General features: G+C 53.6%; 54 protein-coding genes, 1 tRNA gene and 2 pseudogenes. 49 read left to right on the top strand and 8 right to left on the bottom strand.

Going from position 1 to position 57367, the window contains the following annotated elements; translation table 11 throughout:
• Nucleotides 1-378: 378 nt before the first annotated feature.
• Nucleotides 379-1323 carry an endonuclease gene (locus tag ETC05_RS14375; protein ID WP_171661315.1) on the bottom strand — a complete coding sequence of 315 codons (945 nt, stop codon included), beginning with the start codon at nt 1321-1323 and terminating at the stop codon, nt 379-381.
• 214 nt (nt 1324-1537) lie between these two features.
• Here ETC05_RS14375 and flaG point away from each other — a divergent pair, with 214 nt between their 5' ends.
• The 5 genes from flaG (at nt 1538) to ETC05_RS14350 (ending at nt 4761) form a co-directional block, all read left to right on the top strand.
• Nucleotides 1538-1900, top strand: a complete 363-nt coding sequence (gene flaG / locus ETC05_RS14370) for a flagellar protein FlaG (RefSeq protein WP_031407039.1) — start codon at nt 1538-1540, stop codon at nt 1898-1900.
• A gap of 15 nt (nt 1901-1915) precedes the next feature.
• Nucleotides 1916-3421: a flagellar hook-associated protein 2 gene (locus ETC05_RS14365; protein ID WP_031407041.1), complete on the top strand. Its 1506-nt coding sequence runs from the start codon at nt 1916-1918 to the stop codon at nt 3419-3421.
• Between the two features lie 190 nt (nt 3422-3611).
• The gene (gene fliS / locus ETC05_RS14360) at nt 3612-4013 is read left to right on the top strand and encodes a flagellar export chaperone FliS (RefSeq protein ID WP_031407043.1); all 402 of its coding nucleotides are present in this window, start codon (nt 3612-3614) and stop codon (nt 4011-4013) included.
• The gene (gene fliT / locus ETC05_RS14355; RefSeq protein WP_031407046.1) at nt 4013-4363 is read left to right on the top strand and encodes a flagellar protein FliT; all 351 of its coding nucleotides are present in this window, start codon (nt 4013-4015) and stop codon (nt 4361-4363) included. The genes fliS and fliT overlap by 1 nt, the downstream gene beginning before the upstream one ends.
• A gap of 11 nt (nt 4364-4374) precedes the next feature.
• A complete protein-coding gene (locus ETC05_RS14350) occupies nt 4375-4761 on the top strand; it encodes a DUF8042 domain-containing protein (protein ID WP_171661314.1) in 387 nt (128 codons plus the stop codon).
• 141 nt (nt 4762-4902) lie between these two features.
• On the opposite strand, the gene ETC05_RS14345 is transcribed toward ETC05_RS14350, so the two are convergent.
• Nucleotides 4903-5982 carry an HD-GYP domain-containing protein gene (locus ETC05_RS14345; RefSeq protein WP_171661313.1) on the bottom strand — a complete coding sequence of 360 codons (1080 nt, stop codon included), beginning with the start codon at nt 5980-5982 and terminating at the stop codon, nt 4903-4905.
• Between the two features lie 174 nt (nt 5983-6156).
• Here ETC05_RS14345 and hpf point away from each other — a divergent pair, with 174 nt between their 5' ends.
• From hpf to ETC05_RS14275, 14 genes and pseudogenes are all read left to right on the top strand, one after another.
• The gene (gene hpf, locus ETC05_RS14340) at nt 6157-6705 is read left to right on the top strand and encodes a ribosome hibernation-promoting factor, HPF/YfiA family (RefSeq protein WP_171661312.1); all 549 of its coding nucleotides are present in this window, start codon (nt 6157-6159) and stop codon (nt 6703-6705) included.
• A gap of 80 nt (nt 6706-6785) precedes the next feature.
• A pseudogene (locus ETC05_RS18320) lies at nt 6786-7300 on the top strand (hypothetical protein).
• A 109-nt stretch (nt 7301-7409) separates the two neighbouring features.
• Nucleotides 7410-9923: a preprotein translocase subunit SecA gene (gene secA / locus ETC05_RS14330; protein WP_033026266.1), complete on the top strand. Its 2514-nt coding sequence runs from the start codon at nt 7410-7412 to the stop codon at nt 9921-9923.
• 93 nt (nt 9924-10016) lie between these two features.
• Nucleotides 10017-11121, top strand: a protein-coding gene (prfB, locus tag ETC05_RS14325) for a peptide chain release factor 2 (RefSeq protein ID WP_171661311.1) whose coding sequence is annotated in 2 segments (ribosomal slippage) — nt 10017-10091 and nt 10093-11121 — 1104 coding nt in all. Because the reading frame shifts where the segments join, the coding sequence is not laid out codon by codon here.
• A 118-nt stretch (nt 11122-11239) separates the two neighbouring features.
• Entirely contained in the window at nt 11240-12103 is an 864-nt protein-coding gene (locus ETC05_RS14320; protein ID WP_171661310.1) for a YitT family protein, read from the top strand.
• Between the two features lie 63 nt (nt 12104-12166).
• Nucleotides 12167-12499 carry a cytochrome c551 gene (gene cccB / locus ETC05_RS14315; RefSeq protein ID WP_031407066.1) on the top strand — a complete coding sequence of 111 codons (333 nt, stop codon included), beginning with the start codon at nt 12167-12169 and terminating at the stop codon, nt 12497-12499.
• Nucleotides 12500-12969: 470 nt separating this feature from the next.
• Nucleotides 12970-13665, top strand: coding sequence for a cell division ATP-binding protein FtsE (ftsE, locus tag ETC05_RS14310; protein WP_031407068.1), 696 nt, complete (start codon nt 12970-12972; stop codon nt 13663-13665).
• On the top strand, nt 13646-14539 hold the full coding sequence (gene ftsX, locus ETC05_RS14305) for a permease-like cell division protein FtsX (RefSeq protein ID WP_031407070.1): 894 nt from the start codon (nt 13646-13648) through the stop codon (nt 14537-14539). Before ftsE ends, ftsX begins: the two co-directional genes overlap by 20 nt.
• 32 nt (nt 14540-14571) lie before the next feature.
• Nucleotides 14572-15870 carry a murein hydrolase activator EnvC family protein gene (locus ETC05_RS14300; protein ID WP_031407072.1) on the top strand — a complete coding sequence of 433 codons (1299 nt, stop codon included), beginning with the start codon at nt 14572-14574 and terminating at the stop codon, nt 15868-15870.
• A gap of 375 nt (nt 15871-16245) precedes the next feature.
• Nucleotides 16246-16938: an alpha/beta fold hydrolase gene (locus tag ETC05_RS14295; RefSeq protein WP_031407073.1), complete on the top strand. Its 693-nt coding sequence runs from the start codon at nt 16246-16248 to the stop codon at nt 16936-16938.
• A complete protein-coding gene (bioC, locus tag ETC05_RS14290; RefSeq protein ID WP_171661309.1) occupies nt 16931-17722 on the top strand; it encodes a malonyl-ACP O-methyltransferase BioC in 792 nt (263 codons plus the stop codon). Before ETC05_RS14295 ends, bioC begins: the two co-directional genes overlap by 8 nt.
• Nucleotides 17723-17751: 29 nt before the next feature.
• Nucleotides 17752-19392 carry a mercury(II) reductase gene (merA, locus tag ETC05_RS14285; RefSeq protein ID WP_171661308.1) on the top strand — a complete coding sequence of 547 codons (1641 nt, stop codon included), beginning with the start codon at nt 17752-17754 and terminating at the stop codon, nt 19390-19392.
• Nucleotides 19393-19592: 200 nt separating this feature from the next.
• Nucleotides 19593-20306 carry a pirin family protein gene (locus ETC05_RS14280; RefSeq protein WP_171661307.1) on the top strand — a complete coding sequence of 238 codons (714 nt, stop codon included), beginning with the start codon at nt 19593-19595 and terminating at the stop codon, nt 20304-20306.
• Between the two features lie 524 nt (nt 20307-20830).
• Nucleotides 20831-22279, top strand: coding sequence for a S41 family peptidase (locus tag ETC05_RS14275; RefSeq protein WP_031407081.1), 1449 nt, complete (start codon nt 20831-20833; stop codon nt 22277-22279).
• A 100-nt stretch (nt 22280-22379) separates the two neighbouring features.
• Here ETC05_RS14275 and ETC05_RS14270 read toward each other — a convergent pair whose 3' ends face one another.
• The 3 genes from ETC05_RS14270 to ETC05_RS14260 form a co-directional block, all read right to left on the bottom strand.
• Nucleotides 22380-23372, bottom strand: coding sequence for a glycosyltransferase family 2 protein (locus ETC05_RS14270; RefSeq protein ID WP_031407083.1), 993 nt, complete (start codon nt 23370-23372; stop codon nt 22380-22382).
• 17 nt (nt 23373-23389) lie between these two features.
• Complete coding sequence (locus tag ETC05_RS14265; protein ID WP_171661306.1) at nt 23390-25060, bottom strand: DUF6044 family protein; 1671 nt, start codon at nt 25058-25060, stop codon at nt 23390-23392.
• 413 nt (nt 25061-25473) lie between these two features.
• Nucleotides 25474-25992, bottom strand: a complete 519-nt coding sequence (locus ETC05_RS14260) for a MerR family transcriptional regulator (protein ID WP_171661305.1) — start codon at nt 25990-25992, stop codon at nt 25474-25476.
• Between the two features lie 218 nt (nt 25993-26210).
• On the opposite strand from ETC05_RS14260, the gene ETC05_RS14255 reads away from it, so the two are divergent.
• The 29 genes from ETC05_RS14255 (at nt 26211) to ETC05_RS14115 (ending at nt 54610) form a co-directional block, all read left to right on the top strand.
• The gene (locus tag ETC05_RS14255; protein ID WP_171661304.1) at nt 26211-27383 is read left to right on the top strand and encodes a PDZ domain-containing protein; all 1173 of its coding nucleotides are present in this window, start codon (nt 26211-26213) and stop codon (nt 27381-27383) included.
• A gap of 13 nt (nt 27384-27396) precedes the next feature.
• Nucleotides 27397-27624: a CsbA family protein gene (locus ETC05_RS14250; RefSeq protein WP_031407091.1), complete on the top strand. Its 228-nt coding sequence runs from the start codon at nt 27397-27399 to the stop codon at nt 27622-27624.
• 286 nt (nt 27625-27910) lie between these two features.
• Nucleotides 27911-29887: an excinuclease ABC subunit UvrB gene (gene uvrB, locus ETC05_RS14245; RefSeq protein WP_171661303.1), complete on the top strand. Its 1977-nt coding sequence runs from the start codon at nt 27911-27913 to the stop codon at nt 29885-29887.
• 16 nt (nt 29888-29903) lie between these two features.
• The gene (gene uvrA / locus ETC05_RS14240; RefSeq protein ID WP_171661324.1) at nt 29904-32762 is read left to right on the top strand and encodes an excinuclease ABC subunit UvrA; all 2859 of its coding nucleotides are present in this window, start codon (nt 29904-29906) and stop codon (nt 32760-32762) included.
• Between the two features lie 119 nt (nt 32763-32881).
• Nucleotides 32882-33208, top strand: coding sequence for a magnetosome magnetite crystal formation protein family (locus tag ETC05_RS14235; RefSeq protein WP_031407096.1), 327 nt, complete (start codon nt 32882-32884; stop codon nt 33206-33208).
• Between the two features lie 111 nt (nt 33209-33319).
• Nucleotides 33320-33682 carry a phage holin family protein gene (locus ETC05_RS14230; protein ID WP_031407098.1) on the top strand — a complete coding sequence of 121 codons (363 nt, stop codon included), beginning with the start codon at nt 33320-33322 and terminating at the stop codon, nt 33680-33682.
• Between the two features lie 242 nt (nt 33683-33924).
• Nucleotides 33925-34860, top strand: a complete 936-nt coding sequence (gene hprK / locus ETC05_RS14225) for an HPr(Ser) kinase/phosphatase (RefSeq protein WP_031407102.1) — start codon at nt 33925-33927, stop codon at nt 34858-34860.
• A gap of 136 nt (nt 34861-34996) precedes the next feature.
• On the top strand, nt 34997-35809 hold the full coding sequence (gene lgt / locus ETC05_RS14220) for a prolipoprotein diacylglyceryl transferase (RefSeq protein ID WP_171661302.1): 813 nt from the start codon (nt 34997-34999) through the stop codon (nt 35807-35809).
• Nucleotides 35810-35907: 98 nt separating this feature from the next.
• Entirely contained in the window at nt 35908-36846 is a 939-nt protein-coding gene (locus ETC05_RS14215; RefSeq protein WP_171661301.1) for a nucleoside recognition domain-containing protein, read from the top strand.
• On the top strand, nt 36843-37511 hold the full coding sequence (gene ppaX / locus ETC05_RS14210) for a pyrophosphatase PpaX (protein ID WP_171661300.1): 669 nt from the start codon (nt 36843-36845) through the stop codon (nt 37509-37511). The genes ETC05_RS14215 and ppaX overlap by 4 nt, the downstream gene beginning before the upstream one ends.
• Entirely contained in the window at nt 37508-38005 is a 498-nt protein-coding gene (locus ETC05_RS14205) for an acyltransferase (protein ID WP_171661299.1), read from the top strand. Before ppaX ends, ETC05_RS14205 begins: the two co-directional genes overlap by 4 nt.
• A 240-nt stretch (nt 38006-38245) precedes the next feature.
• Nucleotides 38246-38656, top strand: coding sequence for a hypothetical protein (locus ETC05_RS14200; protein ID WP_171661298.1), 411 nt, complete (start codon nt 38246-38248; stop codon nt 38654-38656).
• Nucleotides 38657-38987: 331 nt separating this feature from the next.
• Nucleotides 38988-39596, top strand: a complete 609-nt coding sequence (locus ETC05_RS14195) for a VanZ family protein (RefSeq protein ID WP_227456669.1) — start codon at nt 38988-38990, stop codon at nt 39594-39596.
• A 932-nt stretch (nt 39597-40528) separates the two neighbouring features.
• Nucleotides 40529-40777, top strand: a complete 249-nt coding sequence (locus ETC05_RS14190) for a hypothetical protein (RefSeq protein ID WP_031407114.1) — start codon at nt 40529-40531, stop codon at nt 40775-40777.
• A gap of 67 nt (nt 40778-40844) precedes the next feature.
• A complete protein-coding gene (locus tag ETC05_RS14185) occupies nt 40845-42029 on the top strand; it encodes an ATP phosphoribosyltransferase regulatory subunit (RefSeq protein ID WP_171661297.1) in 1185 nt (394 codons plus the stop codon).
• Nucleotides 42030-42189: 160 nt separating this feature from the next.
• Nucleotides 42190-42813: an ATP phosphoribosyltransferase gene (hisG, locus tag ETC05_RS14180; protein WP_031407118.1), complete on the top strand. Its 624-nt coding sequence runs from the start codon at nt 42190-42192 to the stop codon at nt 42811-42813.
• Nucleotides 42814-42896: 83 nt separating this feature from the next.
• Nucleotides 42897-44180 carry a histidinol dehydrogenase gene (gene hisD, locus ETC05_RS14175; RefSeq protein WP_031407120.1) on the top strand — a complete coding sequence of 428 codons (1284 nt, stop codon included), beginning with the start codon at nt 42897-42899 and terminating at the stop codon, nt 44178-44180.
• On the top strand, nt 44180-44767 hold the full coding sequence (gene hisB / locus ETC05_RS14170) for an imidazoleglycerol-phosphate dehydratase HisB (RefSeq protein ID WP_031407121.1): 588 nt from the start codon (nt 44180-44182) through the stop codon (nt 44765-44767). The genes hisD and hisB overlap by 1 nt, the downstream gene beginning before the upstream one ends.
• Before the next feature lie 391 nt (nt 44768-45158).
• A complete protein-coding gene (gene hisH, locus ETC05_RS14165; protein ID WP_171661296.1) occupies nt 45159-45800 on the top strand; it encodes an imidazole glycerol phosphate synthase subunit HisH in 642 nt (213 codons plus the stop codon).
• Nucleotides 45800-46537 carry a 1-(5-phosphoribosyl)-5-[(5-phosphoribosylamino)methylideneamino]imidazole-4-carboxamide isomerase gene (gene hisA / locus ETC05_RS14160; RefSeq protein WP_171661295.1) on the top strand — a complete coding sequence of 246 codons (738 nt, stop codon included), beginning with the start codon at nt 45800-45802 and terminating at the stop codon, nt 46535-46537. The genes hisH and hisA overlap by 1 nt, the downstream gene beginning before the upstream one ends.
• On the top strand, nt 46534-47292 hold the full coding sequence (gene hisF, locus ETC05_RS14155) for an imidazole glycerol phosphate synthase subunit HisF (RefSeq protein ID WP_031407127.1): 759 nt from the start codon (nt 46534-46536) through the stop codon (nt 47290-47292). Before hisA ends, hisF begins: the two co-directional genes overlap by 4 nt.
• The gene (hisIE, locus tag ETC05_RS14150; RefSeq protein WP_031407129.1) at nt 47289-47936 is read left to right on the top strand and encodes a bifunctional phosphoribosyl-AMP cyclohydrolase/phosphoribosyl-ATP diphosphatase HisIE; all 648 of its coding nucleotides are present in this window, start codon (nt 47289-47291) and stop codon (nt 47934-47936) included. Before hisF ends, hisIE begins: the two co-directional genes overlap by 4 nt.
• Before the next feature lie 138 nt (nt 47937-48074).
• On the top strand, nt 48075-49547 hold the full coding sequence (locus ETC05_RS14145) for a tetratricopeptide repeat protein (protein ID WP_171661294.1): 1473 nt from the start codon (nt 48075-48077) through the stop codon (nt 49545-49547).
• A 75-nt stretch (nt 49548-49622) separates the two neighbouring features.
• Nucleotides 49623-50579 (top strand): thioredoxin-disulfide reductase, encoded by a 957-nt coding sequence (gene trxB, locus ETC05_RS14140; protein ID WP_031407133.1) that lies wholly within the window; start codon nt 49623-49625, stop codon nt 50577-50579.
• A 334-nt stretch (nt 50580-50913) separates the two neighbouring features.
• Nucleotides 50914-51390: an NUDIX hydrolase gene (locus ETC05_RS14135; RefSeq protein WP_031407135.1), complete on the top strand. Its 477-nt coding sequence runs from the start codon at nt 50914-50916 to the stop codon at nt 51388-51390.
• 18 nt (nt 51391-51408) lie between these two features.
• Nucleotides 51409-52305, top strand: coding sequence for an RNase adapter RapZ (rapZ, locus tag ETC05_RS14130; protein ID WP_031407137.1), 897 nt, complete (start codon nt 51409-51411; stop codon nt 52303-52305).
• Nucleotides 52302-53255 (top strand): gluconeogenesis factor YvcK family protein, encoded by a 954-nt coding sequence (locus ETC05_RS14125; RefSeq protein ID WP_031407139.1) that lies wholly within the window; start codon nt 52302-52304, stop codon nt 53253-53255. The genes rapZ and ETC05_RS14125 overlap by 4 nt, the downstream gene beginning before the upstream one ends.
• Before the next feature lie 120 nt (nt 53256-53375).
• Nucleotides 53376-54338 carry a DNA-binding protein WhiA gene (whiA, locus tag ETC05_RS14120; RefSeq protein WP_031407142.1) on the top strand — a complete coding sequence of 321 codons (963 nt, stop codon included), beginning with the start codon at nt 53376-53378 and terminating at the stop codon, nt 54336-54338.
• Between the two features lie 14 nt (nt 54339-54352).
• Complete coding sequence (locus ETC05_RS14115; protein WP_031407144.1) at nt 54353-54610, top strand: HPr family phosphocarrier protein; 258 nt, start codon at nt 54353-54355, stop codon at nt 54608-54610.
• Nucleotides 54611-54745: 135 nt separating this feature from the next.
• Here the strand turns inward: ETC05_RS14115 and clpP are convergent, their stop codons facing one another.
• Nucleotides 54746-55336: an ATP-dependent Clp endopeptidase proteolytic subunit ClpP gene (gene clpP, locus ETC05_RS14110; protein WP_031407146.1), complete on the bottom strand. Its 591-nt coding sequence runs from the start codon at nt 55334-55336 to the stop codon at nt 54746-54748.
• A gap of 315 nt (nt 55337-55651) precedes the next feature.
• Here clpP and ETC05_RS14105 point away from each other — a divergent pair.
• Nucleotides 55652-55723, top strand: a tRNA-Arg gene (locus ETC05_RS14105).
• A gap of 117 nt (nt 55724-55840) precedes the next feature.
• On the opposite strand, the pseudogene ETC05_RS14100 reads toward ETC05_RS14105, so the two are convergent.
• Nucleotides 55841-56197 (bottom strand): annotated as a pseudogene (locus tag ETC05_RS14100) (tyrosine-type recombinase/integrase); the annotation flags it as partial.
• A gap of 272 nt (nt 56198-56469) precedes the next feature.
• Nucleotides 56470-57027 carry a DUF4367 domain-containing protein gene (locus tag ETC05_RS14095; RefSeq protein ID WP_031407149.1) on the bottom strand — a complete coding sequence of 186 codons (558 nt, stop codon included), beginning with the start codon at nt 57025-57027 and terminating at the stop codon, nt 56470-56472.
• Nucleotides 57028-57367 lie beyond the last annotated feature (340 nt).

Here is a 57367-nt window from a genome sequence, read left to right as displayed (position 1 = left end):
GGAAACGGCTAAGAGGATGACTGGGTGAATTGCTGGGAAGCCCTGAGAGCCTTTGGCGCCACAACGGAGCTGGAAACGGCAGACGTGAGGGCGGAAAAAGCCGAAGGATTGGGCAATCAGCAGCCAAGCTCCTGTCCCGAAAGGGTGGAGAAGGTTCAACGACTAGGGCATACCACCTACGGCGAGTGCTATGGTGATGAAGCCCGTAGGGGAGGCTGATGCCGACCCGAAGCGCCCAGCCCCTAACAGGTGAAGCTGAGGGTGAAGAGGTAGTCTACACAACGGTCGAAAGACGTTGAGGCATGGCAAGCCAACCAACAACCGCAAGGGGTATTGCAATTGCTTCGTTAATCATAGGACAAGAGACCTTAGGGTGGCCTAAGGTCTCTCTTGTTTATTGAGGTGTTCCACGGCGCATAAATACACGACTTCGCTTACTGTTAAGCCCGCACGCTGCCTGCAGTCATGGATAGATCGAAGGTGTTCCTCGGTCAATGTGATTTGATACGGTGTGGCTGTGGCTTTGTTTATTTTCAATGCGGAAAGATTTTCTATAAACCATGTTCTATAAAGGGCCGTGTCTTGCAGCTTGTTGTATATGATTGGAAGTTGCTTTAACATGTGGTGAATCTCTTGAGTTGGTCGGGAAATGTGGATACTGCTTGGCAAGTAAATCGTTGTTCGTTTCTTCTTCGGGCCTTGCCTTGGGAGGGAAGGAATCGTAATTTTCCGGCTCATGCTTTCATGTACGAACGGTTCGATTAAACGGATGAAGTAAATGATTTGCGGTTTGTCGTAAAGGACGAGCCTGTTATACTTGTCCAATTTGAATGTCAATCCGTATCGTTTTTTGATCAATTTTATCAATGTCTCGTTCTCGGTTGTTGTAAAGCCATCAGTGGATAAAATGATTTTTTTGATCTGGTTGTTTTCCATTTTCAAATGGCCATCGTCTTGGTACCACCATGCGAGACAAAGGGGAGTAAATGACAAAGACAAAAATTCAAAAGGGATCATTTTTCGGTTGTGTGGATACCATAACGTCTTCAGCTGCTGGACGATTTCGCATTTGCGCGACTGGGTGTAATAATGCTCTGTAAATCCATTTTTTGTGCGTGGGTCTAACACTTTACGATATTTTGGTTTTGAGAGAGGAAGATAGTTGCTCAGTTGTTTATAGCAATGAAAAAACCAAGATTGGTCGTGAATGGAATGGGAAAAGCGAAACCGCGGGCTGCGAGTCTTTTCGATACTAATGTTGCCGTCTCCAAGCAATTTTCCGTTGATCATACTTAATGCTTGTACGGGGAGTTGGCGAAGCATTTTATTTCTCCTTCCAAACGGAACATTTGTTCTATATTTTATTATAAATGGAGTTGTTGGTCAAGCTCAATGCGCTTAGCGAAGCGATTTTAGTTGCTTCAAGATTATACACCAATCCCTAACCAAAATGAAATTCCCCTTCCCCCCTTTACATCTCCTGCTTCCCATCCGATATAAACGATAGAAAGCGTCCAAAACTAAAGGAGCGGATCGTATGACGATTGAACGGTTGTCTTCTTCGTTTCCTTCGTATGAACCGATGCGAAATGACCAAGCGAAGGCGAGCGCTGGGGTGGCGGCGGTGCGGCCGCCGGAACGGGAAGAGTCTGCTTCTTCTCCTGCGCGGCTGTTTTCGCACGATGAGTTGGAGAATGTGGTCAATGGACTGAATGAGTTGTTGCAGCCGAGTCATACATCAATTCGGTTTGAGCTGCATAAGGAGCTGAATGAGTACTACGTGCAAGTGGTCGATGAAAAGACGCATGAGGTGATCCGCGAAATTCCGCCGAAAAAGCTGCTGGATATGTATGCAGCGATGATGGAGTTTGTCGGATTGTTGGTGGATCGAAAAATTTAACGGTGGTGAAGACAGATGGCAGGGAATTTGCGCATTAGCGGTTTGGCGAGCGGGATGGATATTGATCAAATCGTCAAAGATTTGATGAAAGCAGAGCGGATGCCGCTGGATAAGCTCCAGCAAAAAAAGCAGCTGCTCGAGTGGCAGCGCGATGATTACCGGGCGATGAACACGCTGTTGCAAGGGCTGGATGATTACTTGTTTTCGAACATCACTCTCCAAAGCAGCATGCTCAAAAAAACGGTCTCAAGCTCGAATGAGGCGGCCGTAACGGCGACCGCGAGCTCCAGCGCGGCGAATGTGGCGACGACGATTCAGGTCGATCGGGTGGCCACCTCGGCCGTCTGGCTGTCCGATGAAGCGGTAAGGGTGGACAAGGCGAGTTTTTCCGTTGCCGCTGATACGACGTTGACGATCAATGTGACGAACGGGGATGGGAGCACGAAGCAGGCGACGATCACGGTGAAACAAGGAACGACGCTGGACGGGTTGATCGCCCAGCTCAACAACAATGCCGATCTTGGCGTCAGCGCGTTTTACGATGAAAAAACCGGGCGGATTTCGATCATGAAAAAAGAGACGGGGGCGCAGGCGAGCTTGGTGCTCGCTGATCAGACGACGGCTGACTTTTTCGCGCAAAAGCTTGGGTTTACGGGAGCCGCGGCAGGGCAGGATTTGACAGGAAAAACAGCGGGGCAAGACGCGCAAGTGACGTTGAACGGCTTGACGACGACCCGTTCGTCGAACACGTTTACGATTAATGGCGTGACGTATACCGTGAAGGGAACGGGGACGGCGACGGTGTCGGTTTCGACCGATGTCGACGCGATGGTGAACGTGATAAAAGGGTTTGTCGATAAATACAATGAAGTGATCGCCAAAATCAACGCCGAGTTGAAAGAAGAGCGCTACCGCGATTATCCGCCGCTCACCGATGAGCAAAAAGAAGCGATGACGGAAAAACAAGTGGAGCTGTGGGAAGAAAAAGCACGGAGCGGCATGCTTCGCGGCGATTCGATTTTGTCGAGCGCCCTCAGCCAAATGCGGATGGATTTGTATACGAAAGTCGAAGGAACGAACATCCCGAGCGGGTTTTCGCAGTTGGCGCAGCTTGGCATCACGACGTCGTCGAACTACCTCGATGGCGGGAAATTGATCATTGACGAGACGAAGCTGCGGGAGAAGATTAAAGAAAACCCGGAAGCGGTGTACCAGCTGTTTAATCAGGATAGCACGAATCAAGCGGAAAAAGGCCTTGCCCGCCGTTTGCGCGATACGATCAAGGCGACGATCGGAAAGATTGAGCAGAAGGCGGGGAAGACGATTTGGACGAACCAGCAGTTTGCGATCGGACGCGACTTGATTCAAATTAATGACCAGATTGACCGTTTTCAAGACCGCTTGAAACAAATTGAAGACCGCTACTATCGCCAATTCACCGCGATGGAAGAGGCGATTCAGCGCGCCAATCAGCAAAGCATGTATTTGATGAACGCCTTTGGCGGCGGCATGCAAAGGTAACGGATCGGCGGATGAAGGCTAAGGCCGCCATCGCGGCGACAGTGAGTCAAGAGGCGAACCCGCTCACGAGCGGCAACGAATAAAGGACGTTCGGCGCTGTAAGCGGTGAACGGGGTCGACGCGGCCCGTTGCGCTGAATAAGCTGCTGGCTTTGCGATGGGGTGAACATCATAGAAGAGGAGTGATCGGGATGGCAACGAACAATCCGTATCAACACTACCAAACGAACGCCGTGCAGACGGCGTCGCCTGGCGAGCTGACGCTCATGCTGTATAACGGCTGCTTGAAGTTTATCAAGCTCGCGCGCCAGGCGATAGAAGCGGGCGATGTGGCGGCGCGCAACGAGAACTTGATTAAAGCGCAAAAGATTATTTTGGAATTGATGGCGACGCTGAAAATGGAATATGACGTCGCCAAATCGATGATGACGATGTATGACTACATCTACCGCCGCCTGGTCGAGGCGAATGTGAAGCACGATGCGGCGATTTTGGATGAAGTGGAAGGGTATGTCACGGAGTTTCGCGATACGTGGAAGCAAGTGATTCAGCTCAATCGGCAGCGCCAATACGCGGAAGGCGGGCAGGCGTAATGAGCGTGCGCGAAGTTTGGCAGTTGACGCGCGAATTGCTCGAAGCGACCGCTCTGCCGTGGCCAGCTGAGGAGCGCGAGGCGCGGCTTGTGCAAGTGGATGAGCTGCTTCGGCGGCGTGAGGAGTGGCTTCGGGAGCTGCGGCCGCCATACAGCGAGGAAGAGCAGCGGCTTGGCCGCGAGATCGTTGCTTGGAATCGAGAGATTGAAGCGCGGCTTCGTCAAGTGCGCGATGAGATTGGCAGCGATTTGCGGATCACCGAGGCGAAGCGGCAGGCGAATGCCCGCTATGTTCATCCGTACGAGCAGCCGCTTTCGTTCGATGGAATGTTTTACGATAAACGGCGATAGGTGGAATGGATATGGCAAAATTGACGAGCGACGCGCTGGACATCATCCGCCAATACGCCGCGTTGCTCGAGACAGTCGAAGAAGGGCTCGACTATGTGGCGGCGAGCTTTTCTGACCCGCGGCGGATGCATGCGGACGTGCTGCTTTCGGATGTGTTGCTGGCGCTTGGGAAAATCGGCGAGACGAATGTGTATCTAGAGCAGCTGTTCGCTGAGGAGAACGATTTCGTCCAGCATCTTGAACGGTTTGTCGATGTGCTCGACGCGGCCGCGGCACTTGACGGGCAGTTTTCTGATGCAGCGGCAAAGGAGCGGATTGTTTGCGGACGGTTGTCACCGGCGTTTCAAGCTTGGAAGGCGGCGGTTTCCGGCCGGCTGCGGCGGTATGTCGTGCAGTGAAGAACGAACGGCGGCGCTTTGGCAGCCATTCAAGCGAAAGCGGGTGTCCTCTTGATGGAAGCGAGGGCACCCGCTTTTGTGCGGCAGGGCGAATGAGACAAAGCGTTCGTTCGCCTGTTTTTGCTGTGGGCGGCAAGGGGGTCAAATGGCCTTGACAATGGTGATGTTCATTTCTTTTCGCAAGTCAATCTCATAAGGGCTTTTCAGCTCCTCGCCCGCAGGGTTTTTGATGACACGGACGATCGGGCGGAGCGGGAAGCCGGGAAACACTTGCGAGACGACGCCGACGTGCCCGGTGTTGAGCAGCACCGTCGTGGCGACCGGGTAGATGGCGATGTAGGAAAGAAACAGTTTAATGAGTTCAAAGTCGAGAACGCCGCCGGCGGCGGATAAGTATTCAGCCGCTTCGTGCGGCGAATATTGTTTTCGGTGGTAGCGCGCCGATGTCAAGGCGTCAAAGACGTCGGCGATGGCGACGATGCGGGCGTATTCGTGAATCTCGTTTCCAGACAACGCGCGCGGGTAGCCGCTGCCGTCGCACCGCTCATGGTGCTGCAGGGCGCAATGGGCGGAAAAAAGCGAAATGTTGCGCTGGCGCCGCAAGAGTTCAAAGCCGAGATACGTATGGCGACGGATGATTTCCGTTTCTTCTTCGGTCAGTTCGCCTTTTTTCCGCCAAAGGCCATCGGGCAGCTGGGTCATGCCGATGTCAAACAGCAGCGCCCCGACGCCAAGGTCGAGCAGCTGCTCGGGGCGGTAGCCTTTGGCGATGCCGATGACACCGGCGATCGTCGCCACGTTGACCGAATGGTGGAAAAAGTAGCCGTTGGAGATGACCAAGTCCGACAGATTGATGAGCAAGTTTTCCTGTTTCAGCAAGTAATCCAAAATGTTTTTGAACACTTTTTCATACTCTTTTCCTAAATCGAGCGACGAGACGCGGTGAAGCAGTTTTTTCTGATTGATCAGCGCCGTCATTGTCTCATACACTTTTTTCACCGCCTGTTGGCGCACGGTCGGGCTGATGAGCGGGCGCGGGCGGATGTCATATGTTTGTTTGTCGTCAATATAAATGTATTGAACCCCTTTTTGCGCTAAAGAACGGATGTAGCCGCTGGTCAGCCGCACGCCGCGCGACAAAAGAACGCTGCCGTTGGCGGAGAATAAGTCGACGGCAAGCATGTCGCCGCTTTTCGCATGGGAAATATGGATCTTTCGCATTCGTTCACACACTCCGTACCTTCCACATCATAAGAAAAAACACCTATGCCTATCTTACCATATTTTCCTATGTTTTTCACAAAATCTTCGAAAATATTTTTGATTGAAGCAGGGATTTGATGGGTAATAGAAGAATGTAGGGATCTACAGTTTTAAGATAAGGAGTGGTCAGCGATGATTTATAACGTTCGCGGAGAAAACCTCGAAGTCACGCCAGCGTTGCGCGAGTATGTAGAGAAAAAAATCGGGAAACTGGAACGCTACTTTGATGGCACTGATGATGTGTATGTGCACGTCAATTTAAAAGTTTACAACGATGGACAAGGGAAAATCGAGGTGACCATTCCGATGCCGCATTTGTTGCTGCGCGCTGAAGAGCGCCATGAGGATATGTATGCGGCGATCGATTTAGTAACCGATAAACTGGAGCGGCAAATCCGCAAACATAAAACGAAAGTCAATCGGAAGCTGCGTGACCGTGAGAAAGAAGCGAAGCTGGCTGCCCCTGTCTCGATCGGCGCTTCCGCAGCGGAGAATGAAGAGGAGTTTGAAATCGTGCGCACGAAGCACTTCAGCTTGAAGCCGATGGACAGCGAAGAAGCGATTTTGCAGATGAATTTGTTAGGGCACAACTTCTTCATTTTCACGAACGCGGAAACGAACCGGACGAACATTGTTTACCGCCGCAAAGACGGAAAGTACGGACTGATCGAGGCGAATTGAATCACCCTTCTATGCGCATCCCCTGCTTTTTTTGGCAGGGGATGTTATAATATGCGTGAAGGAAGCAAAAGGGGGGAACGATGGAGGAACTGCTGCGTCGAATATGGTCCAAGTTGGATAACATGGAACAAGGATTTTTGGCGTTTCAAGAAGAAACTCGCCAACGGTTTGCGCAGATTGACGAACGGTTTGCGCGAATTGATGAGCGGTTTGCCCAGATTGATGAACAGTTTGCTCGGATTGACGAATGCTTTGCTCAAATGAATGAGCGTTTTGTGCAGATCGACGGCCGTTTAGCAGAAATGAGCGGGCAAATGGGTTCGCTGACGGCTCGCGTTGAAGCGCTTGAAGGCCGCGTCGATGAAATGAACGGGCGCATCAGCCGTCTTGAACAAGATTAGACCGTGTGGAAGCGGAGTTGGCGAAAGTGAAAGAAACGCTTTATCGCGTCGAAACGCAGCTTGTGGATGATGTGCAACTATGACTTCGCAAAATTCGTGAAAAAGTGGAGGAGAAAAGTTTTGAAATTGATGCGCTGAATCGGCGCCTTCACCATGCGGAAGCGGTGATTGAGCAGCTTCCGTCCAAGGCGTGATCCCCTCTCTTGGACATGCCCCTCTCCCAGCCTGTACAACAGTTGTCACTGATCCCTGTATAATGATATGATGAATAAGTGAGTCCATGAAAAATAAGGAGCGTTTCCTATGCTTGGAGTCTTAAAAAAAGTATTTGACCCGAACAAGCGTCAGTTGGCAAGACTGGAGAAAATTGCGGATCAAGTGGATGCGCTCGGTCCGGAGATGGCCCGACTGTCCGATGAACAGCTGCGGCAAAAAACCGAGGAGTTTAAAGCCCGCTATCAGCAAGGCGAATCGCTCGATGACTTGCTTGTTGAGGCGTTTGCTGTTGTGCGCGAAGGAGCGAAGCGCGTCCTCGGTTTGTACCCATATAAAGTGCAAATTATGGGCGGCGTCGTCTTGCATGAAGGCGACATCGCCGAGATGAAAACCGGGGAAGGGAAAACGTTGACGGCGACGATGCCTGTCTATTTGAACGCCTTGACGGGGCGCGGCGTGCATGTCGTGACGGTCAACGAATACTTGGCGACGCGCGATGCGACGGAAATGGGCAAGCTGTATGAGTTTTTAGGCATGACCGTCGGCTTGAACTTGAGCGGTATGTCGCGCGAAGAAAAGCAGGCGGCGTACAATGCCGACATTACGTACGGAACGAACAACGAGTTTGGTTTCGACTATTTGCGCGACAACATGGTCCTCTATAAGGAGCATATTGTGCAGCGGCCGCTCTATTACGCGATCATCGACGAGGTCGACTCGATTTTGATCGATGAGGCGCGGACGCCGCTCATCATTTCCGGCACGGCGCAAAAGTCGACAAAGCTGTACGTGCAGGCGAATGCGTTTGTGCGCACGTTGCGCAAAGACGTCGATTACACATACGATGAAAAAACGAAAAGCGTCCAGCTGACGGAAGAAGGGATCAACAAAGCCGAGCGGGCGTTTGGCATCGACAACTTGTTTGATTTGAAACACGTCACGCTCAACCACCACATTCAGCTGGCGCTGCGGGCGCACGTAACGATGCAGCGCGACGTCGATTACGTCGTGCAAGACGGCAAAGTGATCATCGTCGACCCGTTCACCGGGCGTTTGATGCACGGCCGCCGATACAGCGACGGGCTCCATCAAGCCATCGAGGCGAAGGAAGGGCTCGAGATTCAAAATGAGTCGATGACCTTAGCGACGATTACGTTCCAAAACTACTTCCGCATGTATGAAAAGTTGGCGGGGATGACGGGGACGGCGAAGACGGAAGAGGAAGAGTTCCGCAACATTTACAATATGCGCGTCGTCGTCATCCCAACGAATCGTCCGGTCATTCGTGAAGACCGTCCGGATTTGATTTATCGGACGATGGAAGGGAAGTTCCGCGCCGTGGTTGAGGACATCGCCGCCCGCCATGCGAAAGGGCAGCCGGTGCTCGTCGGCACGGTGGCGATCGAAACGTCCGAGATGTTGTCGGAGATGCTCAAAAAACGAGGCATCCCGCACAACGTCTTAAACGCGAAAAACCATGCGAAAGAGGCGGAGATCATTGCCCAAGCGGGGCAAAAAGGCGCGGTGACGATCGCGACGAACATGGCCGGGCGCGGGACGGACATTAAGCTCGGCGAAGGGGTCAAAGAGCTCGGCGGATTGGCCGTCATTGGCACGGAGCGTCACGAAAGCCGGAGGATCGATAACCAGCTGCGCGGCCGCTCGGGACGCCAAGGCGATCCGGGGGTGTCGCAGTTTTACTTGTCGCTTGAGGATGAGTTGATGCGCCGCTTTGGTTCCGAGAGCCTCATGGCCATGATGGACCGCCTTGGGATGGACGACTCGCAGCCGATTCAAAGCAAAATGGTGACGAAAGCGGTCGAGTCGGCGCAAAAACGGGTGGAAGGCAACAACTTCGATGCCCGCAAACAGCTGCTTCAATATGACGATGTCCTGCGCGAACAGCGGGAAATCATTTACCGCCAGCGCTACGAAGTGCTCGATTCCGACAACTTGCGCGGCATTATCGAAAAGATGATCCAATCGGTCATTGAACGCGTCGTCCATGCCCATACGCCGAAAGAAGACTTGCCGGAAGAGTGGAACCTAAAAGGGCTCGTGGATTATCTCAACGCCCATCTGCTTCCGGAAGGCGATGTGACGGAAGCCGACTTGCGCGGCAAAGAGCCCGAAGAGATGATCGAGCTCATTTGGGAGAAAGTCAAAGCGCGTTACGATGAAAAAGAAGCGCAAATTCCGCCGGAACAAATGCGCGAGTTTGAACGCGTCGTCGTCTTGCGCGCCGTTGACATGAAATGGATGAACCATATTGACGCAATGGAGCAGCTCCGCCAAGGCATCCATTTGCGCGCCTACGGGCAAGTCGACCCGTTGCGCGAATACCAAATGGAAGGGTATGCGATGTTCGAAAACATGATCGCTGCGATTGAAGAGGAAGTCGCCACCTATATCATGAAGGCGGAAATCCACCATAACCTTGAGCGCCAAGAGGTGGCCAAAGGCGAAGCGGTTCACCCGAAAGAAGACGGCGAGGAGCCGAAGCGAAAACCAGTTCGCCGGGCGGTGCGCGTCGGCCGCAACGACCCGTGCCCGTGCGGCAGCGGGAAAAAATATAAACATTGTTGCGGAAGAGTGGTATAACCGTTTATAAATAATAAAGGGAGGCTCCGCCTCCCTTTTGAATGGCAGATATGAATCATTGGCATACTATATTCATGATGAGGTGAGGACAACATGATCGATTTGGTGGAAATTAAGCAAGAGCTCGAGAAAATGGCTAAGCGATTAGCGGAAATCAGGGGGTCTCTTTGACCTCGACACGAAGCAGGCGCGTATTCGCGAATTAGAAGAACGGATGGCGGCGCCCAACTTTTGGGATGACCAGAAGGCGGCGCAGGCAGTCATTTCCGAAGCGAATGCGCTCAAAGACCTCGTCGAGGAATTTTCCTCGCTTGAAGAACGGTTTGACAACTTGGAAGTGACGTACGAACTGCTTAAGGAAGAGCCGGATGACGAACTGCAAGCCGAGCTTGTGGAGGAAGCGAAAAAGCTGATGAAAGACTTCAGCGAGTTCGAGCTGCAGCTGCTGCTCAACGAACCGTACGACCAAAACAATGCGATTTTGGAACTCCATCCCGGCGCAGGCGGCACCGAGTCGCAAGACTGGGCGTCGATGCTGTTGCGCATGTATACGCGCTGGGCGGAGAAAAAAGGGTTTAAAGTGGAAACGCTCGACTACCTGCCGGGCGAGGAAGCCGGGATCAAGAGCGTCACGCTGCTCATTAAAGGCCGAAATGCCTACGGCTATTTAAAAGCGGAAAAAGGGGTGCACCGGCTTGTCCGCATCTCGCCGTTTGACGCCTCGGGCCGCCGGCACACGTCGTTTGTGTCATGCGAAGTGGTGCCGGAGATGGACGAAAACATCGAAATCGAGATTCGTCCGGATGAGCTGAAGATTGACACGTACCGCTCCAGCGGCGCGGGCGGGCAGCACGTCAACACGACCGATTCGGCGGTGCGCATCACCCACTTGCCGACCGGGATTGTCGTCACGTGCCAATCGGAGCGGTCGCAAATCCAAAACCGCGAAAAAGCGCTGAATATGTTGAAAGCGAAACTGTATCAAAAGAAACTCGAGGAACAGCAAGCTGAACTGGCCGAGCTGCGCGGCGAGCAAAAAGAAATCGGTTGGGGGAACCAGATCCGTTCGTACGTCTTCCATCCGTATTCGCTTGTCAAAGACCATCGGACGAACGTCGAGGTCGGCAATGTGCAAGCGGTGATGGATGGGGAGATTGATGTGTTTATTGACGCGTATTTACGTGCGAAATTGAAGTAAAGGGCGATCATCGGATCGTCCTTTTTTCCTTTAGCATAGCAGATCGCTATCGCGTTAATCGGCTGTCATTTACTTGCCAAAACGGGCATGCTATACTCACAGAGGAAGGTGGGGAAGCATGCGGAAGCGAAGAGAGAAGAACATGCCTCCAGCGGTGGAGGCGGCTTTGGAGTATGCGTATGTTCTGATCGGCGCGGCGATCGTCGCTGTGGCGTTTAACGTGTTTTTGCTGCCGAACCGGATCGCCTCGGGCGGAGTGAGCGGCATCAGCACGATCATGCATGCGCTGTTCGGCATTGAACCGGCGTATGTCCAATGGGCGCTCAACATTCCGCTCTTTATCGCTGGTGTTGTGCTTTTGGGCCGGCAGTTTGGCGTGAAAACGTTCGTGGGGACGGTGTTTTTGCCGCTTGTTGTCTATTTGACGAAAGAGATGGAGCCGGCGACGACAAATCCGCTTCTTGGCGCGATTTTTGGCGGCATCGGCGTTGGGCTCGGCCTTGGCATTGTGTTTCGCGGCCGGGCGTCGACCGGCGGCACTGATTTGGCGGCGCAAATCATCCATAAATATACCGGGCTGTCGCTTGGGATGTGCGTGATTTTCATCGATGGCTTGATCGTGTTGACCGCGGCGTTTGTGTTTGATATCGAACGGGCGCTCTATGCATTGATCGCGTTGTATGTGACAAGCAAAACGATCGATCTCGTCCAAGTCGGGCTTGGGTATTCGAAAATCGCTCTGATTATTACAAAAGAAGAGGAAAAAGTGCGCCGCGCCATTTTACACGAAATCGACCGCGGAGTGACGCGCTTGCCGGCGTATGGCGGCTACACGCAACATGAGCGCCCGGTGTTGATGTGCGTCGTCGCCCAATCGGAGTTCACGAAATTGAAACAAATCGTCCGAACCATTGATCCGACAGCGTTTGTCATCGTTGCGAACGCTGCTGAGGTGCTCGGCGAGGGATTTCAACGTACGTAACAGGGGAAGAAATCGGTTATAATAAATGGGGAACGGAATTTTTCGTTTGAGGGGGAGTTCACCATGAAATGGAAGTTGGCTGCGATGTTCCTTGGCGTTTCGCTCGCGCTCGCGGCATGCGGAGGCGGCGGGGATAACGCTGGGAACAACAACGGCAACAATGGTGGAGGGGATACCGCCGCGTCCGCCGAGCAAATTTTTAAACAAAACTGTGCGTCCTGTCATGGACAAGACCTGTCGGGCGGGGTCGGCCCGAACTTGCAAAAGGTTGGAAGCAAGTATTCCAAAGATGAAATTAAAAACATTATCGCCAACGGCCGCGGCGCGATGCCGGCAGGAATCATTAAAGGGGAAGACGCCGACAAAGTGGCCGAGTGGCTGGCCGCGAAAAAATAATGGATGGATGTTTCTTACTCTTTGAAAGAAAAGATCGTTTCACTCAAGGAAAGTGCACCGCCTTGTTCGCTCAAGAACTGGGCGGTGTTTTCTGTTTTTGCATCTTTTGTCCTAGTTTCTCCATTGTTCCCGATTTGAAATATAAATGTAAAATTCGACAATAGAAAATCGTGTTATAATAATCCTTGCGGAATTTTGCAAGATTCACGCGAAACAGCTCGAGAAATGGCAGCAAGTGAAATATGCTTGACGGAAAAGATGTTTATCCATTTTCGACTGTCGAGGGCAAGCCTGTGGCTTGCCCCCGTCACGCTAAGGCGTGGCGGGGGCGGACAACCACTCGCTTCACAGACCCATGCATGGGTCTGAAAGGGGCGTTGTTCGGCCGCTCGACAGTCGATCAAATGATCCAAGCCGTAAATATGAAGGCCTCAAATTGCATCTATATAGTCGAAAATTAGGTGATTATGATGATTGAAATGCAAGATGTATACAAAACTTATCCAAACGGCGTTGTGGCGTTAAACGGCATCAACGTTCGCATCAAGCAAGGAGAATTCGTCTACGTCGTTGGGCCCAGCGGAGCTGGGAAGTCGACGTTTATTAAAATGATGTACCGCGAGGAAAAGCCGACGAGCGGGACCATTATGGTCAACGGCGTCAACCTTGCCAAGCTGAAAGACAGCAAAGTTCCTCTTTTGCGCCGCCATATCGGCGTTGTGTTCCAAGATTTCAAGTTGCTTCCGAAGCTCAACGTATACGAAAACGTGGCCTTTGCCTTGGAAGTCATTGAAGAATCGCCGAAAGTGATCCGCAAAAAAGTGATGGAAGTACTCGACCTAGTCGGCCTCAAACATAAAATCCGCTCTTATCCGAACGAATTGTCCGGTGGCGAACAACAGCGCGTCTCGATCGCCCGCTCAATCGTCAACTCCCCGAAAATCGTGATTGCCGACGAACCGACAGGAAACTTGGACCCGGAAACCTCATGGGGCATTGTGGAGCTGTTTGAAAAAATCAATGACCGGGGAACGACGATTGTGATGGCGACTCACAACAAAGAGATCGTCAACGCGACCCGGCGGCGCGTCATCGCCATCGAAAACGGGAAAATCGTCCGCGACGAGGCGAGGGGGGAATATGGCTATGACGCTTCATACGTTTAAGCGCCACGTCCGGGAAAGCATCAAAAGCCTTGGCCGCAACGGTTGGATGACGTTTGCGTCCGCGAGCGCCGTTACGGTGACGCTGTTGCTTGTCGGCGTCTTTTTTGTCGTCATGTTCAACATCAACCATTTTGCCCAAAAAGTCGAAAACGATGTCGAAATTCGCGTCCATATCGAGCTGACGGCCGACAACCAGCAAAAAAACGCTTTGCGCCGGCAAATTGAAGCCATTCCAAACGTCAAGGAAGTGCGCTATTCATCAAAGGATGAAGAGCTGAAGCGGCTGATCAAAAGCATGGGGGACGAAGGCTCGTCGTTCCGATTATTTGAACAGGACAACCCGTTGAGCGATGTATACGTCGTAAAAGCGGCCCGCCCGCAAGATACGGTGAAAATCGCCAAACAAATCGAAACATTGCCGTTCGTCCATAAAGTCAATTATGGCCAAGGGACGGTCGAGAGGCTGTTTGACGCGCTGAAAGTGGCGCGCAACGTGGGGCTCGTACTCATTCTCGGATTGTTGTTTACGGCAATGTTTCTCATCTCCAACACGATCAAAATTACGATTTTCGCCCGCCGTCGCGAAATCGAAATTATGCGGCTCGTGGGTGCGACGAACGGATTTATCCGCTGGCCGTTCTTTTTGGAAGGGTTATGGCTTGGAATGCTCGGCGCTCTCTTCCCGATCGCGGCGCTTTCGATCGTGTACTACAACGTGTATCAAGTGTATGAACAGCGGGTTTCCTTGCCGTTTTTTGAACTTCTTCCGTTTTCGCCGTTTATGTGGCAGTTGAGCGCACTGCTGCTGGCGATTGGCGCGGGCATCGGCATTTGGGGAAGCGTCATGTCCGTGCGCAAGTTTTTGAAAGTGTAAAAAAGAATCATACATAGGGAGAGGGGAAAGCGATGAAGAAGAAAAACATGATGGCGCTCGCCGTCGCCGCGGCGCTCGGTCTTGGCGTTCTGCCGCCAGCGGCGGATGCCGTCAGCACTCGTGATATCGAACAAAAGCGAGGGGAGATCGACGCGCTTCGTTCGAAGCGGTCAGAGGTGCAGGAACAAATCAGCGAGGCGCAAAAAAACATCGAAGCCCTTCAATCGCAGCAAAAACAAGTCGCCAACGATATTGAAAAGCTGAACATGGCCATTGAGGAAACGAGCGGCAAAATCCGCAACGTCAGCGTCGACATTGACCAAACGGAGCAAGCCATTGACGAATTAAAACAAGAAATTGCCGAAATTCAAGAACGCATTGAAAAGCGAAATGAAATTTTGAAAGAGCGGCTCCGTTCCTTGCAGGAAAGCGGCGGGACGATCAGCTACTTGCAAGTATTGCTTGGCGCGCAAAGCTTCAGCGACTTCATTGACCGGATGAGCGCCGTGACGACGATCATGGAAGCGGACCAACAAATCATCCACGAGCAGGAAGCCGATAAAGCGTTAAAAGAGAAAAAGGAAGCCGAATTAACGGAGAAGCGGAACAAGTTGCAAGCGGATTTGCAAGAATTGAAGCAGCTGCAGGCCGAACTCGCGGGCCAGCTGGAGCAAAAAAATCGCCTGATGGCCGATTTGAAGCAAAGAGAGGAAGAAGAGCATGATCATAAGATGGCGCTCGAAGAGGAAAAAGAGCTGATCGCCAAACAAGAAGCGGCAGTGAAACAACAGCTTGCCGAACTTGAGCGGCAAAAACGGGCGGAAGAAGCAGCGAAACAACGGGCGCGTACGTACACTTGGTCTGACAGTGGTGAAGCATCGTCAGGGGAAACGCCATCCGGCGGCAGCACGCCGCCTGTATCGAGCGGAGCGTTTACCCGGCCGGCCAACGGGCCGATCACCTCGGGCTTTGGCTACCGGTTTGGCGGCACGGACTTCCATCCGGGAGTCGACATCGGCAAGCGGGCTGCTGTCGTTCCCGTTGTGGCGGCCGCAGATGGCATCGTGTTCCGGTCCTACTATTCTAGCAGCTATGGCAACGTCATTTTCATCAGTCATGTGATTAATGGGCAAACCTATACGACCGTGTACGCCCATTTGGAAGCGCGTCTTGTTGGCGAAGGGCAGCACGTCCGCAAAGGGCAAGTGATTGGCTACATGGGCAATACCGGTCATTCGACCGGTCCGCATCTTCATTTTGAACTGCACCGCGGCGGCTGGAACGAGGCGAAAACGAATGCGGTCAATCCGCTTGACTATATTCCTTTCTAATTTCGAACGGTAGGTGGCATTGCGCAACTTGTCTGTCTTTTGGCAGGACAAGTTGCGTATTTTTTTGATTGATTTGACATCATCGGCAGGCAAATTCCCTGCCATTCCGCTTTGATGCTATTTTGGTTTTGGCGGTGATGAATGTGGGACATCCTCCTCAACCCGCTGGGAATGAAAAAAGATTGTGGCCATCGCTTGCCTGTGATACGATTAATGTAAACTTTTATTTATTATTGGTTTACAAATAGCAGTGAAAGGGGGACAGATGCGATTTACGGGATGAGAAGATCAAGGTGAAGGACCGAAGCTTGGGGGAAACCAACTAGCGCCCCAAGTGGATTTTGTACATGACGGCGCAAAGTGAGGGGGGATCCGATGAATATCGTCTGCATTCCGGGATGGGGAATGAAAGCGGGGATTTTTGCCCCGCTGCTCGATTCGTTATCACTAAGCGGAAACGTGACAGCCGTCGAATGGAAGGGAATTGAAACGATCCATTGCTTTCGAAAACGAGCGGAACAGGCGCTTCAGGAACGCGCAGCAGTCATCGGCTGGTCGCTCGGTTCGCTTGTGGCGCTGGAGTTGGCCCATGCTTACCCCGAGCGGGTCTCCCGCCTTATTTTGATCGGCGGCACGAGCCGTTTTGTTGCCGAAGACGGTTATGAAGCCGGATGGCATCCGCGGATCGTCAAGAGGATGAAAACACAGCTGCAAGCACGGCCGGCTGACACGATCGCTGCGTTTCTTGCTTCATTATGGTCCAAAAGCGAAGAGGGCGATATTTCCGCATTTTTTTACTGCGATCGGGTTGATGAACTGCTGATCGGGCTTGATTATTTGGTCGAGGCCGATGCACGTCCGTTTTTGCCGGATATCTCCGCCCCAATGCTGGTCGTCCACGGCGAGCAAGATGCGATTTGTCCACCCGCTGCAGCGCGCTATATCGCTGAGCACGCTCCCAACGCCACCATGGCGTTGTTGCCCGATACAGGGCACGTTCCATTTTGGACCCAAACCGAGACATGTGTTCATCTTATTCAAACATGGGTTGGTGAGACCGATGATTGACAAGCAGCTCATGCGAAAGCGGTTTAGCGAGCGTGCGAAAACGTATGACCAGTTTGCTAATGTCCAAAAAACAATGGCCGATCTCTTGGCTGACTGCATTGGCATACGCCCCCACAACATTTTAGAAGTTGGCTGCGGCACAGGCTATCTCACTGAAAAACTGTGCCGTATGTTCCCGCACGCGCGCATGACCGCAGTCGACATTGCGCCAGGCATGATCACCGTTGCGCAGGAACGGGTTTGCGGCGAAGAGGTGACATGGATATGCGCGGATATCGAGGATATGACATGGAATGAGCCGTATGATTTAATCATTTCCAATGCAACGTTTCAATGGCTGAATGACGCCGTCAACACGATCGCCCGCCTCTACCGAGCGTTAAGTGAGGGAGGGTGTCTTGTGTTTTCCACTTTCGGCGCCCGTACGTTCCACGAATTGCATACTTCCTTTTCGTTGGCGCTGAAAGCTGAGAACATCCATGAACCGTTTCGCATCGGCCCTGCTTTTCCGACCCTGGCGGAATGGATCGACCGCTGCCAGCAAGCTGCCCCTGCTGCCCACATTGATGGGTTTGAATGGATGGAAACGGAGCGATTTCCATCTGTCCGTGACTTTTTTCTATCGCTGCGCCATATCGGTGCCACGAATAGCATGGTTGGCCGCTATTGCCAACGTCCGTCTGTCTTCAAAGCCATGATGCGCGAATACGAACAGCGCTTTTTGGTGCACGGGGAGATCACAGCTACTTACCATTGCCTATTGATTCGCATGACCCGCTGTTAGACATTTGTTGATAAGGAGTGTTTTTTATCATGAAAACATATCGAATGACCGTCCAAGGCATGACATGCACCGGCTGTGAACAACATGTCGCCAGAGCGCTGGAGGCGATTGGGGCTAAGCTGATGGATGTCAGCTTCCGGCGCGGTGAAGCAGTATTCGCGCTGCCTGAGGGCACGGACGTTGACATGGCGAGACAAGCGGTCAAAAACGCTCATTACGAGCCGGGGGATATCGAGGAGGTCGCCGCACCGGCCAGCCCTGCCACTGCTGGCGAAAGAGAGTATGACTACATCATCATTGGTTCCGGCGCGGCCGCGTTTTCTTCAGCGATTGAAGCCGTGAAATATGGAGCGAAAGTCGCCATGGTCGAACGCGGCACAGTCGGGGGGACATGCGTCAATATCGGATGCGTACCATCCAAGACATTGCTTCGGGCCGGTGAAATCCAGGCGTTGGCACAGAATCATCCATTTCTTGGACTCCATACATCGGCCGGTCCGGTGGACTTGGCGCCGTTAGTGAAGCAAAAAAATGAACTGGTCAAGCAGCTTCGCCAAGCGAAATATGCAGACTTGATCGGAGAGTATGGGTTCGATTTCATCCAAGGGGAGGCTCGGTTTATCGATCGCCAAACGATTGAAGTGAACGGCCAAACGCTGTCGGCGAAACGGTTTTTGATTGCGACAGGCGCTTCCCCGGCCGTGCCGGATATTCCGGGACTTCATGATGTCGACTACTTGACCAGCACGACCTTGCTTGAACTGAAAAAAGTGCCGAAGCGGCTCGCCGTCATCGGCGCCGGCTACATCGGGATGGAGTTGGGACAGCTGTTCCACCATCTCGGCTCGGAGGTGACGTTGATGCAGCGAAGCTCGCGCCTGCTGAAAGAGTATGACCCGGAAATTTCCGAAGCGATGACGCGGGCGCTCACAGAACAAGGCATCCGCGTCATCACCGGTGCTTCATTTGAACGGGTCGAACAAGACGGGAATACGAAAAACGTGTATGTGAACGTGGACGGACGCATCCGGGTCGTTGAAGCGGATGAACTGCTTGTGGCGGCGGGGCGGACGCCGAACACGGCGGCGTTGAATTTGCCGGCGGCCGGTGTGGAAGTCGGGGCGCGCGGAGAAATTTTGATTGATGAATATGCGCGGACGACGAACCCGTATATTTATGCGGCAGGCGATGTCACGCTCGGCCCGCAGTTCGTCTATGTCGCGGCCTATCAGGGAGCCGTTGCCGCGGCCAATGCCGTCGGCGGGCTGAACAAGCGCTGGGATACGGCCGTCGTTCCGGCGGTGACGTTCACCCATCCGGCCATCGCCACCGTTGGTTTGACCGAACAGCGGGCGAAAGAAAACGGGTATGACGTGAAAACGTCCGTCCTGCCGCTTGAGGCGGTGCCGCGCGCCATCGTCAACCGGGAAACGACGGGGGTGTTTAAACTTGTCGCTGAGGCCCGTACGGGCAAGCTGCTGGGCGCCCACATCGTCGCGGACCATGCCGGCGAGGTCATTTACGCCGCAGCGTTGGCGATTCAATTCGGATTAACGATCGACGACCTTCGCCGAACGTTGGCCCCGTATTTAACGATGGCGGAGGGGCTGAAGCTGGCGGCGCTGACGTTTGACCAAGATGTCTCGAAACTGTCGTGCTGTGCGGGGTAAAGCCTTCGAACGGGGGCTGTCGTTTCGATGATTGACCTGTTGCTGAAAGGGACAGATGACCGATGAAAAGCATTCGACGATGGGGAAGGATCGAGGCCTGTTTGTTCCAGTCATTGACAGGTCTCTTCTTCTTTTTGTATAATTATCTCGAATTCGAGATTTTTAAAAAAACGACCATCTATTTAAGGAGTGAAGAAGGAATGATCCGCATCGACCGGGCTTCATCCCGCTATCATGCCGATTACGGTTGGCTAAAAACGTACCATAGTTTTTCGTTTGGCGAGTATTACGATCCGAACAACGTTCAGTTTGGCCCGCTGCGGGTGTTAAACGACGATTTCGTCGCGCCGCTTGCTGGTTTTGGCGCTCACCCACACCGGGAGATGGAAATTGTGTCAATCGTGTTAAAGGGGTACTTGCAACATGAAGACAGCACGGGGCATAAAGCGGTGACGACGTTTGGCGGCGTGCAGCGGATGTCGGCCGGCACCGGCATCGTCCATTCGGAAGTGAATCCTTCGGCGACGGAAGAGGTGAACTTTTTGCAACTTTGGTTTTTGCCGGAGCAATACGGATTGCCGCCGTCATACGAGCGAACCGAGTTTCCGGTCGACAAGATGAAAAACGCCTTGTTGCCGATTGTCACGAAACACCCGTCTTCCCCGGGGATTGCTCACATTCATCAAGATTTGACGATTTATCTTTCCGATTTGGAAGCCGGGCATGAGCTGACGTTTACTCAGCCAGAAGGGCGGAACATCTTTGTCTTTGTCATTGAGGGAGATTTGACGTTAAACGGCGTGGCCCATCTCGAACGGCGCGATGCGGCCCGCATCACGGAAACGCCGGTTCTTGGCCTCGCAACGAACAAAGGATCGCGGTTGATGCTCATCGACTTGCCAAAAGAGGGGTGAAAGCGTTTCGTTTTTGTGCGGTTCATTGGTTTGGCTTCCATTCTAGGAGGCTGGTGATTTAATCGTGAATACGGCTTTACCATGTCATTTCTCAATTAGAAAAACCTTGTTGCATCGATCCTGCTTTTCGCCCATTCCCCCCATTGAGTAAGGGAATCAGCCGTTTTTCACCGTCCTCCTAGATCGTGCCAAGAAGACGAATCAAGAAGAGGCATCGTTCGCCGCCAAGGGCGAGGGGTGCCTCTTTTTTCCGTTCTGTATGAGTTGAGAAATCAACAAGGAGCGTGTAAACTAGTAAAGGATAGACAACGAATGAGCATACTCGGTACAAGCCTAACATATGATGGAGATAAAGGCATGGCACGGCGTGAGGCGGTGCTTTTCCTTTTCTCATTGGCGGAAGCCGCCGCCGTCTAGGCGGCAGAGGCGTCCGCTTGCTTCACCGAAGGAGAACGAGAAGAGACCCCCTTTCCCTTCTGTTGCAGGCAATGGAAAGGGCAGGTTTAGGGTGAGGAGGAAGCAACGTGAAAAAATCGACGACGGCCGCATTGATGGCCATATCGATGCTCATTGGGGCGGGAGGGACGTACGCTGGCCTTCAGTTGGCGGACCGCCCAGCGGAAGGCTCGCTTTCGACGATTGTTTCGAATGAGCCGTCCAAGTCGACGAGCGACAGCGAAGAGATGAAGAAAATCCGACAAGCTTATGAGCTCATTAAGAATCGGTACGTGGAGAAAGTGGATGAAGAAAAGCTGACGGAAGGCGCCATTCAAGGGATGATCAACACGCTCCATGATCCGTATTCCGTCTACATGGATGCGAAGACGACCGAGCAGTTCAACGAGTCGCTCGACTCGTCGTTTGAGGGGATCGGCGCCGAAGTGAGCATGATCGACGGCAAGGTGACGATCGTTGCTCCGATCAAAAACTCGCCGGCGGAAAAAGCGGGGCTGAAGCCGAATGACCAAATTTTGCGCGTCAACGGAGAAAGCCTGGAAGGGCTTGATTTATATGAAGCGGTATTGAAAATCCGCGGCAAGAAAGGAACAACGGTGGAGCTTGACATTTTGCGCCCCGGTGTCAAAAACGTGATGAAAGTCAAGGTCGTCCGCGACGAAATTCCGATTCAGACGGTGTATGACTCGATCAAAACATACAACGGCAAAAAGGCGGGCTATTTGCAAATTACGTCGTTTTCGGAAAACACGGCCGCCGATTTTAAAAAGAAATTGGCGAAGCTTGAGGCCGAACATATTGATGGCTTGATCATCGATGTGCGCGGCAATCCGGGCGGCTATTTGCAAAGCGTTGAGGAAATTTTGAAGCAGCTCATCCCGAAAGGCAAACCATATGTACAAATTGAAGAACGCGATGGCGATCGGCAAAAGTTTTATTCCGATTTAACGGCGAAAAAGCCATACCCTATCGTTGTGCTCATCGACAAAGGAAGCGCCTCGGCGTCGGAAATTTTGGCAGGTGCGATGAAGGAAGCGGGCGGCTACAAGCTGGTCGGCGAGACGACGTTTGGCAAGGGGACGGTGCAGCAGGCGATTCCGATGGGCGACGGCAGCAACATCAAATTGACGCTGTACAAATGGCTGACGCCGGACGGGCATTGGATCCATAAAAAAGGCATTAAGCCGGATGTCGCGGTGGTGCAGCCGGATTACTTCCACGTCGCTCCGCTTCATGTGGAAAAACCGCTTCGGTATGACATGAACGACGAGCAAATCGCCAATGCGCAAAAAATGCTCAAAGGGCTTGGCTTCAACCCGGGCCGCACGGACGGCTACTTCAGCAAAGAAACCGAACAGGCCGTCCAAGCGTTCCAAAAAGCGAATCAGCTGCCTGTTACCGGACGCATCGATGAGGCGACGGCGGATGCGCTGCAAACAAAAATTATGGAAGCCGTCCGCGACCCGAAGCATGATGTGCAGCTGAAAAAAGCGCTTGGTGTGCTGTTTTCGTCGTGAGCGGGCCAATGATGACGGATAAAAAGAAAAGGGCGCCTCGGCTTTTAGCCCGAGGCGTCCTTTTTATCTTTATATTGGCCCGTGAATCATCTATGACGTTCTATAAGCGGGCCGGCGTTTTCTCCCTTTCTGACGGAAGCGGCAGCTGCACGGTCGTTTCGATCGCAAACCGCGGCCGCCGTTTCACTTCTTGATAAATTTTTCCTATATATTCCCCGATGAGGCCGAGGCTCATCAGCATCAGCCCGCCGATGAACCAAACGGAAATCATGAGCGACGTCCAGCCTGATTCCGCGCGCCCGAGCCACTTGCTGATGAGGGCGTACAGCCCAGCCGCACCGCTGATGAGAAAGGCCAAAAACCCGATGAGCGTAATGGCGCGAATCGGTGCGACGCTTAAGGAGGTGATGCCGTCAAAGGCGAAGGCGAGCATCTTTTTGAGCGGGTATTTCGATTGTCCGGCCCAACGCTCATGTCGGTCGTAAAAGACGCACGTCGAGCGGAACCCAACAAGCGGCACCAATCCGCGCAAAAAGAGATTGACTTCCGTATAGCGGCTCAGTTCATCGAGCGCTCGCTTGCTCATCAGACGGAAATCGGCGTGGTTGTAAATCAGCTCGATTCCGAGCGCCTGCATGAACCGATAAAAGGCCTGGGCGGTCGTACGCTTGAACCACGTGTCTGTCTTTCGGCTACGCCGCACGCCATATACAATGTCATATCCTTCGCGGTATTTTTGCACAAATTCGCGGATCGCCTCCACATCGTCTTGCAAATCGGCGTCAATGGACACGGCGCAATCGGCGTACGCGCGGACGGTGTCAAGCCCAGCGAGCAACGCCCGCTGATGACCGACGTTGCGCGCGAGCTTGATGCCCGCCACGAAGGGGTTTCGTTCGCTTTCTTCTTCAATGAGCGTCCATGTCCGGTCGCGGCTGCCGTCGTCGACAAAAACGATATGGCTGCCGATGGCGACCGCTCCTTCTTCGAGCAGCTGCTCAAGCAAAGCGGTCAGCCGCCGGATCGTTTCCGGCAACACGTCTTCTTCGTTGTAGCATGGGACGACGATGGCCAACAATGGTTTGTCCACCATGTGTTTCTTGCCTCCCTTCACTCCACTTCGTATACATAAATTTTCCATACTGACTGTCGATCGGTGAACGCCCGCAAGAAGCGGAGATGGATGTCGCGGGCGTTCATGATCGGGACGGAGGAAAAAATGTACTTGCCGCCAAGCTGTTTGAATGCCTTTGTGTTGATCTCGAAATGATGGATGACTTTATGCGATCGTTTCGTGAACATATAATGTTTTCCGAGCTCTGCCGAGAACAAATAGACGCGGTTGCCCCAATGGTCGAAATAGTCTTTCAGCACCGGGTTTTTGTCCAATTCCTTGGCGATGATGCGGCGAAATTGCCGCTTATACGACAACGGGTAAAAATTGTTGTACGTATCGAGCGTATAAAACCCGTTGTATTGAGCGATGGCCGGATGAAGCCCAACGCTGGCGACGCGGTAGGAGGATACCGGCTTGCCGATATATCGTTTGATTTCCGAAAATAAATGTTCAGAATAAAACTGCTCGAACGACGGTGTGCCAGCGAGGCGATAGCGGATTTCCTCGTTGAATCCGCCAAGCAGCAGCAGCTGCAGCGTCAGGGCGATCGGTACGAGCCGCCGCCACGCCTCGCGCTCCTTGGCGATGATTTGCAAGGCCAAGGCAAAATCAAGGTAAATGACCATCGGCCGCAAAAAATGGAAGCGGGCGAAATTGAACGTATTCAAAAGCGAAATCCGTTCTTTGAGCGGCTGCCACCCTTTGTAAAACCAAAATGCATACCAAGCCGATAAGGCGATATTCAACCAAAACAGCAAAAGGAAGCGCCGCTCCAATGGTCCGCGCTTTCGGCGCCAAACGAGAAAAAACGCCGCCCAAAGCACCGGCAAGATGATCGGCCCGTGAACGGTCATCACATGCGTATGGCCGAGCACATAGTTTTTTAACGTTAGACGAAGGCAATGGACAAAGCTGAGCCGCGAGGAGAGAAATTCATTTCGGCTCGTCGGTTCTCCATCCAGGACAAGCGAGTACACGAGGCGGTACTCGATGGCCAAAAAGATGCCGGTCATGAGGGCGATGGCAGAGAAAAACGGCTTATTCCACCGCTTGCGGACCATGCCGTCAAACAGCCAAAGCGCCGCCATCGCAGCTAAGAAAAAGAAAAACCCAAGCACAAAGCTGGAGTAAAACGGAAGCAAGACAATGACAAGCCATTCCTTCCATGTCGCTTCTCCGTTGCGGATTGACAGGAACGCCCAAAGCGCCAGCGGCATGCCAAGCGTGCTTAACATGCCGGACGGCCAAAACGGCGTCAACGCAAAAGCAAGCGCCACCCCGACGCGAATGAGCCATGACTCACGGTCAGGCAAAAAATGGCGCTTAAGCAGCCAATACATACCCAAAAAGGCGAATACCCTCGTGATCGTCTGGCTGAGGGCGTATGCCACCATGGAGGGGAACAAAGCGTGCAGCCACACGATGCCGCTGAATTCGGTGCCCAAGGCGTTGCGCGGCAAGCCGTTGATCACTTGCGGAATGACGGCATCGATTGGGCCGAACAGTTGGCCGCTGCGAACGAGCACGCGATACCAAGCGATGTTCGAATCCATATTGTCGTGCACGCGAATATGGGCGTGTTCGCCTAACATGTACAGCGGAGAAAGGTAGAGAGCCAATACGATGAACGCGATGGCGAACGCTTTTCGTTCCCTTTGTTCCATTTCGCACGCCCTCCTTTCCTGTACCAGAAGATTGAACAACGTGACCCATTATAAGCCGCTGCGATTAAAAGAGAATAAGAAAATCGTAAAGAAATCGTAAAAGAAGTAGTGAAGATGACAAACAAAAAAGCTCATCATCACAACATGGCTTGACAGGCAAGACGTTTTCTTGAGCCGCCATATAGTAGAATCATTGATTTATTGATTTTTCCTTATGCATGTCAGTCATACATGATCTGAAACAGTCAAGTACGACGTTTGGTGAAGAGCCACAAAAAAAGAAAGTGTTCCAACGCCCAATGGTGCACCGTTTGTGATCACCATAATATACGCGTGAAACACCTTCACAAAACGATCTATCGTCTTTTCTTGGAAGGGTGACGATCTTTTTGGTCCAATCTGCACGAAACACGTCAGGCAAACAGCCCCATCACGCGCCCCCAGCCGCGCCGTTTTCGTTTCGCCTCTTTCGGCGGTTCATGCGGGGATGGGGGCTGGGTGTTCAACTGTTGTTCAAGACGGGCGACGGTTTGCTCCAGTACGGCGAGGCGGGCGGCGATTTCTTCCATTTCTTGACGGTGATGCAACAGTTGAATGGAGACGACATCATCCGCTTTTTGTTCCAATTGTTGTTCGAGTTCATCCAAGCGCGAGGAGACGCGGGCGATTTCCGGTTCGATTGATTCAAATAAGGCGTCAATGGGAACGTTGTTCCGCGGCGGCGTCGGAGGGCGTTTCGGGGTCGGCGGCGCTTCCATGGCGGCGCCTTGCTCAAACTTGACCCGTTCCAGCAAAGCGATCGTTTTTTCGTCAAACAAGTAGTGGCCCGCCTCGTTTTTCCGCAGCGGAATGTCGTATTTGCGCACCCAGCGCTGGATCGTTTTTGGCGACACCCCAAGGCGAACAGCGACGTCGGATGTTTTCAACTCCATTGTTTCACTCCTCCCTTTTTTTGTCTTGTTTATCCTTTTTCCTCTGTTCCTTGAAAATCCTCCCTTGCCGACAAAACTAGTGCTGATTCGGCAAAGAAAGTGAAAAACAGCGAAGATTCGCCATTGACGAAAAAAGATGGCTCCAGGCATGGGAAATGGCCATGCCATTTGGTAGAATAGAAGGTAAAGAATGATGAACGACGCAAGGGGTGAAGCCGATGGCAACATGGTGGCTGGAATGGCTTGAGGGCATTGCTTCGGTTTGGCGGCAGCCGCTTCTTTATTATGGCGCCGTGCTCGCTTTGGCCGTCGGTTGGCGGCGGGTGAAGCGGGAACGCCGTGATTTTCATGTGCGCGTCTACAACCTATGGAACGAATGGCGCGGGCTTTGGACAAAAGGATGGACGATTGGGCTGGTGTTGTCGGCGGCGGCCGTCGGCATCGGGATCGCGGTGCCGCAGGAAGCGGTTTGGGCGGTGACGGTGCTGACGGTGCTCTTGAGTTTGACGATGGAAGCGCGGTTGTTGTCAGCGGCGTATACGGCAGGCGGCGCACTTCTCGCGTTCGGCTTGGCGGAGCGAAGCGGCGTGTTGTCCCGCTGGCTTCCTGATGGCATGGCGGCGGCGCCGGCTTTGGCGGTGTGGCTTGCATTGCTCTTGCTTTCGGAAGGATGGCTCATCATTCGTACGCGAAACGAGGCGGCCTCGCCGCAGCTTGCGAAAAGCAAGCGGGGGATGACGATCGGTTTGCAATGGACGCAGCGGCTTTGGTTTGTGCCGGTTGTGTTGCCTGTATCAGGCGGAGCGCTGCCGCCGGCTTCCTGGTGGCCGTTCGTTTCGTCTGGCGACAGCTATTCATTTTGGCTCGTGCCGTTTCTTCTTGGCTTTTCCCAGCGCCGCCAGCACACCTTGCCGGCGGAGGCGGCGCATACGGAGGGGCGGCGCGTTGTTCGGCTGGCGTTCGTGGTTGCCCTATCGGCCGCTTCCGGCCTATGGTATCCACCGTTGGCGGTGGCGGCGGGGGCTATGGCCATCATCGGCCGTGAATGGATCGCGTTTTCCGGGCATCGCGCCGACCGCGCCCGTCCGCCCCGCTTTGCCCGCCATCCGCACGGCTTAGTGATTGTCGGCGTGCTTCCTGGCTCGAAAGCGGAAAAAATGGGGCTTTCGATCGGGGAAGTCATCATCAAAACAAACGGCGTCCCGGTGCGGACCGAAACGGAGTTTTACGAGGCGCTCCAACGCAACCGCGCGTTTTGCAAACTGGATGTCGTCGGACATAACGGCGAAGTCCGCTTCGTCCAAGGGGCGCTCTATGAGGATGAGCATCATGAACTTGGGCTGCTGTTCGTCCATGATCGGAACGCATCAGCGTCAGAAGCTGTTTCGTAAAGGAGAATGGGCTATGTGGTTTTTGGCGGCACTCATCATTCCGTGCCTATTGGTGTTGTTGTTTGCGCGGGTGACGTACAATCGGTACATCGCTGTGCTGTTGACCGCTGCGCTGCTTGTCGCGTCTTATTTTAAAGGTTATACGGACGAGCTGCATGAAATCGTCGCTGACATCGCCTCGACGATCGCCGGCTTTCTTTGGGCCGGCGGCATGCTCGACCGCTTGAAACAAAAGCAATAGGCGATGCTTGTTCGTCCGGCCGTCCGTTTGCGCCAAACAGATGCCGCACGTCCCCAACAGGTGGCGCTGTCTGTTTTCATGAAGGGAAGACAGCGCCTTGTTCCATTTGTCGCGTTTGAAACAAGAAAAAGAAGCGGACCTTTGGCAGGAATGGGTCCGCTTTTTTGCGTCTAGTGAATGGAAATCACTGTGCAGGCTGGTACGAATATGAGTTCGCGTTTTTCGTGCATGCATGGCCGCGATGTGATACAATGGGGAAAGATGGTACGAAGGAGGAGGCGAAACGGTGGAGGGCCGTTTTCAATTAGTGTCGCCGTATGAACCGCAAGGCGATCAGCCACAGGCGATCGCCAAGCTCGTTGACGGTTTGCGGCGCGGAGTGAAGCATCAAACGCTGCTTGGGGCGACGGGGACGGGCAAAACGTTTACGATCTCCAACGTGATTGCCCAAGTCAACAAACCAACGCTCGTCATCGCCCACAACAAAACGCTCGCTGGCCAATTGTACAGCGAGCTGAAAGAATTTTTCCCGCACAACGCCGTCGAATATTTTGTCAGCTATTACGATTACTATCAGCCGGAAGCGTACGTGCCGCAGACGGATACGTACATTGAAAAAGACGCGAAAATCAACGATGAAATCGACAAATTGCGGCACTCGGCGACATCGGCTTTGTTTGAGCGCCGGGACGTCATCATCGTCGCCAGCGTGTCGTGCATTTACGGTTTAGGGTCGCCGGAAGAATACCGGGAGCTCGTCGTTTCATTGCGCGTCGGGATGGAAATCGAGCGCAACGCGTTGCTGCGGCGGCTCGTTGACATCCAATACGATCGCAATGACATCGATTTTCGGCGCGGCACGTTCCGCGTCCGCGGCGATGTCGTCGAAATTTTCCCCGCGTCGCGCGATGAACATTGCATTCGCGTCGAATTTTTCGGCGATGAAATCGACCGCATCCGCGAGGTGGACGCCTTGACCGGCGAGGTGCTCGGCGAGCGTGAGCATGTCGCCATTTTCCCGGCGTCGCACTTTGTCACGCGCGAGGAGAAAATGCGGCTCGCCATTCAAAACATCGAACAAGAGCTCGAGGAGCGGCTCGCCGAACTGCGCGCGCAAGGGAAGCTCTTGGAGGCGCAGCGGCTCGAGCAGCGAACGCGCTATGATCTTGAAATGATGCGCGAGATGGGCTTTTGTTCCGGCATCGAAAACTACTCGCGCCATTTGGCGCTGCGGCCGCCGGGCTCGACGCCGTACACCTTGCTTGACTATTTTCCGGACGATTTTTTGATCATCGTTGATGAGTCGCACGTCACCTTGCCGCAGTTGCGCGGCATGTACAACGGCGACCGGGCGCGCAAGCAAGTGCTCGTCGACCACGGCTTTCGCCTGCCGTCGGCGCTTGACAACCGGCCGCTCACGTTTGAAGAGTTCGAGCAAAAAATCAATCAAATTATTTATGTCTCAGCGACGCCGGGGCCGTATGAGCTCGAACACAGCCCGGGCGTTGTCGAACAAATCATCCGCCCGACCGGGCTGTTGGATCCGACGATCGACGTCCGTCCGACGAAAGGGCAAATCGACGATTTGATCGGCGAAATTCGCGAGCGTGTCGAGCGGAACGAGCGGACGTTGGTCACAACGTTGACGAAAAAAATGGCCGAAGATTTGACCGATTATTTGAAAGAAGCCGGCATCAAAGTCGCTTACTTGCATTCGGAAATTAAAACGCTGGAGCGCATTGAAATCATCCGCGACTTGCGGCTCGGCAAATACGATGTGCTTGTTGGCATCAACTTGCTGCGGGAAGGATTGGACATTCCGGAAGTGTCGCTTGTCGCCATTTTGGACGCCGACAAAGAAGGGTTTTTGCGCTCGGAGCGTTCGCTCATCCAGACGATCGGCCGCGCGGCGCGCAACGCGAACGGCCACGTGATTATGTATGCCGATGCGGTCACGAAATCGATGGAAATCGCCATTCAAGAAACGAAGCGGCGCCGCACGATTCAGGAAGAGTACAATCGGAAGCACGGCATCGTGCCGCGCACGGTGAAAAAGGAGATTCGCGACGTCATCCGCGCGACGTATGCGGCGGAAGAGACGGAGACGTACGAGGCGAAGCCAGCGGCGACGATGACGAAACAAGAGCGGGAAGAGCTGATTCGAACGCTCGAAGCGGAAATGAAAGAGGCGGCCAAAGCGCTCGACTTCGAGCGGGCCGCCCAACTGCGCGATATTATTTTCGAATTGAAAGCGGAAGGGTGATGGCCGGGTGAACGGAATGGATAAAATCATTGTCAAAGGGGCGCGCGCCCACAACTTGAAAAACATTGACGTCGAAATTCCGCGCGGCAAGCTCGTTGTGTTGACCGGGCTGTCCGGGTCGGGAAAGTCGTCGCTGGCGTTTGATACGATTTACGCGGAAGGCCAGCGGCGCTACGTCGAATCGTTGTCGGCGTACGCCCGCCAGTTTTTAGGGCAGATGGACAAGCCGGATGTCGATGCGATCGAGGGGCTGTCGCCGGCCATTTCGATCGATCAAAAAACGACGAGCCGCAACCCGCGTTCCACGGTCGGCACGGTGACGGAAATTTACGACTACTTGCGGTTGCTGTTCGCTCGCATCGGCCGCCCGGTTTGCCCGACACACGGCATCGAAATTCAATCGCAGACGATTGAGCAAATGGTCGACCGGCTGCTCGCGTACCCGGAGCGGACGAAAATGCAAATTTTGGCGCCGATCGTCTCGGGTCGAAAAGGGACGCACGCCAAGACATTGGAGGATATTCGCAAACAAGGGTATGTGCGCGTCCGCATTGACGGCGAGATGCGTGAGTTAACGGAAGACATCGAACTGAAAAAAAACAAAAAGCATTCGATTGAGGTCGTCGTCGACCGGATTGTGATGAAAGACGGCATCGCAGCAAGGCTCGCTGACTCGCTGGAGACAGCGCTGAAGCTCGCCGACGGCAAAGTCATCGTCGATGTGATCGGCGAAGGAGAGCTCTTGTTCAGCGAAAAGCACGCCTGCCCGTATTGCGGCTTTTCGATCGGGGAGCTTGAGCCGCGCCTGTTCTCGTTCAACAGCCCGTTTGGCGCCTGTCCGGACTGCGACGGGCTCGGGGCGAAGCTCGAAGTGGATCTCGATTTGGTCATCCCGAACGAGGAGCTGACGTTAAAAGAGCACGCCATCGCTCCGTGGGAGCCGCAAAGCTCGCAATATTACCCGCAGCTGCTCGAAGCCGTGTGCCGCCATTACGGCATCCCGATGGACGTGCCGGTGAAGGATTTGCCAAAAGAGCAGCTCGATAAAATTTTGTACGGCAGCGGCGGGGAAGTAATTCATTTTCGTTATACGAACGATTTCGGCCAAGTGCGTGAACAGTACATCGAGTTTGAAGGGGTTTTGCGCAACATCGAACGCCGCTACCGCGAAACAAGCTCCGATTACATCCGCGAGCAGATGGAAAAGTATATGGCCGAACAGCCGTGCCCGACGTGCCAAGGCTACCGGCTGAAAAAAGAAAGCCTCGCCGTCTTGGTCGGCGGCAAGCATATCGGCGAGGTCACCGCCATGTCGGTGACCGAGGCGCTCGCCTTTTTTGACGGACTGGAACTGACGGAAAAAGAAGCGCAAATCGCCCGCCTCATTTTGCGTGAAATTCGCGACCGGCTCGGCTTTTTGCAAAACGTCGGCCTCGACTATTTGACGCTGAGCCGCTCGGCGGGAACGCTTTCTGGCGGCGAGGCGCAGCGCATCCGCTTGGCGACGCAAATCGGCTCGCGTTTGACCGGCGTCTTGTATGTGCTCGACGAGCCGTCGATTGGCCTGCATCAGCGCGACAACGACCGGCTGATCGCGACGCTGAAAAGCATGCGCGACCTCGGCAATACGCTCATTGTCGTCGAACATGACGAAGATACGATGCTGGCTGCGGACTATTTGATTGACATCGGCCCGGGGGCGGGCATCCACGGCGGCGAGGTTGTCGCGGCCGGCACGCCGGAAGAGGTGATGAATGATCCGAACTCGCTCACTGGCCAATATTTATCCGGGAAAAAATTCATCCCGCTCCCGGCCGAACGGCGGCAGCCGGACGGGCGGTGGCTCGAGGTCATCGGCGCCCGCGAGCACAACTTGAAAAACGTATCGGTGAGCATTCCGCTCGGTACGTTCGTCGCCGTCACCGGGGTGTCGGGTTCGGGCAAAAGCACGCTTGTGAACGAAGTGCTCTATAAGGCGTTGGCGCAAAAGCTGCATCGGGCAAAAGAGAAGCCGGGTGAGCACCGCGACATTCGCGGGCTTGAGCATCTTGAGAAAGTGATTGACATCGACCAGTCGCCAATCGGCCGCACCCCAAGGTCGAATCCGGCGACGTACACCGGGGTGTTTGATGACATCCGCGACGTGTTTGCCGCAACGAACGAAGCAAAAGTACGCGGCTACAAAAAAGGGCGGTTCAGCTTCAATGTCAAAGGTGGGCGCTGCGAGGCGTGTCATGGCGATGGGATCATCAAAATTGAAATGCACTTTTTGCCGGACGTGTATGTCCCGTGCGAAGTGTGCCACGGCAAACGGTACAACCGCGAAACGCTTGAGGTGACGTATAAAGGAAAAAACATCGCCGACGTGCTGGACATGACGGTCGAAGATGCGCTGGACTTTTTCGCTTCGATCCCGAAAATCAAACGCAAGCTCGAGACGCTGTATGATGTCGGCCTCGGCTATATGAAGCTTGGCCAGCCGGCGACGACGCTCTCCGGCGGCGAGGCGCAGCGCGTCAAGCTCGCTGCCGAGCTGCACCGCCGCTCCAACGGCCGAACGCTCTACATTTTGGACGAGCCGACGACCGGGCTGCACGTCGACGACATCGCCCGGCTGCTTGATGTGCTTCATCGGCTGGTGGACAACGGCGATACGGTGCTCGTCATCGAACACAACTTGGACGTCATTAAAACGGCCGATTACATCATTGACCTAGGCCCGGAAGGCGGCGACCGCGGCGGACAGATCGTCGCCGTCGGAACGCCGGAAGAGGTGGCCGAGGTGGAGGAGTCGCACACCGGCCGCTACTTAAAACCGATTCTCGAGCGCGACCGGGCGCGCATGCAGGCGCGGTATGAGGCGGCAAAGGCGTAAAGGCCTTTGCCGCTTTGGCATACTGGGAGTCGGCCTCTTTTGAGAAGGAAAAGAAGGAAACTTTTCCAAGCCGTGGTCGTATATACAAGGTAAAAGACCTTTGGAAAGGGGATTTTCGCTTGTCGACGAACAAAGTGTTGTCCGCGCTTTGTTATTTCAGCGTTTTTTTCGCACCGTTCATTTTGCCGATTGTCGTCTATTTTGTCGTTGAGGATGTGGAAGTGAAACGCCATGCGAAGCGGTCGCTCGTGTCGCATTTGATTCCGGCCGCCACGATTCTCTTGTTCATTGCGTTGGCCGCGTCGCCGGTGCTGTTCGGCCATTGGGGTGAGGAATCGCTTTTTGTCGGCGGCGGGCTGGCATGGCTTGGCTTCCTTGTGGCGGGGGTGGTGAACCTTGTCGTTGTGATTTGGAATGTCATTAAGGGGATTCAAGTGTTAAAATAGAAAACAACAGCGCCGCTGAAAGAACATGATGACTGATTGCCATCGGTTCGAGGCAAGATATGTCGAGGATGGCGTTTCGAGGCGGAAGATTACAGAAAAGATGGTGATGCAATGCTCAATTGGCTGATCGGAGTCGTCGTGAATACGGTGTTGTTAATGGCGATTGATGGCTATTTTGACAGCATTCATTTCAGCGGGGTGGGGGCGGCGTTTGTGGCCAGCCTCATTTTGGCGGTGCTTAACGCCGTCGTCCGCCCAGTGCTCATTTTATTGACCCTGCCGGTGACCATTTTGACGCTCGGGCTGTTTCTGTTTGTCATTAACGCCATCACGCTCATGATGACCGCCGGATTGATGGGAGAGGCGTTTCAAATCGGCGGCTTTGGCACCGCGCTGCTCGCATCGATCGTGTTGTCGTTTTTCCACTTGCTTGTGCAGAAGGCGATTATTGAGCCGCTGCGCAACCGTTCGTAACGGAAGCGCGATCTATGGAAAGGGGCGCCGTCGTTTTCCGCCGCGGCGTGAAACGACGGAGGCGCGGAATGGCGCGCGCATGGGAGAAGCGATGCGTTGGTCATCGTTTCGGTTCGATGGGGTTTGCTGGATCGGGACGGGAGAAGCCGTCCCGGTTTTGTTTCCTCGAATGTTTTCCATTCAATGACGAAACGAAACGTGCTACAATGGAAAAAGATGAGGAAAGGGGAGAAAGGCCGAGTATGCCAAAAGTGCGGACGAAAGACATCATCGAACAGTTCCAGCTCGAGCTCGTCAGCGGCGCCGAGGGCATTTACCGCCCGATTACGACGAGCGACTTGTCGCGGCCGGGGATCGAGATGGCCGGTTATTTCGCCTATTATCCAGCGGAGCGCTTGCAGCTGCTTGGGCGGACCGAGCTGTCGTTTTATGAAACGTTGACGCCGGAAGAAAAACGGTCGCGGATGGAGCGGCTTTGCACCGACATTACGCCGGGGATCATCGTTTCGCGCGGGCTTGAAGTCCCGCCGGAGTTGATCGAAGCATCGGAGCGCCAGTCGGTGCCGGTGATGCGTTCAACGATGAAAACGACCCGGCTCTCGAGCCGATTGACGAACTATTTGGAAAGCAAGCTCGCGCCTACGACCGCGGTGCATGGAGTGCTGGTCGATGTGTATGGGGTCGGTGTATTGATCACGGGCAAAAGCGGCGTCGGCAAGAGCGAGACGGCGCTGGAGCTCGTGAAGCGCGGCCACCGATTGGTCGCCGACGATTGCGTGGAAATCCGCCAAGAAGACGAGGACACATTGGTCGGCAGCGCGCCCGAATTGATCGAGCATTTGCTGGAAATTCGCGGGCTTGGCATCATCAATATGATGACGCTGTTCGGCGCTGGAGCGGTGCGGACGCATAAGCGCATCTCGCTCGTCATCGATTTGGAGCTGTGGGATCCGGAAAAGCAGTACGACCGGCTCGGGCTCGAGGAAGAAAAAGTGAAAATATTGGATACCGAACTGCCGAAACTCACCATTCCGGTCCGCCCCGGACGCAACCTGGCCGTCATCGTGGAAGTGGCGGCGATGAACTTCCGGTTAAAACGCATGGGCGTCAACGCCGCTGAGGAGTTTTCGGCGCGCTTGAGCGATGCCATCGAGGAAGGAGCGCCCGATTACGATTAACGGCGGGCCGCGAACAGGAGGCGGGTGGCGGGAGACAACGGCGTTCCCCGTGATTTAAGCCGCCTTCGTGTGCATTGGAGGCATCCTGAGCGCGGCATTCGTCCTTGCCTGATACGCACCATAGGAGGTGGGAAAGATGGAGTCTGCGATTCAGCCGCTTGACCGCGTGTTTTTGCACCTTGGTCCGATTACAATATATTGGTATGGCGTCATTATCGGCACCGGCGTTTTGATCGGGCTGTGGCTCGCGACGCGCGAAGGGGTGCGGCGCGGCTTGCCGAAAGAGACGTTTGTCGATTTGGTGCTGTTTGCTGTGCCGATCGCCATTGTCTGCGCGCGGACGTACTACGTGCTGTTTGAATGGAACTATTATTCACAGCATCTTTCTGAGATTCCGAAAATCTGGGAAGGAGGCCTTGCCATTCACGGAGGGCTGATCGGGGCCGTGGCGACCGGCGCGGTGTTCGCCCGCGTGCGCGGGCTGTCGTTTTGGAAGCTTGCTGATATTGCCGCCCCGAGCATCATTTTAGGGCAGGCGATCGGGCGCTGGGGCAACTTTATGAATCAGGAGGCGCACGGCGGTCCGGTGTCGCGCGCGTTTTTGGAAAACTTGCATTTGCCCGATTGGATCATCAATCAAATGTATATTGACGGCCGTTATTGGCATCCGACCTTTTTGTATGAGTCGCTTTGGAACCTCGCCGGCTTTTTCTTGCTTCTTTGGCTGCGGCGCGTCAATTTGCGGCGCGGCGAGCTGTTTTTGTCCTATTTAATTTGGTATTCGGTTGGCCGTTTCTGGGTTGAAGGGATGCGCACCGACAGCTTGATGCTGGCCGGCAGTCTGCGCGCGGCCCAAGTCGTATCCGTGACGTTGATCGTGCTGTCGATCGTGCTGTGGATCGTGCGCCGGGCGAAAGGATGGGCCAAAGCAAGGTATCAAGACGAATAGCCGTCCTGATCCGTTGGCGGATGAGTAGGAAAAAGAGAGGCGGCGTGCGGCGAAAAGGCCGCACGGCGGCATGAAGACAAGCGAAGGAGAGAGGAGATATGGTGGGAACATTGCAGCGCGGCGTCATCGCCGGGCTGAAGACGTCATGGGCGCTTGGCAAAATCATTTTTCCGGTGACGCTCGTTCTGGCGTTGTTGCAGCCGACGCCTTTATTTTCATGGCTGATCGACCTTGTCACTCCCCTGATGAAATGGTTCGGCTTATCCGGCGATGCGGCCGTGCCGCTGGTGCTCGGCAATCTGCTCGGGCTGTACGCCGCGATCGGGGCGATGCTGACGATCGAGTTTACAGTGAAAGAAGTGCTCATTCTCGCTGTCATGCTTTCCTTTTCTCACAACTTGATCGTCGAGTCTTCCGTCGCCTCGCGCACGGGAATGAGTGTTTGGCTCATGCTCGCCGTGCGCATTGGCTTGGCCGTTGTATCCGGGTTGCTGATCGCCCATTTATGGGACGGGGGGCAGGAACTCGCTCAATATGGGTTTGTCTCGCCTGAAGCCGCCCCGCCGTCCGGATGGGGGGACATCATCTTGGCGGCGCTGAAAAAAGCGGCCACCGGCATCGTGCAGCTGGTCGCGATTGTCATTCCGCTAATGACGATCATTCAAGTATTGAAAGAACGCCACTGGATTGAGACGTTTTCGCGCTGGATGGCGCCGGTGACCAAGATGCTTGGCATGAGCCCGAACACGTCGCTCACGCTCGCGGCCGGTTTTGTGTTCGGCCTCGCTTATGGGGCGGGGGTGATGATTCAGGCGGCGAAAGAAGACGGCGTCTCGAAGCGCGATTTGACGTTGGCGTTTATTTTTCTCGTTTCTTGCCATGCGGTTGTCGAAGACACGCTCATTTTCGTTCCGCTTGGCATCCCGGTCTGGCCGTTGTTGGTCATTCGCCTCGTTACGGCTGTGCTGTTGACGATGGCGGTGGCGTTCCTTTGGCGCCGTTTTGAACACCCGATGAGAAAGGAAGCCGCATCATGACGATTCGCACGATTTTATTTGACCTTGACGGAACGTTGATTGATACGAATGAGCTGATCATCCAGTCGTTTTTGCATACGCTGGAGAAGTACTACCCGGGCCGCTACGGGCGTGAGGACGTGCTGCCGTTCATCGGGCCGTCGCTGTACGAGACGTTCAGCTCGCTCGATCCGGAACGGGTCGAGGAGATGGTGAAGACGTATCGCACGTTCAACCACGCTCGCCATGACGAACTGATCCGCGAGTTTGACACGGTGTATGAGACGATCGAAACGCTGCACCGCCATGGATTTCGCCTTGGCGTCGTAACGACGAAAATGCATGACACGGCGCTCATGGGCTTGCGAAAAACGCGGCTTGAGCCGTTTTTCTCATGTGTCATCGGTCTTGATGACGTCAGCCGCCCTAAGCCGGATCCCGAACCGATTCATAAGGCGCTTGAGGTGCTTCAGTCGAAACCGGACGAAGCGCTGATGGTCGGCGACAACTACCACGACATTTTGGCCGGCAAAAACGCCGGCGTCAAAACGGCCGGCGTCGCCTGGGCGATTAAAGGCCGCGGCCATTTGGAACAATATGAACCGGACTATATGTTGGAAAAAATGAGCGATTTGCTGGCCATTGTCGGCATCAACGAACGGAAGGAGGAAGCGCCCTCCCGGTGAGACGAACGACCAAATACCCCGTCCACGGGGCGAACTCGCTCTGGCAATTGTACCGCACTGTCTCGTTTTGGAAAGTGCTGAAAAACGTGATCGTGATCCAAATCGGGCGCTACACGCCGTTTTTGCCGCTGAAAAACTGGCTGTATCGCACGTTTCTCGGCATGAAGATCGGCGAGCAAACGGCGCTCGCCTTTATGGTCATGCCGGATATTCTCTTCCCGGAAAAAATCCGCATCGGCCGCAACTGCGTCATCGGCTACAACACGACGATTCTCGCCCACGAATATTTAGTGGACGAATACCGCCTCGGCGATGTGGTGATCGGCGATGAGGTGATGATCGGCGCGAACTCGACCATTTTGCCCGGCGTGGTGATCGGCGACCGCGCCGTCGTCGCCGCCGGCACCGTCGTCCATCAAGACGTCCCGCCCGGGGCCATGGTCGCCGGCTGCCCGATGCGCATCGTCCGCCGGAATGAACCGCCTTCCAATTGAACGGGGGCGGTTTTCCATTTTGGAATAGGAAAAAATGAAAGAAACGAAAAAACAGAGAGTCTGTTTTTTGTCCCCTATAAGTTAAACCTTCCAGTCGGATTTATATAGGATCAATGATGAAAATATGAAACTTTAGGTGGCAGAACAAAAAATTGTTGATTTTATTCTTTTTTTATTTTACAATCTATGCAGATATTCCCTTTTATAGAAATAAATTGATTTAAAGGAGATGAGAGTATTATGAAAAAAATATTTTCGTCAATTGCACTTAGTTTATCATTAGTGTTGCCCACAATAGCTTTGGCTGCAGGAAGTAGTTATTCTATATCTTACTTTTTTGAAACAGGTTTAACGGGTCAAACAAGAAGTTTCACAGGTGGTAAAGATTTAGTGGGAGTGTTTTACTCGGTAGCGTGTCGTGATTACAATTGTAATAATACTTTTGACACTACAGATACATTCAACGTAGCCTTATATAGAGATGGATTTTGGTCAGATGATTATATTGGCTCCAGTAAAGCTCCCCGCTCTGGAAATAAAACAATTACTTGGAGTAGTGTAGGAGAGGGCGACTATTATATAAAACTATGGAAAACATCAGATGGCACATATGTTAAGAGTCAGTCTGGTTCCAAATTATATATAAAATAACTGTAGATCAGCATTTTTTATTACAATAATTTTTGCGATTAAAAAGACTAATAGGATCCCTTTGGCGACATGGAGCTGTTCAATGGGAATCTTTTGCATTGCGCGGTCACCAATGAACCCGACGACGTGAAATCTTTCCGCGACCGAAGAAGCTCCAGTCCAGCGGAAAGGATTTGTTGAGATTCGGCAATGTTGTACACGCAAGAGGACAGCACCACTGCTCCATACCGTTTCACCGCCCAAATGTGGCGAATCCGATAGCATAAGCTCCAGTTGATCTTTCGTCTGCTGGAAAAAGCATTTGATCGTCCCTGCAGTAAAATAAAAAACGATGTTTGGGGGGAGTTGTTTGTTAACCTTCGATATCCCAATAGTTTTCTTGTTTTTTATTCCTTTAGTTGTTTTGCTTATTAGACGAAATTATAAAAATATACCATTTTCTAAAAGTTTAATTTTTGTTATTTTTTACATCCATGTTGTTGTTGTTATTGGTATTACCTTGTTCCCCATTCCCTTCCAAAAGGAGTTGTTACATGACTTAAAAGCAAGTCATATCGAGAGCTCAATAAATTTCGTTCCCTTTTTATCTATTATTAAAATATTATCGTTACACTCAATTGGAACAGGTTTCGCACAAATTGGGGGCAACTTTTTGTTGCTACTTCCTCTAGGAATATATCTGCCACTTTTATTTTATAGAGTGAATAGCTTTAAAAGAGTATCTTTCATTGTTTGTTTATGCTCATTCATGATTGAATCTATGCAGTTTTTCATTTCTTTGATATTAAATTATCATTATAAAGCAGTAGATGTCGATGATGTGATATTGAACACATTGGGGGGACAATTTGGTTACCTCATATATCGGATCACGATTCCTTCAATTGAAAGGAATGTTGATTTATCACGTTTTACAAACAACTTGAGATTCAAGGAATAGCTTATCATTTCGTCCCGCCCGGGGCGGTGGCCGCGGGCTGCCCGATGCGCATCGTTCGCACGAACGAACCGCCTTCCGATTGAACGGGGCGGGTTTTGGTTTGGAAAAATGAGGGGCCAGAAAAAGTGAGGGAATTGTTTACCTGAGTTCGACGATCACTAGGCAAACAAAATTCCTCCCATCCCCATCACCTTCGCTTTCGTCCATTTGGCCTTCGGATCCTATTCGTTGTGAGCAAGCTGGAGATACGCTACGGTCGTTCCGTCTTTGTTTTTGCGTGTGGCTCGTCGCATGTACATGCCTATATGATAAACGATATTGGGCTTTTCATGTCTAACCTGTTTAGGTGAGAATGGGAATAACAACTTTCGGTGAAGGTGTATAAGGGAGAGTTCACAAGATGCAAAGTCAGCGAAACACGTAGAAAGCCGCCCCGCAAATGGGGCGGCTTTTCCTTTTGGACCGCACATGCGGCGTTCAGTTAAAAAATATTTTTGGCCGCACTTGAGTTCAAGGAACTCAAAGGGCATTATTTATCGTATGCTTGTTTTCCGAATCTTATGAAAAGAAAATTTGACAGAAGTGTCAAGAACGGTTTTCTGGATCTTCTCTAAGTTTAGTGTACATCCTACAGATTTTTTCGTCAATCAGGTCCATTTGTTCGCTTGTTAATTTGAAAACGCCGTCCTTTGCTTTTTTAGGTTTGAAAATGCGAATTTTGCTTATAGGCTGCATTTGGTTTGGAATGGCCACTGCCTTTTGGTGTGAGATCGACAACACCCTGCATGGATGTCCTTGATGGCTGTCTCCGTCATGCGGGAGGACATCACGAAGTTGACATGGCGCGTCAACACTGATTTTTTAGAATGAAATATGGGGTATCTTGAGTCTAGCCTTTGATCTATATTTTACGTAAAAAGGATGCAAATATGATGATGAAGTGGTATCAACGTTCGTTTTTCCAACCACCGCCAATCGACCCGAACCGAAACGAAGAGTCATTTCGACTGCAGCCGATCGAGTTGGACAGTGATAAGCCTCCCTTTTCGACGCTTGCCCAGTTTTTCCTTACCGAGCATGTGCTGTATGATGTGCCTGAATTGGTCACGGTCATCCCGATTCCAAACCGATTTGTTGTTGATGGCGCGTTTCCTCTTGACGCTGTGGACGCAAAGGAGTAAACTACTAATAACTTCACTTCTCTACCATATTAGCAAACTAAAGTATTTTGATAAAGGGCGTGGGGACATGGCAAAAAGGCTGTTCATGTTTGAGAAACCGTTAGGCATGCGCGATACGCTGCCGTTTTTATATGAAATGAAAAAGCAGGTGCGCTCGGTGATGGCGGAAGAAATCGAGCGCTGGGGCTATGAGTTTATCGAAACGCCGACGCTTGAGTATTATGAAACGGTCGGCGCGGCGTCGGCGATCGCCGATCATCGGCTGTTTAAGCTCTTGGACCAGCAAGGGCACACGCTCGTACTGCGGCCCGACATGACGGCGCCGATCGCCCGCGTGGCGGCGTCAAGGCTGTATGAGGACGGCAACCCGCTCCGGTTGGCGTACAACGCCAACGTGTTTCGCGCGCAGCAGCGCGAAGGCGGGCGGCCGGCGGAGTTTGAGCAGATCGGCGTCGAGCTGATCGGCGATGGCACGGTGGCGGCCGACGCCGAGGTGATCAGCTTAATGGCGGCGCTGCTGAAGCGCGTGGGTCTCGGCCGCTTTTCGGTGGCCATCGGCCATATCGGTTATGTCAATGCGCTCTTTTTGGAGATTTTAGGGAATGAAGAGCGGGCGAGTGTGCTGCGCCGCTTCTTATATGAAAAAAATTATGTCGGCTATCGCGAGCATGTGAAGTCGTTGCCGCTTTCGTCGATCGATCAAAAGCGGCTGTTGGATCTTCTTTCGCTGCGCGGCGGCCGCGAGGCGATCGAGGCGGCAAAAGCGCTGGCTTCGAGCGGGGAAGGGCAGCAAGCCGCCGATGAGGTGGCCGCGCTGTTTGCGGCGCTTGAGACGTATGGGGTGGCCGAGGCGGTGAAGCTCGATATGGCGTTGGTCAGCCATATGAGCTATTACACCGGCATTTTGTTTGAAGTGTACGCCGAGCAAGTGGGATTCCCGATCGGCAACGGTGGGCGGTATGATGAATTGCTGGCGAAGTTTTCCCGCCCGGCGCCGGCGACAGGGTTTGGCCTGCGCGTCGATCGGCTGATCGAGGCGGTTGGCGAGACGGATGTGCGCGAGGAGATCGAGTGCATCGTGTTCAGCCAAGAGCGGTTGGCGGAGGCGGTCGAGCTCGCCGAGGCGAAGCGGGCGGAAGGGCGCCGCGTCGTCTTGCAGCATATCGCCGGCATTCGCGATATTGACGCCTACAGCCAGCGCTATCGGTCGATCGTCTATTTGCTTGGCCGAAGCGGGCGCGAGGGGCAATGAGCGTCACGACGTGGGAGAACGCGGACAACAGCCATTCAACCCGCTGGTTCGCGCCTGCGGACGGGCGTGCCGCAATCTTTAAAGGGATGGCGGTTTGACGGAAGGGGCGTTAGCGAGAGCGTGGCGCTGACGCATGACGACAAGCAGGGAGGAAGACGGGATGCTGACGATTGCGATGCCGAAAGGACGCATTTTTGACGAGGCGGTCGAGCTGCTGCGCCGAGCGGACTATGCGCTGCCGCCGGAGTTTGCCGAATCGCGCAAGCTCGTCATTGATGTCGCTGAGGAACAAATGCGCTTTATTTTGGCGAAACCGATGGATGTGGTGACGTATGTGGAGCACGGAGTGGCCGATCTAGGCATAGCGGGGAAAGACGTTTTAATGGAGGAAGAACGAAACGTCTATGAGCTGCTCGATTTGCGCATCAGCCGCTGCCATCTGGCCGTCGCCGGGCTGCCCGGCGTCAAGATGAATGAAATCGCCCCAAGGGTGGCGACGAAATATCCGAACATCGCCTCAACGTATTTTCGCGAACAAGGCGAGCAAGTGGAAATCATCCGCCTGAACGGATCGATTGAACTCGCCCCGCTCATCGGCCTGGCCGACCGGATTGTGGACATCGTTTCCACGGGGCGGACGTTGAAAGAAAACGGGCTTGTCGAGCTTGAACGAATCGCCGAGGTGACGTCGCGCCTGATTGCCAATCCGGCCAGCTACCGGTTAAACAGCGGGGAGATCGAGCGGCTGGTCGATCGGCTCGCGGCGGTCATTCCCGAGCGGTGAGGCAAACGGAACGGTGCACAGACGAGAGACGCAAAAGACGGGGGAAGCGTCCAAAAAGCCATCGGATGGAAAGGAGAAAAGCCATGAAAATCGAACGAATCCAAGGCGGCGTCTCGCTAAGGCGGACGATTGAAAGCGGAACGGAGGAGCAGCGCCGAGCCGTGCTCGATATCATCGCCGCGGTGCGCGCCCGGGGCGATGCGGCGCTGAAAGAATATACGGAACGGTTTGACGGCGTCAAGCTGGATTCGCTGCGGGTGACGGAAGCGGAAATGGAGCGCGCGCATGCGTCCATGAGCGCGGAGATGCTGGAGATCATCCGTGAAGCGGCGGCCCACATTCGCGCCTATCATGAGCGGCAAAAGCGCCAATCATGGTGGATGACGAACGAAGACGGCACGATTCTCGGGCAAAAGGTGACGCCGCTTGACGCCGTCGGGCTGTATGTGCCGGGCGGGACGGCCGCCTATCCGTCGTCCGTGCTGATGAACGTCATTCCTGCGCAAGTGGCGGGAGTGAAGCGGATTGTCATCACCTCGCCGCCAAATAAAGACGGCACGCTGCCGGCTGGGGTGCTGGCGGCGGCGCATGAACTTGGGGTGGCGGAAATTTACAAAGTCGGCGGCGCGCAGGCGATCGCGGCGCTGGCGTATGGAACGGAAACGATTCGGCCGGTCGATAAAATTTTCGGACCGGGCAACATTTATGTGGCGTTGGCGAAACGGGAAGTGTTCGGGCATGTGGCGATCGACATGATCGCCGGGCCGAGCGAAATTGTTGTGCTCGCGGATGAGACGGCCCGCCCGGATGAGATTGCGGCGGATTTGTTGTCACAGGCCGAGCATGACGTGCGGGCGTCAGCCATTTTAGTAACGCCTTCAATGAAACTTGCCTTGGCGGTGGCGAGCGAGGTGGAACGGCAGCTTGAGACGCTGCCGCGCCGCGAGATCGCCCAAGCGGCGCTGGAAACCTACGGGGCCATTTATGTGACCGAGACGCTTGATGAGGCCGTTGAGGCGGTCAATGAGCTGGCGCCCGAGCATTTGGAAGTGATGACGGCGGAGCCGATGGCGCTGTTAGGGAAACTTCGCCATGCCGGGGCGATGTTTTTCGGCCGCTTCAGCTCTGAGCCGGTCGGCGACTATTTTGCCGGGCCGAACCACGTGCTGCCGACCAACGGCACGGCCAGATTCTCAAGCGGCTTGAGCGTCGATGAGTTTGTGAAAAAATCAAGCGTGATCGTTTACAGTGAAGCCGCCTTGAAACAACATGGCAACAAAATCGCCGCGTTTGCCCGCCTCGAGGGGCTGGAGGCGCACGCGCGCGCCATTGAGATGCGGCTGAAACGAGAAAGAGGGGAACGATAATGGCGAGAGAGGCGACGATCGCAAGAACGACGAAGGAGACAAGCATTCAGCTGACGTTTTCGCTAGACGGTGAAGGGAAGACGGAGCTCGAGACCGGCGTGCCGTTTTTGACCCATATGCTTGATTTGTTTGCGAAACACGGCCAGTTTGACTTGTTTGTTGACGCGAAAGGCGATACGCATATTGACGATCACCATACGACCGAAGATATCGGCATTTGCCTCGGGCAGGCGATCAAAGAAGCGCTCGGCGACAAAAAGGGAATCAAGCGGTACGGCCACGCGTTTGTGCCGATGGATGATGCGCTGGCGCAAGTCGTGATCGACTTGAGCAACCGCCCGCATTTGGAATTTCGCGGCGAATTTCCGGCGGCGAAAGTCGGCACGTTCGATGTCGAGCTCGTTCACGAGTTTTTATGGAAGCTGGCGCTGGAGGCGCGGATGAACTTGCATGTCATCGTTCATTACGGGCGCAATACCCACCATATGATCGAAGCGGTGTTTAAAGCGCTCGGGCGGGCGCTCGATGAAGCGACGATGGTCGACCCGCGCGTCAAAGGCGTCCCGTCGACGAAAGGGATGCTCTAACCGATCGAGGGGAGCGCTTCTCGCGGGGAAAAGCTTCGCGAGCGCAGGGAAGGCGTCCGGATCGAGGGGGCGCTTCCTGTGGGGAAAGCTTCGCGAGCGCAGGGAAGGCGTCCGAATCGAGGGCGGCGCTTCCTGTGGGGAAAGCTTCGCGAGCGCAGGGAAGGCGTCCGGATCGAGGGGGCGCTTCCTGTGGGGAAAAGCTTCGCGGGCGCAGGGAAGGCGTCCGGATCGAGGGCGGCGCTTCCTGCGGGAAAAGCTCCACGGATGCAGGAAAGGCGACCGGATGCCAAGGAGAGGTTTGCGCGTGAAGGGAGCGCCGTAAAAAGGATGCCGCCATACCGTTGTTCATTGAACAAGGGGATGGGCATGGATCAGCGAAGAAAGGAATGGGATGACGATGATCGGGATCATCGATTATGGGATGGGCAACTTATACAGCGTCAGCAAAGCGCTTGAGCGGCTTGGCTGTCCGTATATCGTGAGCGGGGACAACGAGGAGCTGGCGCGGGCAGGCGGGCTCATTTTGCCTGGCGTCGGCTCGTTCCGCGATGCGATGCACATTTTGCGTGAAACCGGGCTGGCCGATTTCATCCGCGCGGCGGCTGAAAACGGCACGCCGTTGCTCGGCATTTGTTTAGGGATGCAGTTGTTGTTTGACGAAAGCGAGGAAAACGGGCCGACCGAAGGGCTCGGGCTGCTTCGCGGCCGCGTCGTCCGCTTTCCGGGCGTGACGAAAGCCGGCGAGCCGTACAAAGTGCCGCACATGGGCTGGAATCAGCTTCGCTTTCATCGTCCGTCGCCGCTTCTTGATGGTGTCGAGGAAGGGCATGTGTATTTTGTCCATTCGTATTACGTCGTCCCGGGCGACGAAGAGGTCGTGCTCGCCAGCAGCGAATACGATGTCGACGTCCCGGCGGTCGTCGGGCGCGGCCACGTGTTTGGCACACAGTTTCACCCGGAAAAAAGCGGCGCGGTCGGCATGCACATCTTACGCAACTATGTCGGCATCGCCACAGGAAAGGAGAATGGCTGATGGCATCGTTTACGATTTATCCGGCGATCGATATGCGCGGCGGCAAATGCGTCCGCCTGCTGCAAGGCGATTACAGCAAAGAAACGGTGTACGGCGATTCGCCGGTCGCAATGGCCGAACAATTTGCCGCCCAAGGGGCGGAGTGGATTCATATGGTCGATTTAGATGGGGCGAAAGAAGGGCGGCGCGTCAACGACCGGTTTGTCATTGAGACGGTCCGCCGGTTTCCAGTGAACGTCCAAGTCGGCGGCGGCATTCGCACCGAGGACGATGTCGCCTACTATTTGGAGCGCGGCGTCGCCCGCGTCATTTTAGGGAGCGCGGCCATTGCCGATCCGCCGTTTGTGAAAGAGATGTTGAAAAAATACGGCCGCCGGATCGCCATCGGCATCGACGCCCGCGACGGCTTTGTGGCGACGGACGGCTGGGTGCAAACATCGAACGTGAAAGCGGAAGAGCTCGGAAGGATGCTTGCCGAGGCGGGGGCGGAGACGTTTATTTTCACCGATATTGCCACCGACGGCACACTGTCGGGGCCAAACATCGCTGTGGCGGTCCGTTTGGCCGAGGCGACGGGAAAAGAAGTGATTGCCTCCGGCGGCGTGCGCTCGCTCGACGATTTGCGCGCGCTTCGCGAATACGCCGGTCAAGGCATCGGCGGAGCGATCGTCGGCAAGGCGCTGTACACCAATCAATTTACGCTCGCGGAAGCGGTAAAGGCGGTGAACGAGCGGTGATTACGAAGCGCATCATCCCGTGCTTGGACGTAAAAGACGGCCGCGTTGTCAAAGGGGTGCAGTTTGTCCAGCTGCGCGATGCCGGCGACCCGGTCGAGCTTGCGAAGGCGTACGATGAGCAAGGAGCGGACGAGCTCGTGTTTTTGGACATTTCCGCCTCGCACGAAGGGCGGAAAACGATGGTCGATGTCGTCGAGCGCGTCGCTGCTCAGCTCGCCATTCCGTTTACGGTCGGCGGCGGCATTCATTCGCTTGATGACATGAAGCGCATGTTGCGCGCCGGGGCGGACAAAGTGTCGCTCAACACGGCCGCGGTGCTCCATCCTGCTTTGATCACCGAAGGGGCGGACTTTTTCGGCTCGCAATGCATCGTCGTCGCCATTGATGCGAAGTACGATCAGGCGCTCGGTTCTTGGCGCGTTTATACGCACGGCGGCCGCAACGCCACGGAATGGGAAGTCGTCGCCTGGGCGAAAGAAGCGGTGCGCCTTGGCGCCGGGGAGATTTTGCTGACGAGCATGGATGCCGACGGCGGGAAAAACGGCTTTGACCTCGAGTTGACGCGGCGAGTGAGCGAAGCGGTCCCGGTTCCGGTCATCGCCTCGGGCGGCGCCGGCAAGGCCGAGCATTTTTGGGAAGCGTTCGAAAAAGGAAAAGCGGACGCGGCGCTGGCGGCGTCGATTTTCCATTACAAAGAAACATCGGTCGGTCAAGTGAAGGCGTACTTGAAAGAAAGAGGGGTGAACGTGCGATGACAGCCGACATTCGCTTTGACGACAACGGGTTGGTGCCCGCCATCGTTCAAGACGCGCAAAGCAAAGAGGTGCTCATGCTCGCCTATATGAACAAAGAGTCGCTCGAAAAAACGCTCGCGACGGGGGAAACGTGGTTTTACAGCCGCTCGCGCCAAGCGTTGTGGCATAAAGGGGCGACGTCCGGGAACGTGCAGCGGGTGGTCGACATCCGCTACGACTGCGACGCCGACACGCTCCTTGTGCTGGTGGAGCCGGCGGGTCCGGCGTGCCATACGGGGACGTATTCCTGCTTTTCCCGCGCGCTTGACGGCGCGGGGCGCACGCCGGCGGCCGACCGGTTTGCGATTTTGAATGAGCTTGAACAAATCATCGCCCAGCGCGACGCCGAACGCCCCGAAGGAGCGTATACAACGTATTTGTTTGAAAAAGGCATCGATAAAATCTTGAAAAAGGTCGGCGAAGAAGCGACCGAAGTGATCATCGCGGCGAAAAACCGAAGCCATGAGGAGTTGAAATGGGAAGCGGCCGATTTGTTGTACCATTTGCTGGTGCTTTTGCGCGAACAAAAGCTGCCGCTTGACGCCGTGCTGGAGACGCTGGCCGAGCGGCACGCGCAAAAGGCGGGAGCGGGCGACAAAAAATAACAAGAGAAAAAAGAACGTCTGCCATCGCGCCGGCGTTCTTTTTCATAGAAAAACCGCATTCCTAAAGTTTCTTGCTTGTTTTCGCTCCTGATATGGTATACTGTTGTTCGACGAATTTTACGGACAACGGAGGACAGAATGGGAAAACAGCTGAAGCGATCATCACGAAAAGCAACGATTGTGCCGTTCATCCAAAGCGGGGATTTCTTTTTCAAAAAAGGGATGAAAGCATACGACCATGGTGATTTGGAAAAAGCGAGAAAATATTTCGAGCGCGCCGTCCGCTTGGATGAGCGCGATGCTTCATTCGCCTTGCAGCTTGCGCTTGTGCTGTCGGAGCTTGGCGAATATCAGTTTTCCAACCAATGGCTGCTGAAAATCATTCACGATTTGGATGAGACGATGTACGACTGTTTGTATTTTTTGGCGAACAATTTTGCCTGCCTCGGGCTGTTTCGCGAGGCAAGGCAATACGCCGAACGCTATTTGACGCATGAGCCGGACGGAGAGTTTGCCGACGATGCGGCAGACTTGCTTGAGCTGCTTCGGCTCGATGGCTCGGAATGGACGGAAGAGCAGGAAGACCTCATGGCGCTCGAGGATCGCGCCCGCCGCTTGCTGGAAGAGGAGCGGTTTTCGGAAGCCATTGAGGCGCTCGAGGCGATTGTCGCCCGCTATCCCGACGTTTGGGCGGCGCATAACAACTTGGCGCTTGCCTATTTTTACAGCGGCGATATCGAAAAAGCGAAAAAGAAAGTGCGTGACGTGCTCAAGCGCGACCCCGGCAATTTGCATGCGCTTTGCAATGCGCTTGTGTTTGCCCACTATTTGCGCGACGAAGAGCAGGTGGCGGCGCTGTGCGAGACATTGGCCGGCCTGTATCCATTTTTTCATGAGCATCAATATAAGCTCGGGGCGACGTTTGCGCTCGTCGGGCGGTTCGATTTGGCGTTCCGTTGGCTGCACCGTCTGTATAAGCAAAGGTTCCACGGTGACGGGCCGTTTTATTATTGGCTCGCTTGCGCTGCCTACTATACCGGGCATGAACCGCTTGCTCGGCAAATGTGGGAAGAGTTTCTCGCGCTTCATCCGGAAAAACGCGGCGAGGAGCCGTGGGCGGCGGCATCGCTCACGGATGAATGGTTGATTCGCATGATTGCTTTGTTTGAGAGTGGTGAACTGGCTGACTGGTTGTACGGGTTGTATTTGTTCAGCCGTTCACATCGTTCGAAAGAAATGACAATGTCGCTCGCCGTTTGCCGCTTGTTGCCGGCCGATCCGCGACTTCGTCCATTTATCGATTACGTTTTGTTCGGTTTAACCGATGGCCCGTCCGCCTGGGCGGCGAACATCGTCCGCATGGTCGATGTGCTTTCCGCACATAATGAGGAAAAGGAAGCGCTCTGTCGCTTTGCCTTTGCGATGGCCGTTCATCCGTCGGCTGATCGCGAACCGTTTGCGAACGGAGCTGCATGGGCGGCAGCGATTGAATACATGTGGCGCCGACAGCAAGGAGAGCGTGTGACGCAAAAAGAAATGGCGGTCAAATACGGCGTCTCGGCGGCGACAGTGCAAAAATACGTGCAAAAAGCGCGCCGGCTCTATACATGAGCAAATCAATAGACAGGGCGAATCGACTTCTATACGATGAAAATGGAAGGATTCTCGAGCGAAGGAGTGGACGGTGTGGCAGACGAAAAAATTTACGATGTGATTATTGCCGGAGCCGGGCCGGCGGGGCTGACGGCGGCTGTCTATACATCGCGAGCCAATTTGTCGACGCTGATGATCGAGCGCGGCGTCCCGGGCGGGCAGATGGTCAACACTGAGGAAGTCGAGAACTACCCAGGGTTTGAGACGATTTTAGGCCCGGAATTGGCGACGAAAATGTTTGAACATGCAAAAAAATTTGGAGCGGAGTATGCTTACGGCGACGTGAAAGAAATCATCGACGGCGAGGCGTACAAAACGGTCATCGTCGGCGACAAAGAATACAAGGCGCGCGCCGTCATCATCGCCACGGGAGCCGAATATAAAAAGCTCGGCGTTCCGGGCGAGGCGGAGCTCGGCGGCCGCGGCGTTTCGTACTGTGCGGTGTGCGACGGGGCGTTTTTCAAAGGAAAAGACTTGGTCGTCGTCGGCGGGGGCGACTCGGCGGTGGAAGAGGGCGTCTATTTGACGCGGTTTGCCAATAAAGTGACGATTGTCCACCGCCGCGACAAGCTGCGGGCGCAAAAAATTTTGCAAGACCGGGCGTTCGCCAATGAGAAAATTGATTTCATCTGGAACCATACAGTGAAACAAATCAACGAAAAGGACGGGAAAGTCGGCAGTGTGACGCTTGTGCATACGCAAACGGGTGAAGAGCGTGAATTTCCATGCGACGGTGTGTTCATTTACATCGGGATGGCGCCGCTCTCGAAGCCGTTTGTGAGCCTTGGCATCACGAATGAAAACGGCTATATTGTGACGAACGAGAAGATGGAGACGAAAGTGCCGGGCATTTTCGCCGCGGGAGATGTACGGGAAAAAACGCTCCGGCAAATCGTCACCGCGACCGGCGACGGCAGCATCGCCGCCCAAAGCGCCCAGCACTACGTCGAGGAACTGAAAGAAAAGCTTCATAAGCAAGGGGTTCGCTGAACCGGTAACGAAATCGCAACAAAACCGTAATGGTGATTTAATCCAGATGTAACACGAATGCAATAGAAGTGTCGTATGCTATAAGTAAGTAATTGACCCCCTTTTATATAGATCCTTTCATTTGGCGCGGGCGTTTGTCCGTGTCTCTTTTTTGTTTTGCGCCTGCCTTCCGCCGTGCTCTGCAAACAGCTGGGGAATGGCGTCTTTCGGTTGGGAAACGAAGTGTGGGGCCCGTGGTTTTTGCAGGCGGGAAAGCGGACGGTTTCCAGCGGTTTGAAGGTGGAGCAGCCTAACTATTTATGGTAAAATGAAACTGATTATGTGTGTTTGCCGAATGGTTGGGGTGAACAAATTGCAACGGGTGACAAACTGCGTATTATATAAAGACGGCCAAGTGCTGCTTTTGCAAAAGCCGAAGCGCGGCTGGTGGGTCGCTCCGGGCGGCAAAATGGAGCCCGGCGAGACGGTGCGTGAAGCGTGCATTCGCGAATACCGAGAAGAGACAGGCATCTATTTGAAGAATCCGGAGCTGAAAGGCGTCTTTACGATCGTGATGAAAAATGGGAATGAAACGGTGTCGGAGTGGATGATGTTTACGTTTTTCGCCGACGACTTCATCGGTGAAAATGTGCTGTCTTCCGAAGAAGGGACGCTCGCCTGGCATAAAGTGGAGACGCTTTCGACGCTGCCGATGGCCCCTGGCGACTATCATATTTTGGACTACGCCTTGAAAGGCAAAGGGGTCATGTACGGGGTGTTTGTGTATACAGAGGAGTTTGAACTGCTTTCGTATCGGTTGGATCCGAGTTGATGGAGAGGAGAGACGACAATGGGGCAAAACGGAGCGCTGCCACCGATTCAGCTTGTCATCATCACCGGCATGTCCGGTGCAGGCAAAACGGTGGCGATCCAAAGCTTTGAAGACCTCGGCTTTTTTTGTATTGACAACTTGCCGCCGACGCTGCTGCCGAAATTTTTGGAGCTCGTGAAAGAGTCCGGAAATAAAATGAATAAGGTTGCTATCGTCATCGATTTGCGCAGCCGCGACTTTTTCGACCATTTGTTCGCTGCGCTTGATGAGTTGGCCGAGCAAGCGTGGGTCATCCCGCAAGTGTTGTTTTTGGACGCCCAAGATTCGACGCTGGTCGCCCGCTACAAAGAAACGCGGCGGACGCATCCACTCGCGCCGAACGAGCCCCCGCTTGAGGGGATCCGCCTTGAGCGGAAGCTGCTGGAAGAAATCAAAGGACGGGCGCAAATCATTTACGATACGACGGGGCTCAAGCCGCGCGAGCTGCGGGAGAAAATCATCCGCCAGTTTTCCTCGCACGCTCAATCCGGGTTCACCATCAACGTCATGTCGTTTGGGTTTAAGTACGGCATTCCGATTGATGCGGATTTGGTGTTTGACGTCCGCTTTTTGCCGAACCCGCATTACATTGAACATATGCGGCCAAAAACCGGGTTGGACGATGAGGTATCATCCTACGTGCTCAAGTGGGGGGAAACGCAAAAGTTTTTGGAAAAGCTGATCGACTTGTTGTCGTTTATGCTGCCGTATTACCAGCGCGAAGGAAAAAGCCAACTGGTGATCGCCATCGGCTGCACGGGCGGCCAGCACCGCTCAGTGACGCTCGCCGAATACATCGCCCGCCATTTTTCGACCGACTATAAAACCGCTGTCTCGCACCGGGACATGGAGAGGGGAAAGGACATACACCGATGAGGAACGAACAAGCAGCGAAACTGGTCGTCATCGGCGGCGGCACCGGGCTTCCCGTGCTGCTGAGGGGGCTGAAGCAGCATGAATTGGATTTGACCGCCATTGTCACCGTCGCCGATGACGGCGGAAGTTCCGGGCGGCTGCGCGATGAGCTGCACATCCCACCGCCTGGAGATGTCCGCAACGTGTTGGCCGCGCTGTCTGACGTCGAACCGCTCATTGTCGAGCTGTTCCAGCACCGTTTTCAAAACGGCAACGGCTTATCCGGCCATTCGCTCGGCAATTTGATTTTGGCGGCGCTTACGTCGATTACCGGCGATTTTGTCAAGGCGATCCGCGAGATGAGCAAAGTGTTGAACGTGCGCGGCCAAGTGTTGCCGGCGGCGAACAAAAGCGTCGTCTTGCACGCGGAGATGGAAGACGGTTCCATCATCTCTGGCGAGTCAAAAATCCCGAGGGCGGGGAAAAAAATTAAGAGGGTGTTTTTAACCCCAGAGGATATTGAGCCGCTGCCGGAGACGGTTGATGCCATCCGCCGCGCCGATTTGATTGTCATCGGCCCGGGGAGCTTATACACGAGCATTTTGCCGAATTTGCTCGTGCCGAAAATCGGGCAGGAAGTGTGCAAGGCAAAGGCGAAAAAAGTATATATATGCAACATTATGACTCAGGCCGGCGAGACGCCGCACTATACGGTGAGCGACCATGTGGAGGCGCTTCATGCTCATCTTGGCGGCCCGTTTTTGGACGCGGTGATCATCAACAGCGGGGTGATCCCGGAGGCGATCCGACGCCGCTATGAGGCCGAGCGGGCCGAGCCGGTGCGTGACGACAGCAGCGGGCTTTCGTTGCAAGTCATCCGCGATGATATTGTCACGTATGAAGATGGGGTGATTCGCCATAATACGGCGAAAGTCGCCGCCCTTCTTCTCGGGCTTCTCTCCTGCTCTTGAGGGAAGGGGCTGAGTGGAACGCCAAGCGCCATCATGGGGAGGCGGCGCTTCCGATGGCCGCGCCGAATGTCAGGCACCTCCACCGGCCGGATGCGGGGAACGAATGGAGGTGGAGCGATCGTGTCTTTTGCATCGGAAACGAAGAAAGAATTGACCCATTTGGAAGTGAAGTCTTGCTGCTTGCGGGCGGAGCTGTCGGCGCTTTTGCGCATGAACGGTTCGCTGTCGTTTTCCGGCGGGCGAATGGCCGTCGATGTTCAGACGGAAAATGCGGCGATCGCTCGGCGCATTTATACGCTGCTGAAAAAAGGGTATGATGCCGCCGTCGAGCTGTTCGTCCGCAAGAAAATGCGCTTGAAAAAAAACAACGTCTACATCGTCCGCGTCACCGATGGTGCGGCTGAGCTCCTTCGCGAGCTTTACATTGTGAACGGCGATTTTTCGCTCATCCATGATATTTCTCCGGAACTCGTCAAGAAAAAATGCTGCAAGCGCTCGTATTTGCGCGGGGCGTTTTTGGCTGGCGGTTCGGTCAACAATCCGGAGACGTCGTCCTACCATTTGGAGATTTTTTCGCTGTATGAGGAGCATAACCGGGCGTTATGCGAATTGATGAACAGCCACTTTCTTTTAAATGCGAAAACGTTGGAACGGAAAAAGGGGTTTATTACGTATTTAAAAGAGGCCGAAAAAATCGCCGAGTTTTTGAACATCATCGGCGCCCATCAGGCGCTGCTCCGCTTTGAGGACATCCGCATCGTCCGCGACATGCGCAACTCGGTCAACCGGCTTGTCAATTGCGAGACCGCCAATTTGAACAAAACGATCGGTGCCGCGCTCCGGCAGGTCGAAAACATCCGCTACATCGATGAGACGATCGGCCTTGATTCGCTGCCGGCCAAGCTGCGGGAAATCGCGAAGCTTCGCATTGAGCATCAAGACGTGACGCTGAAAGAGCTCGGCGAGATGGTCGCCGGCGGGAAAATCAGCAAATCCGGCATCAACCACCGGCTGCGCAAAATTGATGAGATCGCGGAGCGGCTGCGGGCCGGAAAGCCGGTCGATTTCCATAAATCGCTGTAAAGGGGAGATGGAGAATGGTTGAAAAACAAGTGGAAGTGAAATTAAAAACCGGGTTGCAGGCGCGCCCGGCGGCGTTGTTTGTCCAAGAAGCGAACCGTTTTTCCGCTGATATTTTTTTGGAAAAAGACGGGAAACGTGTCAACGCAAAAAGCATTATGGGCTTGATGAGCCTTGCCATCGGCCATGGAGCGGTGGTCACGCTCGTGGCCGACGGGCCGGATGAGCAAGAAGCGATCGAAAAGCTCGCCGCCTATGTGCAAAGGGACAAGTAAGGCGGCATGAGGGCTTTAAGGAAACGGAAAAGGCTGCTCCGTTTTGGTCGGAAGCAGCCTTTTCTGCTGTTTTGTTTTTCGTCCATGTCGAGGCAGGCGCGGCTCTATCGCGGTTCTGCCGACGTTTGCTTTGGCTTATTTTTCATCAGCGCGCGTCAGCACGCGGTCAATGATGCCGTATTCTTGCGCTTTTTGCGCGGTCATAAAGTTGTCGCGGTCCGTATCGCGCTCGATCACTTCGATCGGCTGGCCGGTGTTTTCCGATAGAATGCGGTTCAATTTGTCGCGCAGGAACAAAATGCGCTTCGCCGCGATTTCGATTTCTGTCGCTTGCCCTTGGGCGCCGCCGAGCGGTTGGTGGATCATGATTTCACTGTTCGGCAAGGCGAATCGTTTCCCTTTCGCACCAGCGGCCAGCAAAAACGCCCCCATGGAAGCGGCCATGCCGATGCAAATCGTCGAGACGTCCGGCTTGATGAACTGCATCGTGTCGTAAATCGCCAAGCCGGCTGTGATCGAGCCGCCCGGGCTGTTAATGTACAAAGAAATATCTTTGTCCGGGTCTTCCGCCGCCAAAAACAACAGCTGCGAGACGATCGAGTTGGCCACTTGATCGTCGATCGGGCTGCCAAGGAACACAATTCGGTCTTTCAATAAGCGTGAATAAATGTCGTACGCCCGCTCCCCGCGGTTCGTCTGTTCGATGACAGTCGGAATCAAATACATCAAAAAACGCCTCCTTTTCCATCTTAATGGATCAATATGTACGTCTTCATCATACACGAATGGTCAATGAAGGTCAAACAAAACGCCTTCTCCATTCTTTATAACATATTCGCGGCTGGGGGCGAACATCCCTCTTTTCATCATAACCGCTTTTTCATTTTTTTAACCCGTTGCCCGCGGCTGTGTCATTGATGGGGAAGGAACAAAGATTCCATTTTTCCTGTTTTTTATTGCATTTTTCCTCTTGCATTTTTGTGCGATCCTGCTATAATAGAACATGCGACGGAACGAAACAGAGAAATCATAAAATGATATGCCCTCGTAGTGTAGTGGATAGCACGAGAGATTCCGGTTCTCTTAGCGTGGGTTCGAATCCTGCCGAGGGCGCTACGCGTATAGGATCTATCATTTTTGAGTGCGGCCGCGTTTGCGGTCGTTTTTTATTTTTGGGAATCCCGAAAAAAACGATAGAATCCGAAAAAATTTTGCACGAATTTTGCACGGCTATTTGGCATGATACAGCTCCTCCATCGCGAGATCAACTTGACGGGACTCTTTTTGTTCCATCTCATCTAAAATGTGCGAGTACGTTTGTAAAGTGGTTACAATATCTTTATGGCCCAGTCTTCGTGAAACGTATTTGATATTCACTCCTTTATACAAGAGCATGGATGCGTGAGTATGCCGGAGCCCGTGACAAGTGATCGTTTTAATCCCGATTTTTTTGCATAATGCTCGCAACGTTTTATTGACCGCGTTATTTGTCACAATTTCCATTTTTGAATTGATAAACACTAAATTTTTCGTGTTTCTCAATCCAGTTTTCATAGCTAATTCATTTTGATGTTTTCGGAGTTCCTGGTAACGTCAAGAATTTTGTGTAATGTAAAATAGATAGGGTATCTCTGAAATGGATTTGGAATAGAGGGGGCTGTTTCCTCCACACAGGAGACTGAATATTCAGTCTCCTGTGTGGAAAGGGAAAATCCCCTTATCTCATTGATTTACATTATTTGGTTAATTGTAACGTTCTTCAAACATTCGTTGAAGGGCTTCATGCGCTTGAAGCGGGAGACTTCTTTCGGAACTATGTTAAAAAGATAAAAAACCCCGGCAGATAGCCGAGATTTTGATTATTGCAGGGATTCTGCAATCTTGATTAATTTGTCGGCTTTAATGTTCATACCTCGGACATTAAAGTAACGACCATCTTTCCAAAATATCAATTGAATAGGATCATGTTCGCCACGCTTAATCAACCATGCATCTACGCCAGCTACTTGAATTTTTTCTCCTTTTGAGAGAACATTCATCGGCTTAACTGTTCCATCATCATCGGATTGAATGATCAACAATTCTTTTCGTTGATACTTTAACTTCTTATCAGCGTCTTTATCCACCCACGCCTGTTTGACAACCGTTAGTTTTTTGGCTCCTTGAGTAACTACCTCTGTTTTAGGTTCAAGTTCTTTCACATCTTCCGGAAGCACAGTCGGTTTTTTGGCTTTAAACGGCAGTTTGTCTTGGGCAATTCCATTAAAACGTTCGACCTTTATTTTTGTATCTTCTGTCACTTTCGTGTTTTGATAGGAATTTGCTGATGTTGCTTTTTCTTGTGAAACAAAACCGGAAATAACAACAGCAAGTGCTGCTCCTACAATACCGCCAATTATGAGATTTTTCTTCTTCATGATAACCCCCCTTATAAGCACATGTACGTTAATCTTTCAAAATCATGGTCAACATGCCAATAGTCCTCGGAATTGTTAGTTGTTACATCAATATACCATCCATAACATGCATCACGCAAATAGGTAGCCGGATAGCTATCGGTTAAGTTATAGTTCCATTCATAATATTGAGTAGAACCTAAATAACCAACATAGACCCGATAATCCTCAAACTGTAAATTAGCACATTATTTCAGAATCCCTTTTTCAAATTATTTCGGACGGATTCGGAAATAATGTGCAAAATCTTTGCGAATTATTCCAGGTTTTGCAGATTATTTCCGAACATTTGCACATTATT

This window comes from Geobacillus sp. BMUD (genome assembly GCF_013096845.1).
GTDB lineage: Bacteria > Bacillota > Bacilli > Bacillales > Anoxybacillaceae > Geobacillus > Geobacillus vulcani.
The sequence above is the reverse complement of the archived record's forward strand: the minus strand, read 5'-3'. Positions and strand labels throughout refer to the sequence as shown.

What these genes read in the sequence shown, in the direction of transcription:
- ETC05_RS14375 (WP_171661315.1), bottom strand. Translation starts at nt 1,323, where the DNA reads ATGCTTCGCCAACTCCCCGTACAAGCATTAAGTATGATCAACGGAAAA.
- flaG (WP_031407039.1), top strand. Translation starts at nt 1,538, where the DNA reads ATGACGATTGAACGGTTGTCTTCTTCGTTTCCTTCGTATGAACCGATG.
- ETC05_RS14365 (WP_031407041.1), top strand. Translation starts at nt 1,916, where the DNA reads ATGGCAGGGAATTTGCGCATTAGCGGTTTGGCGAGCGGGATGGATATT.
- fliS (WP_031407043.1), top strand. Translation starts at nt 3,612, where the DNA reads ATGGCAACGAACAATCCGTATCAACACTACCAAACGAACGCCGTGCAG.
- fliT (WP_031407046.1), top strand. Translation starts at nt 4,013, where the DNA reads ATGAGCGTGCGCGAAGTTTGGCAGTTGACGCGCGAATTGCTCGAAGCG.
- ETC05_RS14350 (WP_171661314.1), top strand. Translation starts at nt 4,375, where the DNA reads ATGGCAAAATTGACGAGCGACGCGCTGGACATCATCCGCCAATACGCC.
- ETC05_RS14345 (WP_171661313.1), bottom strand. Translation starts at nt 5,982, where the DNA reads ATGCGAAAGATCCATATTTCCCATGCGAAAAGCGGCGACATGCTTGCC.
- hpf (WP_171661312.1), top strand. Translation starts at nt 6,157, where the DNA reads ATGATTTATAACGTTCGCGGAGAAAACCTCGAAGTCACGCCAGCGTTG.
- secA (WP_033026266.1), top strand. Translation starts at nt 7,410, where the DNA reads ATGCTTGGAGTCTTAAAAAAAGTATTTGACCCGAACAAGCGTCAGTTG.
- ETC05_RS14320 (WP_171661310.1), top strand. Translation starts at nt 11,240, where the DNA reads ATGCGGAAGCGAAGAGAGAAGAACATGCCTCCAGCGGTGGAGGCGGCT.
- cccB (WP_031407066.1), top strand. Translation starts at nt 12,167, where the DNA reads ATGAAATGGAAGTTGGCTGCGATGTTCCTTGGCGTTTCGCTCGCGCTC.
- ftsE (WP_031407068.1), top strand. Translation starts at nt 12,970, where the DNA reads ATGATTGAAATGCAAGATGTATACAAAACTTATCCAAACGGCGTTGTG.
- ftsX (WP_031407070.1), top strand. Translation starts at nt 13,646, where the DNA reads ATGACGCTTCATACGTTTAAGCGCCACGTCCGGGAAAGCATCAAAAGC.
- ETC05_RS14300 (WP_031407072.1), top strand. Translation starts at nt 14,572, where the DNA reads ATGAAGAAGAAAAACATGATGGCGCTCGCCGTCGCCGCGGCGCTCGGT.
- ETC05_RS14295 (WP_031407073.1), top strand. Translation starts at nt 16,246, where the DNA reads ATGAATATCGTCTGCATTCCGGGATGGGGAATGAAAGCGGGGATTTTT.
- bioC (WP_171661309.1), top strand. Translation starts at nt 16,931, where the DNA reads ATGATTGACAAGCAGCTCATGCGAAAGCGGTTTAGCGAGCGTGCGAAA.
- merA (WP_171661308.1), top strand. Translation starts at nt 17,752, where the DNA reads ATGAAAACATATCGAATGACCGTCCAAGGCATGACATGCACCGGCTGT.
- ETC05_RS14280 (WP_171661307.1), top strand. Translation starts at nt 19,593, where the DNA reads ATGATCCGCATCGACCGGGCTTCATCCCGCTATCATGCCGATTACGGT.
- ETC05_RS14270 (WP_031407083.1), bottom strand. Translation starts at nt 23,372, where the DNA reads ATGGTGGACAAACCATTGTTGGCCATCGTCGTCCCATGCTACAACGAA.
- ETC05_RS14265 (WP_171661306.1), bottom strand. Translation starts at nt 25,060, where the DNA reads ATGGAACAAAGGGAACGAAAAGCGTTCGCCATCGCGTTCATCGTATTG.
- ETC05_RS14260 (WP_171661305.1), bottom strand. Translation starts at nt 25,992, where the DNA reads ATGGAGTTGAAAACATCCGACGTCGCTGTTCGCCTTGGGGTGTCGCCA.
- ETC05_RS14255 (WP_171661304.1), top strand. Translation starts at nt 26,211, where the DNA reads ATGGCAACATGGTGGCTGGAATGGCTTGAGGGCATTGCTTCGGTTTGG.
- ETC05_RS14250 (WP_031407091.1), top strand. Translation starts at nt 27,397, where the DNA reads ATGTGGTTTTTGGCGGCACTCATCATTCCGTGCCTATTGGTGTTGTTG.
- uvrA (WP_171661324.1), top strand. Translation starts at nt 29,904, where the DNA reads ATGGATAAAATCATTGTCAAAGGGGCGCGCGCCCACAACTTGAAAAAC.
- ETC05_RS14230 (WP_031407098.1), top strand. Translation starts at nt 33,320, where the DNA reads ATGCTCAATTGGCTGATCGGAGTCGTCGTGAATACGGTGTTGTTAATG.
- hprK (WP_031407102.1), top strand. Translation starts at nt 33,925, where the DNA reads ATGCCAAAAGTGCGGACGAAAGACATCATCGAACAGTTCCAGCTCGAG.
- lgt (WP_171661302.1), top strand. Translation starts at nt 34,997, where the DNA reads ATGGAGTCTGCGATTCAGCCGCTTGACCGCGTGTTTTTGCACCTTGGT.
- ETC05_RS14215 (WP_171661301.1), top strand. Translation starts at nt 35,908, where the DNA reads ATGGTGGGAACATTGCAGCGCGGCGTCATCGCCGGGCTGAAGACGTCA.
- ppaX (WP_171661300.1), top strand. Translation starts at nt 36,843, where the DNA reads ATGACGATTCGCACGATTTTATTTGACCTTGACGGAACGTTGATTGAT.
- ETC05_RS14200 (WP_171661298.1), top strand. Translation starts at nt 38,246, where the DNA reads ATGAAAAAAATATTTTCGTCAATTGCACTTAGTTTATCATTAGTGTTG.
- ETC05_RS14195 (WP_227456669.1), top strand. Translation starts at nt 38,988, where the DNA reads ATGTTTGGGGGGAGTTGTTTGTTAACCTTCGATATCCCAATAGTTTTC.
- ETC05_RS14190 (WP_031407114.1), top strand. Translation starts at nt 40,529, where the DNA reads ATGATGAAGTGGTATCAACGTTCGTTTTTCCAACCACCGCCAATCGAC.
- ETC05_RS14185 (WP_171661297.1), top strand. Translation starts at nt 40,845, where the DNA reads ATGGCAAAAAGGCTGTTCATGTTTGAGAAACCGTTAGGCATGCGCGAT.
- hisG (WP_031407118.1), top strand. Translation starts at nt 42,190, where the DNA reads ATGCTGACGATTGCGATGCCGAAAGGACGCATTTTTGACGAGGCGGTC.
- hisD (WP_031407120.1), top strand. Translation starts at nt 42,897, where the DNA reads ATGAAAATCGAACGAATCCAAGGCGGCGTCTCGCTAAGGCGGACGATT.
- hisB (WP_031407121.1), top strand. Translation starts at nt 44,180, where the DNA reads ATGGCGAGAGAGGCGACGATCGCAAGAACGACGAAGGAGACAAGCATT.
- hisH (WP_171661296.1), top strand. Translation starts at nt 45,159, where the DNA reads ATGACGATGATCGGGATCATCGATTATGGGATGGGCAACTTATACAGC.
- hisA (WP_171661295.1), top strand. Translation starts at nt 45,800, where the DNA reads ATGGCATCGTTTACGATTTATCCGGCGATCGATATGCGCGGCGGCAAA.
- hisIE (WP_031407129.1), top strand. Translation starts at nt 47,289, where the DNA reads ATGACAGCCGACATTCGCTTTGACGACAACGGGTTGGTGCCCGCCATC.
- ETC05_RS14145 (WP_171661294.1), top strand. Translation starts at nt 48,075, where the DNA reads ATGGGAAAACAGCTGAAGCGATCATCACGAAAAGCAACGATTGTGCCG.
- ETC05_RS14135 (WP_031407135.1), top strand. Translation starts at nt 50,914, where the DNA reads ATGGTTGGGGTGAACAAATTGCAACGGGTGACAAACTGCGTATTATAT.
- rapZ (WP_031407137.1), top strand. Translation starts at nt 51,409, where the DNA reads ATGGGGCAAAACGGAGCGCTGCCACCGATTCAGCTTGTCATCATCACC.
- ETC05_RS14125 (WP_031407139.1), top strand. Translation starts at nt 52,302, where the DNA reads ATGAGGAACGAACAAGCAGCGAAACTGGTCGTCATCGGCGGCGGCACC.
- ETC05_RS14115 (WP_031407144.1), top strand. Translation starts at nt 54,353, where the DNA reads ATGGTTGAAAAACAAGTGGAAGTGAAATTAAAAACCGGGTTGCAGGCG.
- clpP (WP_031407146.1), bottom strand. Translation starts at nt 55,336, where the DNA reads ATGTATTTGATTCCGACTGTCATCGAACAGACGAACCGCGGGGAGCGG.
- ETC05_RS14095 (WP_031407149.1), bottom strand. Translation starts at nt 57,027, where the DNA reads ATGAAGAAGAAAAATCTCATAATTGGCGGTATTGTAGGAGCAGCACTT.